General features: G+C 64.2%; 60 protein-coding genes and 1 pseudogene (2 of these 61 cut by a window edge). 31 read left to right on the top strand and 30 right to left on the bottom strand.

Annotated features, from left to right (window positions below):
• Together minE and B5V03_RS25595 are read left to right on the top strand one after the other, a co-directional pair.
• Positions 1-54, top strand: partial view of a cell division topological specificity factor MinE gene (gene minE, locus B5V03_RS25600; protein WP_129273148.1) — the final stretch only. Its footprint begins 228 nt before the window's first position; 54 of the gene's 282 nt are visible here — the last part of the coding sequence; its start codon lies off the left edge, out of view; it ends in the stop codon at positions 52-54.
• A 173-nt stretch (positions 55-227) separates the two neighbouring features.
• Positions 228-413 (top strand): hypothetical protein, encoded by a 186-nt coding sequence (locus B5V03_RS25595; protein WP_129273147.1) that lies wholly within the window; start codon positions 228-230, stop codon positions 411-413.
• A gap of 22 nt (positions 414-435) precedes the next feature.
• Here the strand turns inward: B5V03_RS25595 and B5V03_RS25590 are convergent, their stop codons facing one another.
• Complete coding sequence (locus B5V03_RS25590; RefSeq protein ID WP_129273146.1) at positions 436-687, bottom strand: hypothetical protein; 252 nt, start codon at positions 685-687, stop codon at positions 436-438.
• A 113-nt stretch (positions 688-800) separates the two neighbouring features.
• A complete protein-coding gene (locus B5V03_RS25585) occupies positions 801-1,187 on the bottom strand; it encodes a hypothetical protein (RefSeq protein WP_129273145.1) in 387 nt (128 codons plus the stop codon).
• A gap of 146 nt (positions 1,188-1,333) precedes the next feature.
• Between B5V03_RS25585 and B5V03_RS25580 the strand changes: the two genes are divergently transcribed.
• Positions 1,334-2,119, top strand: a complete 786-nt coding sequence (locus tag B5V03_RS25580) for an SDR family NAD(P)-dependent oxidoreductase (protein ID WP_129273144.1) — start codon at positions 1,334-1,336, stop codon at positions 2,117-2,119.
• 1 nt (position 2,120) lies between these two features.
• Here the strand turns inward: B5V03_RS25580 and B5V03_RS25575 are convergent, their stop codons facing one another.
• Positions 2,121-2,351: a DUF6894 family protein gene (locus B5V03_RS25575; protein ID WP_129273143.1), complete on the bottom strand. Its 231-nt coding sequence runs from the start codon at positions 2,349-2,351 to the stop codon at positions 2,121-2,123.
• 413 nt (positions 2,352-2,764) lie between these two features.
• Entirely contained in the window at positions 2,765-3,772 is a 1,008-nt protein-coding gene (locus tag B5V03_RS25570) for a hypothetical protein (protein ID WP_164988279.1), read from the bottom strand.
• 342 nt (positions 3,773-4,114) lie between these two features.
• Here B5V03_RS25570 and B5V03_RS25565 point away from each other — a divergent pair, with 342 nt between their 5' ends.
• Positions 4,115-4,711, top strand: coding sequence for a L,D-transpeptidase (locus B5V03_RS25565; RefSeq protein ID WP_164988333.1), 597 nt, complete (start codon positions 4,115-4,117; stop codon positions 4,709-4,711).
• Between the two features lie 120 nt (positions 4,712-4,831).
• Positions 4,832-5,029 carry a hypothetical protein gene (locus tag B5V03_RS25560; RefSeq protein ID WP_129273140.1) on the top strand — a complete coding sequence of 66 codons (198 nt, stop codon included), beginning with the start codon at positions 4,832-4,834 and terminating at the stop codon, positions 5,027-5,029.
• Between the two features lie 23 nt (positions 5,030-5,052).
• Here the strand turns inward: B5V03_RS25560 and B5V03_RS25555 are convergent, their stop codons facing one another.
• Both B5V03_RS25555 and B5V03_RS25550 read right to left on the bottom strand, forming a co-directional pair.
• Positions 5,053-5,484 (bottom strand): COG4315 family predicted lipoprotein, encoded by a 432-nt coding sequence (locus B5V03_RS25555; protein ID WP_129273139.1) that lies wholly within the window; start codon positions 5,482-5,484, stop codon positions 5,053-5,055.
• 121 nt (positions 5,485-5,605) lie between these two features.
• Positions 5,606-6,064 (bottom strand): MarR family winged helix-turn-helix transcriptional regulator, encoded by a 459-nt coding sequence (locus tag B5V03_RS25550; RefSeq protein ID WP_129273138.1) that lies wholly within the window; start codon positions 6,062-6,064, stop codon positions 5,606-5,608.
• A 102-nt stretch (positions 6,065-6,166) separates the two neighbouring features.
• Between B5V03_RS25550 and B5V03_RS25545 the strand changes: the two genes are divergently transcribed.
• The 5 genes from B5V03_RS25545 (at position 6,167) to B5V03_RS25520 (ending at position 10,577) form a co-directional block, all read left to right on the top strand.
• Positions 6,167-8,089, top strand: a complete 1,923-nt coding sequence (locus B5V03_RS25545) for an FAD-binding monooxygenase (RefSeq protein WP_164988278.1) — start codon at positions 6,167-6,169, stop codon at positions 8,087-8,089.
• 150 nt (positions 8,090-8,239) lie between these two features.
• Entirely contained in the window at positions 8,240-9,226 is a 987-nt protein-coding gene (locus B5V03_RS25540; protein ID WP_129273136.1) for an SH3 domain-containing protein, read from the top strand.
• Between the two features lie 168 nt (positions 9,227-9,394).
• Positions 9,395-9,673: a hypothetical protein gene (locus B5V03_RS25535; protein ID WP_129273135.1), complete on the top strand. Its 279-nt coding sequence runs from the start codon at positions 9,395-9,397 to the stop codon at positions 9,671-9,673.
• Between the two features lie 304 nt (positions 9,674-9,977).
• Positions 9,978-10,184, top strand: a complete 207-nt coding sequence (locus B5V03_RS25525) for a hypothetical protein (RefSeq protein ID WP_164988277.1) — start codon at positions 9,978-9,980, stop codon at positions 10,182-10,184.
• Positions 10,185-10,256: 72 nt separating this feature from the next.
• A complete protein-coding gene (locus B5V03_RS25520) occupies positions 10,257-10,577 on the top strand; it encodes a hypothetical protein (protein WP_129273134.1) in 321 nt (106 codons plus the stop codon).
• Here the strand turns inward: B5V03_RS25520 and B5V03_RS42070 are convergent.
• From B5V03_RS42070 to B5V03_RS25505, 3 genes and pseudogenes are all read right to left on the bottom strand, one after another.
• Positions 10,574-10,708 (bottom strand): annotated as a pseudogene (locus tag B5V03_RS42070) (IS5/IS1182 family transposase); the annotation flags it as partial. The gene B5V03_RS25520 and the pseudogene B5V03_RS42070 sit on opposite strands and share 4 nt — an antisense overlap.
• Positions 10,709-10,725: 17 nt before the next feature.
• Positions 10,726-11,256, bottom strand: a complete 531-nt coding sequence (locus B5V03_RS25510) for a DUF302 domain-containing protein (RefSeq protein WP_129273585.1) — start codon at positions 11,254-11,256, stop codon at positions 10,726-10,728.
• A 135-nt stretch (positions 11,257-11,391) separates the two neighbouring features.
• Positions 11,392-12,162, bottom strand: a complete 771-nt coding sequence (locus tag B5V03_RS25505; RefSeq protein WP_129273133.1) for an alpha/beta hydrolase — start codon at positions 12,160-12,162, stop codon at positions 11,392-11,394.
• A 218-nt stretch (positions 12,163-12,380) separates the two neighbouring features.
• On the opposite strand from B5V03_RS25505, the gene B5V03_RS25500 reads away from it, so the two are divergent.
• Positions 12,381-13,340 (top strand): AraC family transcriptional regulator, encoded by a 960-nt coding sequence (locus B5V03_RS25500; RefSeq protein WP_164988276.1) that lies wholly within the window; start codon positions 12,381-12,383, stop codon positions 13,338-13,340.
• Position 13,341: 1 nt separating this feature from the next.
• On the opposite strand, the gene B5V03_RS25495 is transcribed toward B5V03_RS25500, so the two are convergent.
• The 3 genes from B5V03_RS25495 to B5V03_RS25485 form a co-directional block, all read right to left on the bottom strand.
• Positions 13,342-13,908 (bottom strand): TetR/AcrR family transcriptional regulator, encoded by a 567-nt coding sequence (locus B5V03_RS25495; RefSeq protein ID WP_129273132.1) that lies wholly within the window; start codon positions 13,906-13,908, stop codon positions 13,342-13,344.
• Positions 13,908-14,252 carry a DMT family transporter gene (locus tag B5V03_RS25490; RefSeq protein ID WP_129273131.1) on the bottom strand — a complete coding sequence of 115 codons (345 nt, stop codon included), beginning with the start codon at positions 14,250-14,252 and terminating at the stop codon, positions 13,908-13,910. Before B5V03_RS25490 ends, B5V03_RS25495 begins: the two co-directional genes overlap by 1 nt.
• 189 nt (positions 14,253-14,441) lie before the next feature.
• Positions 14,442-15,107, bottom strand: a complete 666-nt coding sequence (locus tag B5V03_RS25485) for an O-methyltransferase (RefSeq protein WP_129273583.1) — start codon at positions 15,105-15,107, stop codon at positions 14,442-14,444.
• A 113-nt stretch (positions 15,108-15,220) separates the two neighbouring features.
• Between B5V03_RS25485 and B5V03_RS25480 the strand changes: the two genes are divergently transcribed.
• The 3 genes from B5V03_RS25480 to pdxY all read left to right on the top strand — a co-directional run bounded on the left by B5V03_RS25480 (position 15,221) and on the right by pdxY (position 17,460).
• The gene (locus tag B5V03_RS25480; RefSeq protein WP_129273130.1) at positions 15,221-15,865 is read left to right on the top strand and encodes a TetR family transcriptional regulator; all 645 of its coding nucleotides are present in this window, start codon (positions 15,221-15,223) and stop codon (positions 15,863-15,865) included.
• Positions 15,866-15,957: 92 nt separating this feature from the next.
• On the top strand, positions 15,958-16,599 hold the full coding sequence (locus tag B5V03_RS25475) for an FMN-binding negative transcriptional regulator (protein ID WP_129273129.1): 642 nt from the start codon (positions 15,958-15,960) through the stop codon (positions 16,597-16,599).
• Between the two features lie 48 nt (positions 16,600-16,647).
• On the top strand, positions 16,648-17,460 hold the full coding sequence (gene pdxY, locus B5V03_RS25470; protein WP_129273128.1) for a pyridoxal kinase: 813 nt from the start codon (positions 16,648-16,650) through the stop codon (positions 17,458-17,460).
• A gap of 4 nt (positions 17,461-17,464) precedes the next feature.
• Here the strand turns inward: pdxY and B5V03_RS25465 are convergent, their stop codons facing one another.
• A complete protein-coding gene (locus tag B5V03_RS25465) occupies positions 17,465-18,748 on the bottom strand; it encodes a hypothetical protein (protein ID WP_129273127.1) in 1,284 nt (427 codons plus the stop codon).
• 299 nt (positions 18,749-19,047) lie between these two features.
• Here B5V03_RS25465 and B5V03_RS25460 point away from each other — a divergent pair, with 299 nt between their 5' ends.
• The 4 genes from B5V03_RS25460 (at position 19,048) to B5V03_RS25450 (ending at position 21,070) form a co-directional block, all read left to right on the top strand.
• Positions 19,048-19,212: a Flp family type IVb pilin gene (locus B5V03_RS25460; RefSeq protein ID WP_164988332.1), complete on the top strand. Its 165-nt coding sequence runs from the start codon at positions 19,048-19,050 to the stop codon at positions 19,210-19,212.
• A gap of 139 nt (positions 19,213-19,351) precedes the next feature.
• Positions 19,352-19,606, top strand: coding sequence for a hypothetical protein (locus tag B5V03_RS25455; RefSeq protein WP_129273126.1), 255 nt, complete (start codon positions 19,352-19,354; stop codon positions 19,604-19,606).
• Between the two features lie 308 nt (positions 19,607-19,914).
• The gene (locus B5V03_RS41645) at positions 19,915-20,061 is read left to right on the top strand and encodes a hypothetical protein (protein ID WP_164988275.1); all 147 of its coding nucleotides are present in this window, start codon (positions 19,915-19,917) and stop codon (positions 20,059-20,061) included.
• 88 nt (positions 20,062-20,149) lie between these two features.
• Positions 20,150-21,070, top strand: a complete 921-nt coding sequence (locus B5V03_RS25450) for a DMT family transporter (protein WP_129273125.1) — start codon at positions 20,150-20,152, stop codon at positions 21,068-21,070.
• Positions 21,071-21,085: 15 nt separating this feature from the next.
• On the opposite strand, the gene B5V03_RS25445 is transcribed toward B5V03_RS25450, so the two are convergent.
• Positions 21,086-21,427: a zinc ribbon domain-containing protein YjdM gene (locus B5V03_RS25445; RefSeq protein ID WP_129273124.1), complete on the bottom strand. Its 342-nt coding sequence runs from the start codon at positions 21,425-21,427 to the stop codon at positions 21,086-21,088.
• 206 nt (positions 21,428-21,633) lie between these two features.
• Between B5V03_RS25445 and B5V03_RS25440 the strand changes: the two genes are divergently transcribed.
• From B5V03_RS25440 to B5V03_RS25430, 3 genes are all read left to right on the top strand, one after another.
• Positions 21,634-22,182 carry a helix-turn-helix domain-containing protein gene (locus B5V03_RS25440; RefSeq protein WP_129273123.1) on the top strand — a complete coding sequence of 183 codons (549 nt, stop codon included), beginning with the start codon at positions 21,634-21,636 and terminating at the stop codon, positions 22,180-22,182.
• A gap of 224 nt (positions 22,183-22,406) precedes the next feature.
• Positions 22,407-23,222 (top strand): FkbM family methyltransferase, encoded by an 816-nt coding sequence (locus tag B5V03_RS25435; protein ID WP_129273122.1) that lies wholly within the window; start codon positions 22,407-22,409, stop codon positions 23,220-23,222.
• Positions 23,223-23,320: 98 nt separating this feature from the next.
• A complete protein-coding gene (locus tag B5V03_RS25430; RefSeq protein WP_129273121.1) occupies positions 23,321-23,593 on the top strand; it encodes a hypothetical protein in 273 nt (90 codons plus the stop codon).
• Between the two features lie 157 nt (positions 23,594-23,750).
• Here B5V03_RS25430 and B5V03_RS25425 read toward each other — a convergent pair whose 3' ends face one another.
• Complete coding sequence (locus B5V03_RS25425) at positions 23,751-24,545, bottom strand: transglycosylase SLT domain-containing protein (RefSeq protein ID WP_129273120.1); 795 nt, start codon at positions 24,543-24,545, stop codon at positions 23,751-23,753.
• A gap of 135 nt (positions 24,546-24,680) precedes the next feature.
• Between B5V03_RS25425 and B5V03_RS25420 the strand changes: the two genes are divergently transcribed.
• Positions 24,681-25,346, top strand: coding sequence for a cell envelope biogenesis protein TolA (locus B5V03_RS25420; RefSeq protein WP_129273119.1), 666 nt, complete (start codon positions 24,681-24,683; stop codon positions 25,344-25,346).
• A 242-nt stretch (positions 25,347-25,588) separates the two neighbouring features.
• Complete coding sequence (locus B5V03_RS25415; RefSeq protein WP_129273118.1) at positions 25,589-26,095, top strand: hypothetical protein; 507 nt, start codon at positions 25,589-25,591, stop codon at positions 26,093-26,095.
• Positions 26,096-26,137: 42 nt separating this feature from the next.
• Here B5V03_RS25415 and B5V03_RS25410 read toward each other — a convergent pair whose 3' ends face one another.
• The 5 genes from B5V03_RS25410 to B5V03_RS25390 all read right to left on the bottom strand — a co-directional run bounded on the left by B5V03_RS25410 (position 26,138) and on the right by B5V03_RS25390 (position 34,758).
• Positions 26,138-27,148 carry a hypothetical protein gene (locus B5V03_RS25410; RefSeq protein ID WP_129273582.1) on the bottom strand — a complete coding sequence of 337 codons (1,011 nt, stop codon included), beginning with the start codon at positions 27,146-27,148 and terminating at the stop codon, positions 26,138-26,140.
• Between the two features lie 174 nt (positions 27,149-27,322).
• On the bottom strand, positions 27,323-27,553 hold the full coding sequence (locus tag B5V03_RS25405; protein WP_129273117.1) for a hypothetical protein: 231 nt from the start codon (positions 27,551-27,553) through the stop codon (positions 27,323-27,325).
• Between the two features lie 165 nt (positions 27,554-27,718).
• On the bottom strand, positions 27,719-28,234 hold the full coding sequence (locus B5V03_RS25400; protein WP_129273116.1) for a ParB N-terminal domain-containing protein: 516 nt from the start codon (positions 28,232-28,234) through the stop codon (positions 27,719-27,721).
• Between the two features lie 283 nt (positions 28,235-28,517).
• The gene (locus B5V03_RS25395) at positions 28,518-30,704 is read right to left on the bottom strand and encodes a hypothetical protein (protein WP_129273115.1); all 2,187 of its coding nucleotides are present in this window, start codon (positions 30,702-30,704) and stop codon (positions 28,518-28,520) included.
• Between the two features lie 286 nt (positions 30,705-30,990).
• A complete protein-coding gene (locus B5V03_RS25390) occupies positions 30,991-34,758 on the bottom strand; it encodes a vitamin B12-dependent ribonucleotide reductase (protein ID WP_129273114.1) in 3,768 nt (1,255 codons plus the stop codon).
• Between the two features lie 758 nt (positions 34,759-35,516).
• On the opposite strand from B5V03_RS25390, the gene B5V03_RS25385 reads away from it, so the two are divergent.
• Positions 35,517-36,413: a DMT family transporter gene (locus B5V03_RS25385; RefSeq protein WP_129273113.1), complete on the top strand. Its 897-nt coding sequence runs from the start codon at positions 35,517-35,519 to the stop codon at positions 36,411-36,413.
• On the opposite strand, the gene B5V03_RS25380 is transcribed toward B5V03_RS25385, so the two are convergent.
• From B5V03_RS25380 to B5V03_RS25365, 4 genes are all read right to left on the bottom strand, one after another.
• Entirely contained in the window at positions 36,410-38,659 is a 2,250-nt protein-coding gene (locus B5V03_RS25380) for a CHASE3 domain-containing protein (protein WP_129273112.1), read from the bottom strand. The two genes, B5V03_RS25385 and B5V03_RS25380, sit on opposite strands and share 4 nt — an antisense overlap.
• A complete protein-coding gene (locus B5V03_RS25375; protein WP_129273111.1) occupies positions 38,656-39,078 on the bottom strand; it encodes a response regulator in 423 nt (140 codons plus the stop codon). The genes B5V03_RS25380 and B5V03_RS25375 overlap by 4 nt, the downstream gene beginning before the upstream one ends.
• Before the next feature lie 279 nt (positions 39,079-39,357).
• Positions 39,358-40,503, bottom strand: coding sequence for a helix-turn-helix transcriptional regulator (locus B5V03_RS25370; protein WP_164988274.1), 1,146 nt, complete (start codon positions 40,501-40,503; stop codon positions 39,358-39,360).
• 162 nt (positions 40,504-40,665) lie between these two features.
• Positions 40,666-43,491 carry an autotransporter outer membrane beta-barrel domain-containing protein gene (locus B5V03_RS25365; protein ID WP_245502341.1) on the bottom strand — a complete coding sequence of 942 codons (2,826 nt, stop codon included), beginning with the start codon at positions 43,489-43,491 and terminating at the stop codon, positions 40,666-40,668.
• A 397-nt stretch (positions 43,492-43,888) separates the two neighbouring features.
• Between B5V03_RS25365 and B5V03_RS25360 the strand changes: the two genes are divergently transcribed.
• The 4 genes from B5V03_RS25360 to B5V03_RS25345 all read left to right on the top strand — a co-directional run bounded on the left by B5V03_RS25360 (position 43,889) and on the right by B5V03_RS25345 (position 46,144).
• Positions 43,889-44,155 carry a hypothetical protein gene (locus B5V03_RS25360; RefSeq protein WP_129273108.1) on the top strand — a complete coding sequence of 89 codons (267 nt, stop codon included), beginning with the start codon at positions 43,889-43,891 and terminating at the stop codon, positions 44,153-44,155.
• 200 nt (positions 44,156-44,355) lie between these two features.
• Positions 44,356-45,495: a helix-turn-helix transcriptional regulator gene (locus B5V03_RS25355; protein WP_129273107.1), complete on the top strand. Its 1,140-nt coding sequence runs from the start codon at positions 44,356-44,358 to the stop codon at positions 45,493-45,495.
• Between the two features lie 101 nt (positions 45,496-45,596).
• Positions 45,597-45,896, top strand: a complete 300-nt coding sequence (locus B5V03_RS25350) for a hypothetical protein (protein WP_206736192.1) — start codon at positions 45,597-45,599, stop codon at positions 45,894-45,896.
• Positions 45,896-46,144 carry a hypothetical protein gene (locus tag B5V03_RS25345; protein WP_129273106.1) on the top strand — a complete coding sequence of 83 codons (249 nt, stop codon included), beginning with the start codon at positions 45,896-45,898 and terminating at the stop codon, positions 46,142-46,144. Before B5V03_RS25350 ends, B5V03_RS25345 begins: the two co-directional genes overlap by 1 nt.
• A gap of 46 nt (positions 46,145-46,190) precedes the next feature.
• Here the strand turns inward: B5V03_RS25345 and B5V03_RS25340 are convergent, their stop codons facing one another.
• Positions 46,191-46,826, bottom strand: coding sequence for a BA14K family protein (locus tag B5V03_RS25340; RefSeq protein WP_129273105.1), 636 nt, complete (start codon positions 46,824-46,826; stop codon positions 46,191-46,193).
• Between the two features lie 245 nt (positions 46,827-47,071).
• On the opposite strand from B5V03_RS25340, the gene B5V03_RS25335 reads away from it, so the two are divergent.
• Positions 47,072-47,479 (top strand): NADH:ubiquinone oxidoreductase subunit NDUFA12, encoded by a 408-nt coding sequence (locus B5V03_RS25335; RefSeq protein WP_028148726.1) that lies wholly within the window; start codon positions 47,072-47,074, stop codon positions 47,477-47,479.
• A 346-nt stretch (positions 47,480-47,825) separates the two neighbouring features.
• On the opposite strand, the gene B5V03_RS25330 is transcribed toward B5V03_RS25335, so the two are convergent.
• Both B5V03_RS25330 and B5V03_RS25320 read right to left on the bottom strand, forming a co-directional pair.
• Entirely contained in the window at positions 47,826-48,479 is a 654-nt protein-coding gene (locus B5V03_RS25330) for a glutathione S-transferase family protein (RefSeq protein WP_129273104.1), read from the bottom strand.
• Between the two features lie 420 nt (positions 48,480-48,899).
• Positions 48,900-49,586, bottom strand: coding sequence for a DJ-1/PfpI family protein (locus B5V03_RS25320; RefSeq protein WP_129273102.1), 687 nt, complete (start codon positions 49,584-49,586; stop codon positions 48,900-48,902).
• Positions 49,587-49,691: 105 nt separating this feature from the next.
• Here B5V03_RS25320 and B5V03_RS25315 point away from each other — a divergent pair, with 105 nt between their 5' ends.
• Positions 49,692-50,630 (top strand): GlxA family transcriptional regulator, encoded by a 939-nt coding sequence (locus tag B5V03_RS25315; RefSeq protein ID WP_129273101.1) that lies wholly within the window; start codon positions 49,692-49,694, stop codon positions 50,628-50,630.
• Here the strand turns inward: B5V03_RS25315 and B5V03_RS25310 are convergent.
• Together B5V03_RS25310 and B5V03_RS25305 are read right to left on the bottom strand one after the other, a co-directional pair.
• Positions 50,627-51,625: a Na+-dependent transporter gene (locus tag B5V03_RS25310; RefSeq protein WP_129273100.1), complete on the bottom strand. Its 999-nt coding sequence runs from the start codon at positions 51,623-51,625 to the stop codon at positions 50,627-50,629. The genes B5V03_RS25315 and B5V03_RS25310 overlap by 4 nt on opposite strands.
• Positions 51,626-51,652: 27 nt before the next feature.
• Positions 51,653-52,600: an alpha/beta hydrolase gene (locus tag B5V03_RS25305; protein ID WP_129273099.1), complete on the bottom strand. Its 948-nt coding sequence runs from the start codon at positions 52,598-52,600 to the stop codon at positions 51,653-51,655.
• A gap of 205 nt (positions 52,601-52,805) precedes the next feature.
• Between B5V03_RS25305 and B5V03_RS25300 the strand changes: the two genes are divergently transcribed.
• The gene (locus B5V03_RS25300) at positions 52,806-53,846 is read left to right on the top strand and encodes a DUF2155 domain-containing protein (protein WP_164988273.1); all 1,041 of its coding nucleotides are present in this window, start codon (positions 52,806-52,808) and stop codon (positions 53,844-53,846) included.
• 3 nt (positions 53,847-53,849) lie between these two features.
• Here B5V03_RS25300 and aat read toward each other — a convergent pair whose 3' ends face one another.
• Positions 53,850-54,035, bottom strand: partial view of a leucyl/phenylalanyl-tRNA--protein transferase gene (aat, locus tag B5V03_RS25295; RefSeq protein ID WP_129273097.1) — the end only. Its footprint extends 495 nt past the window's final position; 186 of the gene's 681 nt are visible here — the last part of the coding sequence; its start codon lies beyond the right edge, outside the window — the gene reads right to left on this strand; its stop codon occupies positions 53,850-53,852.

Genomic DNA, 54,035 nt, shown 5'->3' with positions numbered 1-54,035 from the left:
GTCGATATCGAGGTGCCCAACGATTTCGAGCGCAAGAAGGCGGCGGTCGCGTAGGGGACGCGACTGACGACGGCCCATATTGGGGTGGGTGATAGGGCGGTCCGCTGGGCATAGCGGGCCGCCCTTGTCGTTTGACCAGCGGAACGGCACAAGCGGTCAGGCCGTTATCCTGGACCCGCGGAGCGCCGAGCCGGGCGCCGCGGTTTCCTTCAATCGGGAGAGCGCCCATGATGTCCGAGGTCCAGGTCCATACCGTTGCGCGGCAGATGCTCGAAAAGCACGGCTTCGCTGCAATTGCGAAGGCCGCCGAGCAGGCCCAGGCCTGCGAGGGCCGCGGCGAGGCCGATGAGGCCAGGGAATGGCGTCACATCGAGGACGCCATGAAGATCATGCGCGGGCCGCATCATAGCTGACACCTGCGGAGCCCGAGGGCGCTTAGCGCTGCCTGCGATCGACGGCTTGCTGGGAACTGCTATTCCGCGCCTGCGGCTGGCCACGCTCGCCCGTCTCCTTGCAGGGAAGTGGTTCCCATGAGCCGTCCGGTGCCTGCTGATAGGCACTACACGATGACAACGAGGTCGATTTGTCCTCGCTCCTCTGGGCGTCGGAATTCTTTGCCAATGCCGGGGCGGTCAGCGCCATAGCGGCTGCGAATGCGCCGGCGAAAACGACATGGATGATCCGCATGAGGTCCTCCTTTTCGATTTCGAAGAGGCCCGCATGCTGGCAAAAATTGTGACAATTGTTAGCCACGACGGCGCTTCCGCCGTCGCGTGCTTAACGTTGCGAAAATCGGCTCGCTAGCCGCCCTTGCTGCGGATCAGGCCGGCGGTCTTCTGTTTCTCGCACCAATTGCTCATGCCGAGCCGGCGTTGGTCGAGATCGGTCATCTGGGTCGCGACGGCGACCTCCGCCATGATGTCGTCGGCCTGCTTCTCGCCCATCTTGCCGCCGGTATGCATCCAGGCAATCGCCTTGCGCACCTGCTCGGTGGTGCCGTCGGGCAGCTGCATCTGCTGCGCCCTCTGCACCAGATCCTGGTAGACGACATCGGTGCCCGGGCATTCGACTTTGGCGGCGAAGGCCTGCAAGACCATGGTCACATAGGTCGAACGCGGATGGTCGTCAGCCGCCTGGGCTGGGGCCGCGATCAGCAACAGGCTGGCCATCAGAAAACCGGTGCGCATTCCTGGGTATCCTCCTCGATTTTTTTGCAAGGCTAGTTTTTTGCAAGGCTAGCGTTCGGCGCGCCGCTCCGCAATGGTGCCGTGCCGCAATTGTCGCACCCTGCTGCGGTGCGCTAAATTGGCGGCTCCCGGACCCGGAGCGCGACATGAGCCTGTTCAGCACGCCGTTCGATCCCGTCAGAGACACAGCGCTCGTCACCGGCGCCGGCAACGGCATCGGCCGTGCGATCGCGCAGGCTCTGGTCGGCGAGGGCGTCCGGACGGTGTTCGCCGATATCAGCGCGGAACGGGTGACTGCCGCGATTGCCGCGAGCAGCAGGCCCGAATTGGCGGTGCCCTGGGTCGGCGATCTCGCCACGCTGGACGCCTGCGACGCGCTGCTGGCCGCCGCACATGCCGCGCTCGGCGAGGTCTCGCATTTCGTCCACAGCGCCTCGCCGCCGCGGCGCGAGGCCGATCACGCGCTCGCGGTCGATCGCAGGACCTGGCAGGAGATGCACGCCGTCAACCTCGATGCCGGCTTTCATCTGGCGCGCGAGCTCGCAAAACGGCTGATCGCGGCGAAGCGGCCCGGCTCGTTCCTGTTCCTCACCTCGCTGCATGCGGGCACGCCGCGCAACCTGCCGCATTATTCGACGGCGAAGGCGGGGATGGCGATGCTGGTGAAGGAGCTCGCGAAGAGCTTTGGGCGTTACGACATCCGCGTCAACGCGCTGGTGCCGGGTGCGATCGCGGCCGGCGGATTCGTCGCGGATGCTTCGCTCGCAAAACACATTCCGCTCGGGCGTCTCGGCGCGGCTGATGACCTCGCCCCGATGGCGCTCACGGTGCTCTCGAACAAGCTCTCGGCTTACGTCACCGGCGCGGCCTTCGTCGTCGACGGCGGGCTGTCGCTGACAAACTGGTTCGAAGCGCCTGTCTTGGACGAATAGCTTAGCGCTGCCAGGCCGGCACGGGATCGAGCGGCGTGCGATAGACCTCGTTGTGATCGCGGTCGGTGACGCGCACCGCGCAGCCTTTCTGCTGTAACTCCGGCTTCACCTGCGACAGCTCGGTGGCCAGTTGAACGGCGCGATCGGAGGCGACCTCGATGTCTTCGAGGATGATTCCGCCCTGGTTCTTGAACTCTTCACCAACCACGAGATCGAAGGAATAGTAAGGCATCCGAATTCCCCGGTGTGACGACCCAAATCTTGAAGAGGAGTCTTCAAGAGAAGCCTTCAACGGAAGTCTTCAACACATGCCGGATGATATCACTGAGTCTCTGATTTTCGAATGAACGGGCCGCACAATCTCTGTGCCTATAGCGCAGAAATGATGTGCAACACGCGGGCGCATTAAGATTTTATTAAATATGTCGGCGCGATCATAAGGCATGGAATTGCAGCAGAACCGGACTCCGGGAACCGGCAGCTGCAAGAGAAGGCCGTCGGCATAGATCCCGACGGCCTTTTCTCTTGATGGACGACGATCGACGCATCGATCTCCGTAGTCGCCCGGACTCAACGCATCACATCGAGTCGGACAGCTTACGCAACGCGCGCGTTGTCGCGCGATGCCGGTCTTTTGACGCAGCTCTAGTGCACCGGCATCGGCGGGCGCACGACGGGTCCGTCGTCATCGGCAACGGCCTGTGTCGTCGTAACAGGTGCGACCGGCGGCGGGACCGTGGCGGCCTGCGAAGACGGCGGCGGAGGCGCGAGCGGCGTCGGCGGATACGCCGGCATATAGGTCTGCGACACGGCGGGTCTGGGCTTGCGAACCGGCGGCGGTGCAGGACGCGACGGCAGCGCGGACACGCGAGCGCGCGGATCGACCGGCCTCGTCTCGGCCACGGGCTTCGGCGCGGAGGGCTTCGCCATCTCGCGCGCCATCTGCTCCTGTCCAGCCTTCAACTCGGCGATGCTCGCCTTGAGCGTTTCGATCTGTTGCGCCATCGCGGCGAGATCGCGTGTCATCGACTGCACCGACTGCGCTGGATCGGACGGCGTTGCTCCGGGCACGGCCGCAGCCTGAGCCGCGGGCGGCGTCGCAGATTGGTCGGCCGTCTGATCGGTGGCCGCTTCGACTGCGGGCGGGGCGGCCTGCGCGGCGGCGACAGGAGTTGTCTGCGACGTCGAAGGCAGCAGCGAGGCCAATGCCGGCGTCCATTCGGCAAGCATTTGCCTTGCCCTGTCGCCGTGTTGCTCCCAGGCGATGGCGGCGGCCGCGCTGCCGCCCGCAAACAGGAACGTGACGAACGCGCCGCGCAGCCATTTGCCGGCGGCGGATCGTTTTGGCCGGCCGTGACCATCGCTCGCCGTCAGGCGCACGGCCGTGTCGACCGGTGGCGCTGCCGCAGCGGGCTTCTCGTAGACCACATTGATTGTGGGCTCCGCGCGCGCCGGCTCAGGCGTGAACTTCGGATTGATCCTGGGTTCGGGACGGGGCGTGATCTCAGGCGCCAGCGCGGGCGCAACGCCGATCGGGCGCGAGGCCAGCACCATCTCCGGCGAGATCTGAACCGCGTCGTGCGGATCGTTGTCCTTGACCGTGTCCTTCACGATCTCATCGACGATTTGCCTGGGGTTCAGCGTCGCGAGCATCGCAGCTCCTTTGAAGCTTTGTTCGTCCGCATTGGCGCGAGCCGATCTGTTGAGGTGGCCCATCCAAATCTGAATGAGGTTTGCCCGATGGCGCACGAGTCCAGCCGGGTTTGACGAAAGCAAGGCGAGGGGATGGAGATGATGCGACGCTCCTCCGCCGTTTGTGGTGATGGAACCCGTTCTGCCCAACACGGGGACGTGTTCCAGCCTGCCTTGTTTTCAGCACGATTTGGGCAGCATCTGGCGATGCTGGGGGCGCTGTTGTCCGCTATTGGGGGGCCGGCGGTGCCAAAATCTCTACTTGCTTTGTTCGTCGTAGCCTTGCTGCCGCTCGGCGGTTGCATGCAGGCGACGCTTTCGCCATCGACCGACGCGAGCATGACGCCGCGCGATCGCCAGTTGCTCTCGCACACGCCTTACGCCCAGGCGAATGTGCCCGAGCAATATCTCCGTCACATCGTCGATTATCCGCGCAAGGAGCAGCCGGGCACGATCCTGGTCGATACCGACGCGCGCTACCTCTATTTCGTGCTGCCGGATGGCAAGGCGATCCGCTACGGCGTCGCGGTCGGCGAGGAGGCCATGGCCTTCTCCGGCGTGGCGCGGGTCGGTCGCCTCGCGGAATGGCCGGACTGGGTTCCGACGGCGGAGATCCAGGCGCGGCTCGGACCCTATCCGGCGCGTGTTGCCGGTGGTCCCGCCAATCCGCTGGGCGCGCGCGGCATCTATCTCTATACCGGCAACAAGGACACGCTCTACCGCATCCACGGCACCAACCAGCCCGAATATATCGGGCAGGCGATCTCGTCGGGCTGCATCCGGATGCGCAACGAGGACGTGATCGATCTCTACGACCGCGTGAAGCTCAATTCGACCGTCGTCGTGCTGCCGCCCGGACAGAACGCACAGGTCGAGGCGGGTAGGAACTGGCGCGGGTGAGAGGAGCTCACCCTGGCGTGAATGCGCGCAGGACTGACGATTCCTGAAGAGTGAATTGCTTCACAGGAGATGCGCTGGTTTTGCGCTATGCCTCAATGGCCGGTTGCCATTGGAGGCATCATGCAAAAATTTCTGGCTCAATTGAATGAAAGCGACCGCGGGGTCGTCCGCAAGTGGCGGCTGGCGTCCCTCGGCTTTTATGGATCGATCCTGGCCGGAATGGTCGTGTATATGGCGCTGCATTGGACACCGGAGGTCAATTATGCCTCGGTCGATGCCATAGCACATCCAAAGGTCATGAGCGCGCCACGGCACTGAGCGCAACGTGTCCCGGTCGGGTCTCACTCCTCGGGCCGGGCAATCCGCCATTGCAGCGTCGTCGCATTGCCGTTGGCATCGCCCGGCGCCCTGTCGGCGGGCGAGGTGTAGAGCGGGCGGTAGCGGTAGGCCCACATCTTGCTGCCGTCGTTGCGGCTGATCACGGTGAAGTCGCCGACGGCCTTGGCGTCGGTCGTTGCGGTCAGCGGGACCCAGCTTTCGGCGCACTTGCCATTGCAGTTCGAACTCTTGCCGTTGGTGTCGCGCTCATAATAGTAGAGCGTCATGCCCTTGAGATCGACCAGCTTGGGGCCCTGCTTGGTCAGGACCACCTTCGCCGGTGCGGTCGTGGCCTCGGGCTTCGGCGCAGGAGCAGCTTCGCCGCCATGTCCGTTCGCGAGCGCAGGAACTGCCGAGAGCACGATGACCGCGGCCGCGATGTGGAACCTGAGCATCCGAAACTCCCGAATCGGCAAAGTTAATCGCGCGTTAAGCGCAGAATGTTGCCGAGGCTAACAGCCGAAGGTTAGTTCCAGGTTTCGCGGCACTGCGAAACATACTGATAGAAATACGGGGTTAGGCCTCGCGCAAAGGCGCGCGGCTGAGCTCGTTGCCGGCGGCAATGGCCTTGCGCAACAGCCGCATCAGCTCATCGCCTTCCCCAGTGCTGAGGCCTTGCAGCATGATGCGCTGCGCCGATTCCACCGCAGGCGTGATCTTGCGCAGCGTGCGCCGGCCCTCGTCGGTGATCTCGAGCTCGCGTGCGCGCCGATCGCGGCTACTGGCGCGCCGCTCCGCCAGCCCCTTCTGCACCAGGCGGTCGATCACGCCGGTGATGGTGGTACGATCGTAGGCGATCAGGCCTGCGAGCGTCACCTGGTCGAGCCCCGGATTGGCCTTGATGGTCGCAAGGGCTGCGTATTGCACCGGCGTGAGATCGAATCCGGCTTCGCCAACCTCGGCCAGGAACACCGCGACCGCGATCTGCTGGAACCGGCGCGCCAGATGTCCGGGCATGTCGCTGTTGTCTTTCACGAAGTTCTCCTCGGCAGCAGGGAGGGGCGCGATTATTGACAAGTATACTGATAGTCAGCATACTGAGCAATATCGAAGAAGACGTTGACGGGAGAGGTGCTCATGCAATTCCATCTCAATGGATTTCAGCCGGGCGACCCTGAAATCGCCGATCCTGCCGAACGCATTCAGGCCTCCGGCGCTTCGGGCGCCGTGCCCACGGAGGTCGACGTCCTCATCGTCGGCTGCGGCCCTGCGGGCCTGACGCTCGCGGCCCAGCTCGCGCAATTCCCTGATATCAAGACCTGCATCGTCGAGCAGAAGCCAAGCCGCTTGCTGGTCGGGCAGGCCGACGGTATCGCCTGTCGCACCATGGAGATGTTCCACGCCTACGGCTTCAGCGAGCGCGTGTTGAAGGAAGCCTGTTGGGTCAACGAGACGACGTTCTGGAAGCCGGACGAGCGGACGCCCGAGAAGATCATCCGCAGCGGCCGGGTGCAGGACGTCGAGGACGGGCTGTCGGAATTCCCGCACGTCATCCTCAACCAGGCGCGCATCCATGACGGCTTTCTCGACGTCATGCGCAAGGCGCCGGCGAAGCTCGAGCCCCATTACAGCCGCCGCCTGCTGGACCTCCATGTCGATCCGGCCGCGGGCGCTACCGATCACGCCGTGACCGTGCGTATCGAGCGCGTCGATGCCGGCAATGAGGGCAAGGTCGAGACCATCAAGGCGCGCTATGTCGTCGGCTGCGACGGCGCGCGCAGCACCGTGCGCAAATCGATCGGCCGCGAGCTGCATGGCGATTCCGCCAACCACGCCTGGGGCGTGATGGACGTGCTGGCGGTGACCGATTTTCCGGACATTCGCTTCAAGAGCCTGATCCAGTCGGCGAAGGACGGCAGCCTGCTGATCATTCCGCGCGAAGGCGGCTACATGGTCCGGCTCTATGTCGAGCTCGCAAAACTCGACGTCGGCGAGCGCGTCGCCAGCCGCAACATCACCGCGGAGAACGTGATTGCGAAAGCACAGCGGATCCTCAAACCGCATACGCTGGAGGTGAAGGAGATCGGCTGGTGGTCGGTCTACGAGATCGGCCAGCGTCTGACCGACAAGTTCGACGACGTGCCGGAGGCCGAGATCGATACGCGCCTGCCGCGCATCTTCATCGCCGGCGATGCCTGTCATACCCACAGCCCGAAGGCGGGGCAGGGCATGAACGTCTCGATGCAGGACGCCTTCAATCTCGGCTGGAAGCTCGCCGCTGTGCTGCAGAAGAAAAGTGCGCCAACTCTGCTGCATTCCTACTCCGCCGAGCGGCAGGCCGTTGCAAAGGAGCTGATCGACTTCGATCGCGAGTGGGCGGGGATTTTGGCTTCCGCAGCGAAAGTTGGTGGTGCGGATGCCGCCAAGACGCAGGACTATTTCGTCAAGCATGGGCGCTACACGGCGGGCACGGCGACGCACTATCGTCCGTCGGTTCTCACGGGAGCGACGTCACATCAGCATCTCGCCGAAGGCTTCGTCATCGGGACGCGCTTCCATTCCGCGCCGGTCATCCGGCTTGGGGACGCCAAGCCGGTTCATCTCGGCCATGCCGGGCAGGCGGATGGACGCTTCCGGATCTACGCGTTTTCGCCTGCTGAGAATCCCGCAGCGTCGGGCTCGGCCATTCGTGCTCTGTGCAATTTCCTCGCCGAGTCCCGGCAATCTCCGATCCGGCGATATACGCCCAGAAGCGGCGACATCGATGGCGTGATCGACCTGCGCGCGGTGTTTCAACAGGAACATCGCGATCTCGCCATCGAGGCGACGCCGCCGATGCTGCTCCCAAGCAAAGGCCGCTACGGTTTGTACGACTACGAGAAAATGTTCTGCCCGGACTTCAAGAGCGGCCATGATGTCTTCACGATGCGCGGCATCGACCGGAAGGCCGGCTGCATGGTTGTCGTGCGGCCTGACCAGTACGTTGCAACCGTGTTGCCGCTCGATGATTTTGCTGCGCTTGCGTCGTACTTCGATGCGTTCATGTTACCGGTGAGCTGACGGATTGCCGTTCTCAGCGCTGTGCCGATGAACGGCAAATGAATATTGAACCGCGGGTGGCGTGCATCTCGATCTTTCGGCGGATGCGACCTCTGTGCGCGGAACGCTCGTTCCGCCCGCGCGTTCCGACTCGAAGAGGAGGAATACGCCATGAGGCTCAGAACCGCTTTAGTTGCCGCATTGCTGCTTGCCCCGACGGCCGCGCTGGCCGCGCCGGGCATCGTCACCGTCTCGACCGGCCTGCGTGCCGGGCCGGGTTCGGGCTTTCCCCTGGTCGATCGCATCCCCGAGGGCGCCCGCGTCAACATCCATGGTTGCCTGCGCGGCAATGCCTGGTGCGACGTGAGCTTCTCGGATGATCGCGGCTGGGTGTCGTCGCAATATCTCGAATATCTCTACCGCAATCACTACGTCTATCTGCCCGACTATATCGACGAGATCGACGTGCCCGTCGCGCCCTTCGTGCTGAGCTCGTACTGGTCGAGCTATTATGAGGCGCGGCCCTGGTATCGGCGGCACGCCTACTGGAATAGTTACTGGACCTCGCATCAGAACGTCGCGGCGCGGATGACGATCGATCCGCATGCGGCCCGTATCGGCCGCGCGGCGACGCGTGATGCTGCAATCGCGCTGGGACGCAACGGCGCGAATGCCAGGGACAACATCGGGGGCCGCGCCGCGATTTCCGGACGTGACGCCGCAACGGCACGGCACGACGCCGCAATCGCCAAGCGGGAAGCAGCGGTCGCGGCTGACCGGACGCGCGCCGGGCGGCACGATCGCGTCGTGAACGAACGGATCGCTGTGCAGAACCATAATCCGCGCGATGCGCAGGCGCGCATGATGCACGACCATGCGGCGGCGAGCCGCGCGGCTACGGCGCGCGCGCAACCGATGGCACGAGCGCATGAAGCGCCGCGTGTCTCGGCGGCACCTGCCGCGCGTCCTGCGATGCCGCATGTGGCGCAGCCGAACGTCAGCCATGGCGCGCCGATGAATGCGCATGCGCAGATGCCGGCGCCGCGCGCGGCTGCACCTGCGATGGCCCATCCCGGCGGCGGTGCTCCGCACATCAATGCTGCTCCGCGTGGTGGTGCGCCGGCCGGTGGTCCCGGCGGCGGGCACGAGAAGCATTAGCGTTGTCAACGAAAGCCCGGCCCTCGCGCCGGGCTTTCTGTATGGATGCCCCGGGTTCCCTGCGCGTACAATTTAAGACGGTTCTTCGCGGGCAGATTTCATCGATCGTAAGATGTGTATCCAAAGATGTAAGCATCCACTCGGGGCAGCGGGGCACGGGAGGATGAGATGAGACAGAGTCAGGCGGAGACGCGCCGCCATAATGTCGCGAAGCGGTCGATGACCACAGAGGCCAAAAAGCTGTCCGGCCTGATTGCCGGACTGCGCAAATCGCTTGATGCCATTCACAAGCAGCGAGCGAGCACCAAGCTCACCGGCGCCGAGATGGGTCTTCTCGATGAGCGCCGCAACAATCTGTTGCTGACGATCGCTGCCCTCGACGACCGCCTCTCGGCGGTGCAGGGACTGATCGATCTCGGCCGCCCGCACGTCATCCGCGTGCACTAAGCGCGGGCGCTAGCGGTTCCGTCGCGGCGGCGATGGGCCCGGGCCCGGCTTGCGGTTTTGCATGGCATAGGGATTGGCGCAGCACTGGGCGGATTGCCCGGACGCTGTCGCCACGCACTGCGCTATCGGGATTGCGCGGATCATAGGTCTGCGCGGCAGCCGACATCGCGCCGGACAGGCCTGCACCAAGCAAGCCCGCGGCAAGCGGAATCGCATTCATGATCCCTGGCGCGATCGTGGATGGCACCAAATTGCCACGCTCCCGGCGAATTGCCGCCAAAGCCCGCTGCCACGAGGGAAACGGGTGCAGGGCAACGCAAGGGGATGGGCATTGGCCTATAAAATGATCGCAGAACGCGATAATGAGAAGTGCAGTTTCGCCCGCGAGAGCCGGCTGCTCATCGTGGCGAAAGCAAGGGTGTGGGCCAGTGAGGGGTGGCGGGTCGTCATCACCGACCAGGACGGCAAGGCCTATACGCCGCCCGAATTCGATCAATTGCTGGCGGCCTGACCGCGCAACGGGGCTAGGGGACGAGATTTGACTTCGCTATTTCGACCGGGGCGCGAGGTGATCGCGCCCCTGATGACTCTCGCGGCCGTCGCCACACTGACGGTGACTGTCGCGTCCGCGCAAAATCTCGATGCCGGCAAGCCGGCCGAGAAGCTGTTCGCCGACGGCTGCACGACCTGCCATCGGAGCCCGCGTGGTCTTGCCAAGGGGCGCATGAGCCTGACGCTGTCCTGGTTCCTGACGGATCATTACGCGACCAGTTCCGACACCGCCAAGGCGCTCGCAGCATATTTGCAGTCCGTCGACGGACCGCCGCCGCGCGCGGCGGTGAAGCCCGGCGCGAAGCCGTCCAAGTCCGCGCCGCGCCCGCCCAAGCCGGTGACAAGCCGCTAGGCCGCGGACTCACAACGCGCGGCAAGCCATAGCCGGATAGATGCGAGTTGGACGAAGGCGAGGTCGTTTCCCGCAAGCCTGTCGTCGTGCGTCGCCACACGACGACATTGCTTGATCCTCGCGCAGAATTTCACTTCCGGCTTTTCGACTATTCTTGTGGACGCGCGGCGTCATCAGAATGTTTGAGCCCGGCGCATTCGCGCATCACAGTTGTTACCCCCGCATCCAGATCTCGGGCGATGGCAAGGGCTTCGGCGCTGGCATAAGGCAATAAATAACTTTCCATTTGGTCGTACGAGAGATGCACGCCATCGGGACGTTCATCAATGAGGATTGTGACAGGAGCGTAAGATCCAGCATCGGGCACGTGCTTGACCATCTCCTTCATGATGAGCGGATTTCCGACGACAAATCGCATGATCTTAGGTGTCTCGCTTCCTGTTTCGCGCCGCAGAATGTCGCCCAAGTCGAATTCCGCGAAAAGCATAAGACCCGTACGCCCGAGACCGCTTTGCACAACGCGCTCCAAATCCCGGAAGTTGTTTGTTGCCCGCGTCGCCCTGAAAAATTCGATCATGTCGGGCTGCCCGATGGCCGACCTGAGCGTGGCCACTACCGCGTCGAATGGTTTCGAGCTTGTGAGGCTGAAGCGAGCCACTTCCACTTTCGCGATCGTCATTTTATCCTCTTCAATACTCTCATGGATGAGTGCCAAGCCTGGCTCAAGAGCCGCGATGCGGGACCGGCCGGCCCGGGCTGAGTAACGCCATTTGCAGTGAGCGCTCCCGGCACGAGGGCGCCGGGAGCGGCGTCGTCACTTTGCGAGCGAGGCCTTTTCGATCACCGCGGCGACTTCTTTTGCATGAACGACGAGCGAAGCATGGCTGCCGGCGACTTCCGTCGTCTGGGCCTTCATACCGGCGGCAAAAAGCTTCTGAACCTCCGGTGCGATCACCTTGTCCTTGGTGCTAATCACGTAGAACGTCGGCTTGTCGCGCCAGGCGGCAACGTCGACGGGGGCTTCGAACGCAACGTGGTTCAACGGAAGCTGCGAGTTGGCCAGGTGCTCAGCGATTTCGGGGGGAAGGTCAGCTGCGACCGCTGACGGAAACACTTTGGGATCGATGTACAAATTACCCTTCGCGTCAGGGTGAATCGCCGCGGCGCCTTCGGTTGCCGGGCCACTCTTGGCGAGGGTCGCCAGGGATTGTCCCACGTCGGGTGCGAAAGCGGAGACGTAGACGAGCGCCGACACCTTGGGATCGTTACCGGCCTGCGTGATCACCACGCCACCCCAGGAGTGGCCGACGAGGACGGTCTTGCCGTTCTGCTTCGCCAGCGCCTGCTTCGTGGCATCGACGTCAGCGGCAAGCGAGGTGAGCGGATTTTCGACCAGCGTGACATTGTAGCCCTTCTTCGTGAGAATATCGGCAACGGGCTGCCAGCTCGTCTGGTCCACGAAAGCGCCATGCACGAGCACGATGTTGTGCGCTGCTCCCTTGGGCAGTTCGGCGGAACGGACGGAGCCGGCCAATGTCGTTCCGGCCAGAAGTACGGTAGCGGCTGAGAGGAGAATATTTCGCATGAATTGGTCCTGTTGGCATGATGTCGGACGAACACAGTCCGGTGGAATGGACGGGCGTTTCCAGCTTGGTCGCGGTTCTTCCATCTGCCGTTGGCGAAATGGCTGCCGTACGTAACGTCGGCCCGCCGCGACAGGAGTTGGTTTGCCGACCTCTCGGACCAAAGAGATCAATCGTCCGGATGTTGTGTCCTATCGTCCACCGGTCTAGTCTCGCCGGCATGGACATCCTCGCCCAGGTGCTGGATCGCGTTCGCCTCGGTGGGACGCTGCTCTTTCACTTCGAGCTCGGCCATCCCTGGCATCTCGAGTTGCCGGCGCGCCCCTACGCCCTGTTTCATTATCTCAGCGAAGGCACTGCGACCCTCGCGCTCGAGCAAGGGCAGGAAATCCAGATGACCGCGGGCGATTTTGTCGTCATCACACGCGGACAGCCGCATGTGTTCTATTCGGATCGCGGGGCCGAGCCCTTGCGGATCAGGGATATCGAGCGAGCGTCGTCGCGGTTCGGTGTCGTTCGTCACGGCAGTCGGGTAAAGCCGCTCTCGACCATGATCTGCGGCAATTTCACGGTGTCCCGACCGATGTTCTGCAGTGTGCTGGAGCTGCTTCCGCCTGTGCTTGTGCTGAAGCCGACGGCAGACGGCGGTTGGCTCGAGGCAATCCTGCGTCGCATGGTCAGCGAGTTCGCGATCGAGCGTCCCGGCCAAAGCGTTGCGCTTTCACGCCTGACGGAAGTGCTCTTTGTCGAGGTACTCCGAAGCTGGATCTCGTCTCTCAGTCCCGGACAAGGCGGCTGGCTCGGGGCCATATCCGACCCGCATATCGGACCGGCACTTAGGCTCATTCACGAAAAACCCGACCGGCCCTGGACCTTGAGCGACCTTGGCCAGCGCGTGGGGCTCGGCCGCTCGGTATTTTCGGCGCGCTTTACCAAGCTCGTCGGCCAGTCCGTGCACCGTTATGTGATCGAGCGGCGGATGGCGGAAGCGGCGTTCCTGTTGGAAACCAGCGATGAGCCCATTGCACGGATTGCCAGCCGGGTCGGCTACGAGACGGCGGCGGCATTTTCCAAGCTGTTCCATCGATATCACGGCCTATCGCCCGGTCGGTACCGAGCGGCCAGACAGTCAGATAGCGGTGAGAGGCAAGCAGATATTCCGCAAGAAGCTGCTGATTGACCTATCGCCTGTAAGTCTGCGCGATCAGTCGGTCGTGCACCGCACGTAAATCCGCGCTCATCCGCGTCTGCCCCGTCGTTACAAATGACAGCCACGCGCCGTCGGCTGCTAGCCGCACGACGTGAAGCTCGGGCGCGGCGTCGGTGCCACGATGACGTTTCAGCCGCGCCTTGATCCAGTCGTTCCAGAGCCGGCGCAGTGATGGATCAGTGACCACGACCATGCTGAGCGCCGCCCAGGGCGTGGCGAAGCCGAAGGCCTTGCCGGTGAAGACGGCATTGACGTAGGCGCGTGTAAAGCTGCCGCGCGGCCTGGGATCGGCTTCAACGGCGGCGTCGATCTCGGCATCGACGCGGGCGAGGAGATCGGCGAACAGCCCCTCGATCAACGCCTGCTTGCTGCCGAAGTGATGAAACAGCCCGCCCTTGGTGACGCCGGCCGCCGCCGCCACCGCCTGCACCGTGACGCCTGATACGCCGTGGTCCATGGCGATCGCCGCGGCGTGGTCGAGCAGGGCGCGCCGGACCTGCTCGGGCTGCTTGGCGCGGGTATAGGCGCTCGCCGGCATCAGTGCGCCGTTGTCTGCGAGAACAGATTGATGACCACGACCCCTGACACGATCAGTCCGATGCCGACGAAGGCCGCCGCATCCAGCATCTGGCGGAACAGCACGAAGGAAACGGTCGCGGTCAGAATGATGCCGACGCCGCCCCAGATCGCGTAGGCGATGCTCAGGGGGATGACCCGGATCGCGACCGACAGGGCATAGAACGAGGCGACATAGAACAGCACCATGGCGAGCGTCGGCCACGGCCGCGTGAACTGTGCGGATTGCTGCAGGAAGGCGGACGCCGTCACCTCGAAGACGATGGCGAGGGCAAGAGCTGCGTAGGGATTGAAGGCGGAAGTCATGACAAGCTCGAGTGTAGTACGTGGAAAGATACCGCGCGGTAGGTATGTTTAGCACGCAGAACATGACTTTTGGCGGGAGGAGATATCACGTGTGAGTGACGAACCTGCGACAGGCGCGGAACGCCGCGCGGAGCCGCCGCGCGACGAATCGCGCGGTGGCCCTGGGATGTCGTTGCGGTTCGTGCGGCGTCAGTTGATCCGCACGGAGAGTTCGACGTCCTCGGCAAAGGGCGTGGACAGATAGCCGCTTTCCGGTGCGCGCACTCGCGCCAGATAGTCGAGGCTGTCGTCGGCATTGTCGGCGACGATGATCGCGCCCGGCCTGAGATGGCCTTCGACCAGATCCAGGATCTCAGGGTAGAGCGCCTTGGCGCCGTCGAGCAGTACGAGGTCGATCGTCTCAGGCAGATCGGCGCTGAGCGTCGTCAGCGCATCGCCCTCGCGGATTTCGACGAGATCGAGCAGGCCGGCGGCGGAGAGATTCTCCCGCGCCCGTGCCACCTTGGACGGCTCGAACTCGCTGGTGATGAGACGGCCGCCGCCATTGTCGCGCAAGCCTGCGGCAAGGTGCAGGGTGGAGATGCCGAACGAGGCGCCGAACTCGACGATCGTTCTGGCCCGTGAGCTGCGCGCGAGCATGTAGAGCAGATGACCGGTCTCGCGGGAGACCGCGAGCGGAACGTCCTTCAGCCGTCCGTAGAGGTCGCGGTAATCGGTCTTGCTCCGCATCATCCGTTCGCGGTCGGCGTCGGACAGGTCGGCTACGGCGGCACGCAGTGCGCTCCTTGCTGCTTCGTCCTGGTCGAACAGGCGATCCAGCAGCGGGGCAAGTGATGTGATGGCAAGCGAAGTCATAGTCGGGGTGTTCATTGGAAGTCTCCACATTCGCGAAAAAGCCGCGCGCTTGCGCTGAGGTCGAAATACGACTAATTCGTCGCGTTTCCTATTCGCATTGCCTGGACCACATCATGGCCGATCGCCGAAGCCGTTCAGTTTCCTCACGAAAACAGCCGCAGCAGGCCCGCTCCAGCGAGCTGGTGGCGGCCGTTCTCGATGCTGCTGTTCAGGTTCTGGCGAAGGAAGGCGCGCAGCGTTTCACCACGGCGCGGGTGGCGGAGCGGGCCGGCGTGAGCGTCGGATCGCTCTATCAATATTTTCCGAACAAGGCGGCGATCCTGTTCCGCCTCCAGAGCGACGAATGGCGACGCACGAGCGAGCTGTTGCGCGGCATTCTCGCGGACCGGGCGAAACCGCCACTGGTGCGGCTGCGCGCATTGGTCCATGCCTTCATTCGTTCGGAATGCGAGGAGGCCGCGATCCGCGGCGCGCTCAGCGACGCCGCACCGCTCTATCGCGACGCGCCCGAGGCGCAGAGCGCGCGGGCATCAGGCGAGGGCATCGTCGCGGTCTTCATGCGGGAGGCATTGCCTAAAGTCCCGGATGCGACGCGCATGCTCGCCGGCGAGCTGATCAAGACGACGCTGAGCGAGGTCGGCAAAAAATTCTCGGAGACGTCTCGGAGCGAGGCGGAGATCGCGCGTCATGCCGACGGGCTGGCCGACATGTTCTGTGCCTATCTCGGCGAGCTTGCACGGCGTCGAGATCATTCCTGACATCCGCGTTTGCGCACCAATATCGTTTCTGATTTGGCAGGATCATGAGTTAGCCTCGGCTCGTCGTCCATCCAGCCATCGAGCGCCGCGCCATGCATGTCCTCCGTCCCCAGTTCCGCATCGAGGAGCAGCACGCGCTGGAATTCGCAAGTCGGCGCGGTTTCGGCATGATCGTGGCGGCGGATGAGCGCGGCCCGCGTGCCTCGCATGTGCCGTTCGTGCTGGACCAGCGTGAGGGGCGCACGATCGTGCAGATCCATTTCACCGCCAAAAATCCGCTCGTGCCGCTCGCGGACGGCGCGCGGCGCTTCCTGCTGATCGTGGCCGGCGACGATGCCTACATCTCCAACGATTGGTACGCCTCGCGCGACAATGTCTCGACCTGGCTCTACGAGGCCGTGCACCTGTCGGGCGTCGCCCATCTGCGCGAGCTGGATGAGAATCGCGGCCATGGCGATGCGCTACTCGCAGTCTCCGAGGCGCGGTTGCCGAAGGCGCCCTGGGACCTCGCGCAGATGGAGCCCGACGAGCGCGAGAGCATGTTGGCCGCGATCCGTGTCATCGATCTCGTGGTGGACAGCGTCGAGGGGCAGGCCAAGCTCAACCAGCACAAGAGCGATGCGGATCATGCCGCGGTCGTGGGCCGGCTGGCGCGGTCGGAAGAAAGCGGGCATCGGCGCTTGGCGCAGAAGATGCAGGCGCTGCGGCCGGGCCTTGGGTATGAGACCTTGTGATCCCGGCTACGCTTGCCACATCCAACGTTTGACCTTACGGACCTCTGCATGCTCGTCATCTCCATTCAAAGCCAGGTGGTCCACGGCCATGTCGGCAACAGCGCGGCTGCCTATGCCATGCAGGCGGAGGGCGTGAACGCCGCGGCAGTGCCGACGACGCTGCTGTCGAACCATCCGCGCTATCCGACCTTGCGCGGACGCGTGCTGGAGACCGAGCTTGTCGCCGACCTCCTCAAGGGCGTCGAGGAACGCGATCTCGTCGACGAGGCCGCGGTGCTGGTAACAGGCTATCTCGGCTCGCCCGGCAATGCCGCAGTCGTCGCCGACTTCGTCGAACGGGCCCTGATCCGCAATTCGAAGCTGATCTATCTCTGTGACCCCGTGATCGGGGACGACGGCCGCGTCTATGTCGCCGACGGCATTTTGGACGTGGTGCGGCACCGGCTGCTGCCGGCCGCCAACCTGACGACGCCGAACCAGTTCGAGCTCGAGCTGCTCTCCGGCATCACGATCGCGGACGCTGCGGGCCTGCGCGCGGCATGCACGGCGCTCGCGGGGGCTGGGCGCACCGATGTCGTTGCGACCGGCTGCACGCTCACGGACACGCCAGAGGGGCAGGTGGAGACGATCCTGTGCGCGGATGGCCAGCTGTCGCGCTTTGCGACGCCGCGTCTGCCGATCCGCCCCTCAGGGACCGGGGATCTCCTCACCGGCCTGATCGCGGCGCATCTGGCCAAGGGCAAGGCGATGGAGGCGGCGGTGCGGCTCGCAGTCGAAACCATTTTTGCGGTGCTGGTGCGCACGCAGGACGCCGGGACAGCCGAGATGCGCCTCGTGCCGTTGCCGGGCCAGAAGCAGTAATCGCTCAGGTCGCGCGCTTGCCGGCCGATTGCGCCGACTTCTGCGGCTTGGCCGGGCTCTTCTGCTCACGCGCCGCCTGTGCCTTCGGCGGCTTCGCGCTGGCCGCGGCCCGTGTCTTCTTCGGCCTGACGTTGGCGGCCTCCTTGGTCGCAACGCCGCGCTTGGAGATGTACTCCGCGCCATCGATCGGGCCGACATGCGGCGGATCGCGGCCGAGATAGGGCCGGCCGATGCCGAGCGCCTTGCCGTTGGCATCGACCCATTTCCACAGCACCTCGGTCGAGACCCAACGCTGCGCGCGGTTGTTGCCCGCGGTCGAGACGATGTCGGCCGCCATGCCGTGGCCATAGCCGCCGCGCGTGCTGCCGCCGTGGTACGAGCGGTCGGACGCCGCCTTCAGGCCACTCGCAATCGACTGGCGATAATCGTCACGGAACGCGCTGGTGATGCCCGGCGAGAGGCCGGCGGCCTCAGCTGCGAGCAGCGTGCGAAACAGTTTTTGCTTGAAGCTGCGATCCATGCCGCCGATCACGTAGTCCATCATCGGCTTGCCGGCGTGCTCGGCCGCCTTCGGATCCTTCCAGCCAAAATCCTCGTCGACGAGTTTGGTGAAGCTGCGCATCACCGTGACCATCTTGCCCCTGCGCTTGACGGTGACGGCGCGGCGCTCCTCGACCTTGATCGAGTCTTCCTTGGGCGTGCGCTGGTAGAGCGCCCAGAGATAGCGGTCGATGCAGGCGTCCATCACGTAACATTCGTCGAGCACCGCGACGGTGTCGGCTGACGGCGACGCCTTGCTCGCGACAGCGGCCGGCCCGGTCGCGATGGAAGCGGGCGATAGCGCATCCGTCGTCACGATCTCGGTGGGATCGGCGGATGCGAGTTTTATCACGGGCTCCGGCGGCGCCTCGCTGATGACTGGCTCTGGTTCAGGCGAAATCTGCGGTGCTGGCGGCGGCTCCGCCGGCAAGATCAGCGCCGGATCGGCGGATGCGAGCTTGATCGCAGGGGCGGGGGTTTCGGGCACCGATTCAACGGGCGGTGGCGTTGCAGCGACTGCAGCCGCGATCTCGGCGGTCAACGCGATGCCATCCTCGATCGTCGCGGCGCGCGGGACGTCGGCGATCTCGAGAGCGCTGACATCTTTCGCGCGCGAGACGGCAGCCGCATTGGCGCCGCTGCTTTCGATGAGGGCAGGTGCATAGGCGGACAGAGAAAGCGCCAGCCAGCCGGCCATGACGGCCGAGGGGCACGACACTGCCACCAGAAGAGACCGCCGATCATTCATGATCCCTGCCTCCAAAAGGTTCTGACCGAACCAGTTTGCACAGCTTGCTCACGCGGTGCGTCCATTGTTCGGAGGATGATGTGGCGGTGCAATGGCGCAAATCGGCGAAAACGGGCTTTTTCGGGCAGGTGTTGCCCGCGGGCAACGCGGATTCGCTGCGGTTCTGGAAAGGCCGGCCAATTCGGCGTTCATTGTCGTCAAATTGAGGTGAGCGAATTTACTCAATCTTGGATTGCGGTCTGGCATTGCTCTCGCGCCGGCAATTTCCGGTAGAACTGGGAAGGACGCGAGTCGTGAAATTGAAATGCCTGTTGGCCGAATTTGCTGCCGATGAATCCGGCGCCACCGCCATCGAATACGGCCTGATCGCAGCGGGCATCGCGCTTGCCATCATCGAGATCATCTACGCGCTCGGCACCAATCTCGTGGCAAAGCTGCAAGCGCTGGCGACGGCGCTGAAATAGGGCGGGGCCGTGCGCATCGTCGTGACAGTTAACCATTGCGTCCATGCGCGGGGCGCGATGTTGCGATGCAGCAATGCATATCGCAACGCAGCAAATCAGGCTTAGATGTGCTCCGAGACTTATCTCTGGAGCATCACCAATGAACAAGAAGACTTTGTCGATCGCAGCCGCCGCCCTCGTCATCGCGGGCTCGACTGCCACCTTCGCCGCCGAGCTGCCGGCCTATGAGGCCAACGGCATTCCGGCTTCGCCCGTGCAGGTCCGCGTGCTCGGCGCCAGCCATGTCGAGCAGCAGGTGACGGCGCCCGCCACCAGCGTGACGGCGCTCCAGGCCAGCGTCCTGACGCCGCGCAAGCTGAAGACCGCGACGGTGACCACGGGTTCGGCCCGCTAGACCAGACTGCACCGTTCGGGCGGATCGTGCCTACCGCAAGATTCGGGTTTTAAGAAGGCCTCACATTGAAGCCGCGTTCCCTCCAGGGGAGCGCGGTTTTTTCTTTGCGGCAGGGAACAGCGCGTTTTTCTGTGTGCGTGCGCTGATCGAGAAGCGAGAGCTGAAAAAGAATCGTGCGCTCTCTGTGTTGTGTACGGCGGTTCAAGACGAGTGTGATCTTCTTAATAGTTGTTTTGGAAATCGCGGCGCCTGATGCCTGCGCCGCATGCATATTGAGCGGCCCATTCTGGAATCATACTGGAGTCGTCATGCCCGTTGCGCAAAAAGCCGTTGTTGCCAGCACCTCGCCGCGAGAGTTCATCGTCAGGCATCTCGCGATGTTCGCCGCCGCCGCGTTGTTCGTGTTCGTGCTGAGCCTCACTTATGGCCTCGATCTCAGCCCGGGGTTTTTCTGAGCGTTGCGCTCACGCGGGCTGAGCCCGCGTGCCAGCCCTGCAAGCAAATGGGTTGAGCCACGGCGGCTACCGACGTATCGCTTGATCCATGGATCAGCGGACGAGCGGCGCTGACGCTCTCATTCACGGGAAGGATGCGGCACCGGCGCTTCTTGGCGTCGTCTGTGGCCTGTCGGCGGCGCTGTTCTGGGCGCTTGGCTTTGCCGGCACGCGGCATGGCCTCAAAATCGGCTTCACGCCGGTCGATCTGCTGGTGCATCGCTATGTCTGGTCGGGGATCGCGTTCCTGCCGCTGGTGCTGCGCGCAGGAATCTCCGATCTCTGCGGCATCGGCTGGGGCAGGGGCCTCGTGCTGATGGTGCTCGGCGGCCCCGTGATGTCGCTGATCTCCTACACCGGCTTTCTGTACGTGCCGCTCGGCCATGGCAGCGTGATCCAGCCGTCCTGCGCTACGCTCGGCGGGCTGCTGCTCGCAGCCCTGTTCCTGAAAGAGAGGATCTCCGCCTCGCGCTTCGTGGGCGCGCTGGTGATCGTCGGCGGGCTCGGCGTGATCGGCGCGGAATCGATCGGCCATATCGGCGCCGACGGCGTGCAGGGCGATCTGATCTTCGTGCTGACGGGATTGATGTTCGCGGGCTTCGGCGCGCTGCTGCGCGGCTGGCGCGTCTCCGCCGTATCGGCCGCGCTCGTCATCAACGTGCTGTCGCTGCTGCTCTTACCGGTCTATCTCTTGAGCGACGGGCTCGCCCGCATCATGGCGATCGGCATCAGTGAAAACGCGATACAGGCGCTGGCGCAGGGCGTGCTCGCCGGCCCCGCCGCGCTGTATCTCTACGCCGTCTCGGTGCAGCGCCTCGGCGTCGCGCGTGCCGCGGTGTTTCCGGCTTGCGTGCCGGCGCTGACGTTGCTCACCGGCTGGCTGCTGCTCGGCGAGCCGCCGACGATGTTGCAGGCCGCGGGGCTGGTGACGGTGCTGTGCGGGTTCTATCTGGCGCAACGGCAGCGCTGAGTTCGCTTCCGCCGCTTACGCCTTTTTCACGAACTCCGATTTCAAATTCATCGCGCCGATGCCGTCGATCTTGCAGGCGATGTTGTGGCCGTCGGTGGCGTCCTGGAGGCGGATGTTGCGGACCTTGGTACCGCCCTTGACGACCGACGAGGATCCCTTGACCTTGAGGTCCTTCATCACGATGACGCTGTCGCCGTCGCTGAGCACATTGCCATGCGCATCGCGCACGCCGGCCTCCTGCGCGACCGGTGCGGCGGCGTCGCTCCATTCATGGGCGCATTCCGGGCAGACCCAGAGATCGCGGTCCTGGTAGGCGTGCTCGGATTGGCAGTTCGGGCATGTCATCGGTTCGGTCATCGCTTGCCTCGTCACCCGTCACGGGCGCGCCGCACGCATTCCGCCGGAAAAGATGGTTTTGGAGCAATTCCTTTACCATGGCGTCCGGTCGGGGTTGAAGCGCCGGAACCTTAGGAGTTCAGGAAAAATTCCACGGTATCCATGTCCTGACAAGACGGATGGGCCGGACACGCCGTTCGACCCATCCGCAAATGATTGGAGCTGTCATGAGCGAGCATCGCGCTGCCGTCAGACATCATACGCTGCGGACCGGACTGGTCGAATTCGACAACGGCACCGGCAGCACCGTCAGCGTGCCCTGCACGATCCGCGATGTCTCCGGCAGCGGCGTGCGGCTGCAGCTCAACAGCTCGGCCTGGGTGCCGGATAGATTTGCGGTGATCTTCTCCGGTGGACTGCGCAAGGCCTGCCGGCTCGCCTGGCGCAAGGAGCGGCTGATCGGTGGCGCGTTCGCCGACGGCTACGCGAGCCCGGACGAGCAGGCCGCGATGATGACTGCGGACGAGCAGTCCCGGCACCGGCTCGGGATCGGCGCGCGCGTCAAGGCTGCGCGCGAGAACCGTGGCTACACCGAGGCGCAGCTCGCCGAGCGTATCGGCGTCACATCAGGCTTTCTGGCGCTGGCCGAAAAGGGCGAGGCGGACATTCCGCTGTATCAGCTGATGCACATCGCTGATCTGCTGATGGTCGGTCTCGACGGGCTCGTGGCCGGTCCGGCGCCCGAGGACGTCGACGCGGCGTCGGGGGCCGCCTGAAACATAATCTGCGAAAACCCCATGCACAGTAGCCAAATCGTTGAATTCGCCTTTGAATTCGCGGCGATTGCTGATTTTACGAAATTCGCTTGCGCCGTCGGGCAAAACAGGCGCATGATGGCATCGTGGCCAGAGGCGGGGCTGGAGGCCTGCGCCGGGACAAGCCTCGCGCAAGCGGGCGTTGGGATAGTGGCATCTACTTCTTTCTGAGAGGAGATTCCACCATGCCTATCGCGGGGCAAAAGCTGGCCTTCGTGTTGACCTCGTCCAACCATGGCACGATGATCGTCAATCGCTTCGACTATCGCATGGTCGGTCCTGACCGCGGCTACGGCGTGGGCTTCCAGATCCTGGAGACGGCCGCGTTCGATCCGGGCGAAGTCAAGATCGCGCTCGAATTGCTGGCCTTGCGGCGCAAGCACTTCGGTGACGGCGTGATCGCGGTCGATTGCGGCGCCAATATCGGCGTGCACACGGTCGAATGGGCCTCGGCGATGACTGGCTGGGGCTCGGTGTTCGCGATCGAAGCCCAGGAGCGGATCTACTACGCACTGGCCGGAAACATCGCCATCAACAACTGCTTCAATGCGCTCGCGGTGAATGCGGCCGTGTCGTCCGTGTCAGGCACGATGCAGATCCCGAACCCGAACTATTTCCTGCCGTCGAGCTTTGGCAGCCTGGAGCTGCGGCAGCGCCCGGGCAACGAGTTCATCGGCCAGCCGATCGACTATGCCGACAACACCGTCCTGGTCCGGACCATGACGCTGGACGAGCTCAATCTGCCGCGCCTCGATTTCATCAAGATCGACATCGAGGGCATGGAGCTGGAGGCCCTTGCGGGCGCGCGGGAGACGATCCGGAAATATCGCCCGATCCTACTGATCGAGAAGATCAAGACCGACAACCAGCAGCTCGAGCAGTGGCTGCGAGAGAACGGCTACCAGACCATGGCGCTCGGCATCAACATTCTCGCCGTGCATCTGAGCGATGCGAGCCTGCGGGATATCAACCCGGTGCAAGGCGAGCGGCCGGCGGCGTGAGGCGCGCGAGCCTCGCGACAGCCCGTAGCCTGTCATCGCGAATTGACTTGCCTTGCCTGGTGTCCTTGAGCACTCTTCCGGAGCAAGGAGGCCAACGCATGAAGATCATGACTGTCGCGAGCGCACTCGGAACAGCGCTGGTGCTGTGCAACCTGGGAATGACGGGGGCCGAAGCCCGGACGCGGAAAGCCCAAGTCGCTCACGAACGGCTGCGCGTGGATGTCCCGGTGCTCAGGCCGACACCGTGGGATTACAATGTTGTTCCACGCTACCGTTATCGCCCTGAAGACGATCGTGTCGATCCCTACGGCCCGCCGCTGGTGCCGTCGTATGTCCGCTATGAGGCGTGGCGGTGGCCGTATTGGTGGTGAAGGCCACCGAATGCGATCAAGCGCAGGGTGGATTGGCTCGCGGCTGCGCGAAGCGCAGTCCGCCAGCGTAATCCACCGCTTTTTGCATCCGCAGAGACAGAAGAGGTGGGTTACGCCGTGCGAACTGCGCTTCGCGCAGTCGCAGGGCTAACCCACCCTACGGATCATCCGCCGCAAGCCGCAGAAACTGCCGCTTCATCGCGTTGACCCTGGCGAGATAGCCCGCGACGAGATGATCGCCGCACCGCTCGCCTGCGATTATCTGAAACTTGTGGCGCGCATAGGCGGTGGCGGGACCTACGCCGCAGAGATGGATGATGGTTGCCAGATCCTGCTTCTGCTGCGCGTTTGGCTTCACATCGCCCGCCAGCGTGAGAACCAGCGCGACATTGCGGTCCAGATACACCGAGGCCAGCTCGATGGCGTGGCTCGGGATCGCGCGAACATAGAAGAAGGTCGACCCGCAGCCTGACACCGTGACCGCATTGTCGCGGACACAGAACCGCGCAGCCTCGCTGAGGGCCGGATCGGTCATCTGGAACAGACCGACGGCGCTGGAGGCGGGCTTGTAAATCGCCAGTGGATTAAAACTCCATCGCCAGCGCCAATAAGTGCGCGCCACCGGATTGCCGGTACTTTCGACCTGCGCCAGCGCGGCGAGCAATTCGGGCGTGATCGTCGTGGTCGAATAGGTGCGGAAGAGAGGGCCGTATTGCCGCCAGGTCTCGGCGGGCTCCTTGTCCAGGGAATGGTCGACGAAGACGAACAGCTCGGTCGGCTTGCGGATCAATTGATAGACGATGTTCAGGAGCGCGATGGCGGCAAGCAGCATCGCCACGGTGCCAGCGATCCGGACCATGCGCGGGGCGCGCGCGAACGTTTGTCGTGTCCATCGCATGCCTCGCCGAACGCTGCGAAGGCGAGGAAGCAGGCGCTTGCTTTTCCTTGGCATGGGACTTGTGCGAGCGGGTAGGATGGGGGGAGCGCTTGCGAGATCCATCAGCCGACTGAGTTGATGGGCATCGTTTCGGCGCCGGGCAGGACTCCGCGGCCCGCTCCGCATCGCAATATCAGGCCGTGAGGCGACATGCCAAGAAAGCCATCAAGAAAGCTGAAGACCTATCAGACCTCGCTCGGCTTCTTCGACCAGGCGGTCGCCGCGCCATCGATGAAGGCGGCGCTGGACGCCTGGGGCGCAAAATCCAATCTGTTCCATCAGGGGATCGCGAAGGAGACCGACGACCCCGATATCGTCGCCGCGACCATGGCAGCACCGGGCGTCGTGCTCAGGCGGCCGGTCGGATCGGACGGCCCGTTCACCGAGCATTCCGAACTGCCGACCGATCTCGCCGAGGACGAGGGCAAGCCGAAATCCAGGGCCAGGCCCAAGAAGGGTTTGGCCAAGCGTCCGCCCAAAGGTTCAGCCAAGAGTGCGACCAAGCGTGCGGCAAAATCCGCGATCGATGATCGACAAGCGCGCGCGGCCGCCGCGGCCTTCGCGAAGGAAGAACAGCGACGCGAAACCGCGCGCCGCAAGGAAGAGGCCGCCCGCGCCAAGGACCGCGCGCGCCGGGAGAAAGCGGTCGCGGCCGCCGAGGCGGTACTGGAGCAGGCAAGGCGGGACCACGACGCGCGGGCAGAGGAGATCGAAGCCGAGCGCGCCGCGCTCGATGAACGTGCCGGGGCGGAGGAGGCACGCTGGGACAAGCAGCGGATCAAGCTGCAAGAGGCGGTTCGTCGGGCGCGGGAGTAGGGTGCGCCGTTGGACAGGGCAGTGGGCGGCGGCAAATCCGGCAGGCATGAATTAGTGCACTGTCATCGTAACTCAGGAGAGGTTGCGCGACGATGAATCCCTCATCGCTGCGTGCGGCGTCAGCGGTCGGGAAAAAGTGGCAAAGCTGCGACTGTCAAGGATACATAGAGGTAGAACGCGACTTACCCCCGTAATAAACCCAATACTGTTTGGGGTTCTGGGTGCGTATTGGGAGGACCATCATGGCAAGTGTCGAACAATTGCACAGACGGCAAGGCGTAAACCTGGTCCAGCTCGAAGCGGACATTGCGTCGATACGCTCGGGAAGTTCTCTTGCGTCCATTGCTTTACCTGATTACGTCGAGCACACCGAAGGCGTCACGCGCGTCGGCGCACTCAGTGCAGAGGCGGTCATTCGCGACTATGAGTCCGCTGCAAAAGAGATCGAGGCCATGGGCACCGAGTTGATCGACGCCGCGCAAAAGTGCGAGGAGCTGACAGCTCAGGTCCATGACGCCATCGCCTTCATGCGGGAAACGGCGGCGGGCTATCGTGAAGAGGGACGGAAGATCTTCAAGCGCATCGAAGAATGCGCGCTGTTCACCGAGGACGTCCGCAAGACATGCGAACAGGTCAAGCGCAGAATGGCGGAAGTCTCGGTCGGCCCGTCTTCCGATGAGGAGCTTGCACCGCAAGACCTCGAGTTGACCGGGATCGCCGCCAAGGTGACGTTGAGCGAAATACGGTGAGACGGGCATAGGTCCGTCAGGTGGCCCGCGCGCTTTGCGGGCTCACCAATCCGGATCGCCGTAGGGGTCGACCATGTAGGGCGGGGGCATCCAGGGCCCCCGCGGCGGTCTGGGGCGCCGGGGTGGTGGGGGCTCCGGCAGATGCGGCCGTGCACGCGCAGCCGCATCATTGTTCACGCTTCGCACGACGGGCTTTGGGGCTGCAGGCGTGGATGAAGCGGCCGGTTGCGTTTGCAGCGCCTGGACCTGCGCGGCGAGACGTGCATTGTCCGCCGCTTCCTTCTCCTGCGCCGCCTTGAGCTGTTGAATGGTGTCGGCCTGTTCACGCAGGGTCTGCTCGTTGCGGCTTTTCAGTTGCTCGAGCTTGCCGTTGATGTTCGCAAGCTCGCTGGTGATGGCCTTGAGCGATTGCGCGAGCTCGGACGATGACGGGTCGGGCGCCGTGGTGGCAGGCTTGGGAGCGCTGTTCGTTTCCTTCGCCGGCGCCGCAGGCACCGGGCTCGGCTCATCCGCAGCGGCCAGCAGCACGGGCTGCGGCTGCGCCGGACTTTCCGCCGCGGTCGCTTGCGGGGGCGTGCTCGTGGCCGGCGGAGCCCATCGTGCCAGGATCGATTTGGCCTCATCGCGATATTGCGAAGCGAAGGCGGCACCGAGAAGGCCGATCGCCAGCACGAGACCAATCAAAGCGCGCACCATGGTCCGATCTCCCTTCAGGCCTTGATCGCGAGGCCCGGCATTCGGGACGTTGGCATCCGGCGTCGGCGGCTTGTGTCCGGAAATTCCTGCTGCTGTCGCAGCAGGACTTGCGTGCGAGGCGTGCGGGCCTTCGCCGTCGCGTTCCATTCCGGAAACCAGCCGGTCCAGCCGCTCAAGGTCTTGCTCCGCGCTCTTGATCCGGTCGTAGGCCCGCGCCAGCCCGCCATCGGCGCGCGCCTCGTCCGGCTTGGTATCGGGCTTGGCGGTATCGGGCTTGGCGCTATCAGGCTTGGCGCTATCAGGCTTGCCGATATCAGGTTTGGGGTCGTTCGTGTCAGGCACCGATGCGCTCTCCATCCGGTCGGGCGTCAATGGGAGGCAGTCCGATCTTGGGAAGGATAGGTCTCGCCGCTGTCCAACACAACGCGCGCGCAAAGGAGAAATTATGGCGGGCTCGGGGCAGGGCGGAGGGCGCACCGCGGCTCAATCGCCGCCCTCAGTTACGGTGACAGCACTGGCGTAATTCAAGCCCTAAAAGCTCGCGCCTGACGCCATCAGCACGACACCGGCGGCCATCAGAACGATTCCCGGCCAGTTCGATCCGATCCCAAGGAATCCCAGGCCGCGGCGCGGCGGCTCCAGCGTGCCCCGAACCGGTCGAGAGGAATCCCGACCGCTCAATGGGCCCCGCCAAATCGTGGCGCGCAGCATGTACAGGAGTCCGCCGATGATGAGCAGCGCGCCAAGTCCCGTCAGGAACATTTTCGCCTCTCAACTTGTCACTGCCCACCGGTCACGGAGGCAGTACATTCCAAAGCCATGGAGGTCGAATAAGTTCCGATCCATCAAGCGCCGCAGCAACGGGCGTTGGCTGTCACCGTCATTCGATCACGGCGAACGAATTTAGTGCACCGTCGGAGCCGGCAATCAATAGCGGCCGCCGCTGCCCTTTTGCTGCGTGATCCAGTCCGACAATGTTTTCGGCGCCGATTTCGCAGTCCGGCCCGGTGATGCCTTCGGATTGTCGCGGACGCCTTTCGCCTGATAGCTGCGCGTCGCTTGCGTTGCGTTGACGCTCCTCGAGGCGGCCGTCGACGCCTCCGCGGCTTCCTTCTCCAGGCGCAACTGTTTCAATCGCGCCATCTTGATGCGCTCTGCCTCGACTTCGGGCCGTTCGGCGAGCAGCGGCTTGGGTTGAGCAAGCTCGGCCGGTACCACGACACCGAGTATGGTTGTCTCGCCGAGCGCCTTGCAGGCCTCTAACCGATGCAGTCCCTCGACCAGAACGAGGCGGTCTCCGTCGAGCCGAACGGAAATGGGCTCCTGTTGTCCGATGTCCAGCATACTTTCCGCGATCTCGGCGACGGTCTCGGGTTTGAGGGTCTTCTTCAACTTCGTGGGAACGAAGATCGTCTCGATCGGGAAGCTTTCCGGTTTGGGCATAACTCGACTCCGCTTCTACCGGGCCCGTCGGAACTCGTGCCGGCGGTGTCTGGAGTTTAAGAGGGAAGGGCTCGGCCGCAAAGGCAATTCGGTGGCGGGGTGTTGATGGCATCGAAGCCGGAACCGATCGGCGATTACGGTGATAGTGCGTTTGATTGAGGCCGTTCAACAAACGCGACTCGGAAAGTTGGATAGGCAAGAAACGAGCGAATGTAGTGTGCTGACAGCGCAAGCCTAATTCATTCCTAGGATGTCGCCTCGCTGGTCTAGCGCGATGCCGCGGTTACTTATCAATGTCATCAAATATGGAATTCGGTTGGTTGATAGAGAAAAGTGACCCGTTGGCTGGCGTAGATCGATAGCTCGCACCCGAGTAACTTTCCCTATGGTAATGCCATGAATCATCGTCGTCCGATCGAGTAGGGCGCTCTCTAACTTCACTCACAACTTCCTCGATTGCGGAATGCGCGGCGAGTACATGAGATACCAGCTCATTGTCGTTTGGAAAAAGCGTTTCCAGCGCCTCCAACGCTTGTGTATCTTCGTTGAAAAAGCCTTCTGGATCATCCTGGTCGCAATCGCTCGCATAACTTGCGATGATGTCGGCATATCGAGGGGCCAGATCAAGGCGCGCAGTATCCAAGAGCTCTGCGTAAGCGACGGGTCCTAAAAATGCGACATAGTCGTCATTAAGTAGAAAGGTGACATCTCCGACGCTAGTCATTTGTTGTTTGAAGCGGTCAACAATATAGCGGTGACAAGCTTCTGATAAATTTCCTTCCCTGCCAGCGGATACGAAGAATTGGCTCTGTGGGTCGCGGATTAGAGGGTTTGAGAAATCGATATCTTGGAGCAGCGCTCGTGGGTGCTCTGCAAGATATCTCTTTCGGAATTCCGCGTCCGCTCTAGTCGATAGGAAAAAGCGCTGCGCTTTCGGCGAAGCTTCGTCTAGGCGGGAGGCGAGCGTACTATAGAGTTTGCGGGATACTCTGAGCTTGGCTCCCGTCAACGTCTTCGTGCCATAAACAACTTCATTGAGAATTGAGGTGAGTTTGGCGCCGCGGAGGTAAATGTCGACCAGTTCGGGTTGGGCTGAAATTAGCTCTGCGTAAGCGTCAGCAATTGTTGGGTGTTTGTAGGTCCAGTATGTCTGTCCGCTTTCGACTATATGGAGAAACAGGGTGTTGTTGAGATGCTCCATTGCGGGTTTTATGTCGGGGCATGATACCCCCAATGTTGCCTCGATGATTCGCGTGGACTGATCATCTTCGATCGGAGAAGCGACTCGTCCGCCGTTGAGAAATATCAGGGCGACGGCCGCTCGCGCCGCGGGGTCCAGTTGCTGAATTATGTCCGCTAGAAATTGGCGAGGGGCGTCCACGAATTTTTGGAGTCCGTCCCGTGTCCATGCTAAGTCCTTCGTGAAAAACGAACTTCCCAGCCGTCTAGCAATCTCCGGCTTGAAATTAGGTAAAGCGGCAATCGCTTCAAGGTGAGGCTTCATCTGTTGTCGGCGAAAGAGCGGTTGGTCACCGAATTTGATATGGTTGTAAAGAATTCGCTCCTTCTCAGATTTGGTGAGGTCTTCCGTGTAGATTACTACTCGTCCTTCGAGGAGCGGCTTAAAAGACTCAGTCTTTAGATTCTGAAGAGCACGACGCCAGATGTAGTCACGTGAGGTGAGAACAAAGCGGTTACCACATCTGAGCGCGGCGGCCATTGTCGGAAGGACCTTGTTCCACTGATCTGCCGACTCCTGATTGTATTGGGTCGAACCGAACGCATCATCCACCCAAAAGAAGCGATCCTTTTGGTGAGGGTTCCAGTGCTTTACGATGTCCGAAGGGCCCGTGACGCGGACAACGTCACAGCCGCTAATATCAATGGCTGCCATAGCCAAGTTCGCGGCAATTGTTGATTTTCCTGCGGCGGGCTCGCCTATGAGCAAGACAAAGTCATGGTTTAGCAGCGCATCGACTGCCTTTAGATGTGCCTTGGTACGAACGTAGCAACGCATGTCGTTACCAAGAGATCCAAGCACTTCCATCGCTTGGGCTATGGCACGTTCGTCGACGATCCAGCTAAGATCACCTAAACCGTAGAGGCGGGGTACCGTTGCGCGGATCTTTGGATGTTCATGTATTTTTTTGTTGATCCAGTCACGGCCCAAGATTTCGACTTCTAAAGCGCCGTCCGAGAGAAAAGCATCTTGGATAGTCCGCGCTTCGGTCGCTGTAACGGTAGCATTAGTCATCACGACGTAACTATGTGCTCGTCCCTGCTCGACGAGTTTACGTACCTTCGCGCGCTCTTCGGTTAGTTGAGCGAGAGTTAGGGATACGTCTGGGCGGCTTACATGCTTGGTCTGAAGCGTCGAATCTCGCGCTTCCCCGACTTCTAAAGGATGATTGATAAGGCCCTTGAATGATCCGTCGCGTCCTCCGTCGTGCGTCTTGGCATAGACAGCCACGGGCCGGTTGAAAACGACTTCGAATACGGACGCGCAGAGGTCTTGAAAGGAGGCCCATCCGAGAGTGTGTAATGCATAGTCAATTTGCTGCGCTTGCGCGACGGGTCGAGGTCGCGGTCCGATTTGCGACCGGACTATGGGAGCCTTGTCTGGGGAGGCTGTAAGGTCGGACATACGCAACTCGACAGCTAAAAAAAAGATTGTGCCCTATTTGTTCTGTAAGATCTAGGAGCGACGCAGGCTGCGTCGCTCCCGTTGGTTTGGTCGTGCTTAGCTCGCTACCCCCTCACGAACACCCCGTCGTGCTGCCGCAAGTATCGCACTTCATGCACGTCCCATTCCGCACCAGCGTGAAGTTGCCGCACTCTGAGCACATCTCGCCTTCGTAGCCCTTGGCCTTGGCTTCGGCGCGGCGCTCGGCCTTGCTGGGCACCGCCTGCGCGGCGGAGCCCGACTTGCTCCACTGGAGAGCTTCGAGCTTCTCCGTGGGGGAGAGGTCGTGGGCCACTTCCTGCTTCAGCGCGACCGCGCCTTCCAGGACATCGCCGACCCGTGCGCTCGCGCCGTGCCCGGCCAGCGCCGTGACCTTGCTGCCGCCGGTCGGAGCACTGTCGTTGCCCGAGACCACCGCGGCGGAGCCGCTGCGCATCACGAACAGATTGTCGGTGCGGGAACGGGTGAGGCCGCGCGAGACCAGCCTGGTCGCCTGGTGGTTCGGCTCCTCCGGCTCCTTGCCTTCTTCCACACCCTTTCCGAGCGCGTCAAAATTCGACTCGGTCGGGTCGACATGGGCGAGGTCGAAGCGCGACATGTAGCTCACCGCGAGCTCGCGGAAGACGTAGTCGAGGATCGAGGTCGCGTACTTGATGCTGTCGTTGCCCTGCACGGGGCCCGCCGGCTCGAAGCGGGTGAAGGTGAAGGCATCGACATATTCCTCGAGCGGCACGCCGTATTGCAGACCGAGGGAGACCGCGATCGCAAAATTGTTGATGAAGGAGCGCAGCGCTGCGCCTTCCTTGTGCATGTCGATGAAGATCTCGCCGAGACGGCCGTCGTCATACTCGCCGGTGCGCAAGTACACCTTGTGGCCGCCGACGACCGCCTTCTGGGTGTAGCCCTTGCGGCGGTCAGGCATCTTCTCGCGCTCGCGCATCACGATGATGCGCTCGACCAGCTTCTCGACGATCTTCTCCGAGACCTGGGCGGCACGCGCCGCCATCGGCTTCTCGTAGAGAGCCTCGACCGCATCGTCCTCGTCCTCATCATCGCTGATGAGCTGCGAGTTGAGCGGCTGGGACAGCTTCGAGCCGTCGCGATAGAGCGCGTTGGCCTTCAGCGCCAGCTTCCACGACAGCATGTAGGCGGACTTGCAGTCCTCCACCGTGGCGTCGTTCGGCATGTTGATGGTCTTGGAGATCGCACCCGAGATGAAGGGCTGGGCTGCCGCCATCATGCGGATGTGGCTCTCGACCGACAGGTAACGCTTGCCGATCTTGCCGCAGGGGTTGGCGCAATCGAACACGGCGTAATGTTCGGCCTTGAGGTGCGGGGCACCTTCCACCGTCATCGCGCCGCAGATGTGGACGTTGGCCGCCTCGATCTCGCGCTTGGTGAAGCCCACGGCCTGGAGCAGGTCGAAGCCCGGAGCCGCAATGGCTTCGGCACCGATGCCCAACTGGTCGCGAATAAAATCTTCGCCAAAGGTCCACTTGTTGAAGGCGAACTTGATGTCGAAGGCGGTCGGCAGGGCCTTTTCGACCTTGGCGATGGCTTCGTCCGTAAAGCCCTTCGACTTCAGCGTCGAGGCGTTGATGCCGGGGGCGTTGGAGAGCGAGCCGTGGCCGACGGCGTAGGCTTCGATCTCCGCAATCTCGCTCTCGCGATAGCCGAGCGCGCGGAGCGCTGCGGGAACCGCGCGGTTGATGATCTTGAAGTAGCCGCCGCCGGCGAGCTTCTTGAACTTCACCAGCGCGAAGTCGGGCTCGATGCCCGTGGTGTCACAATCCATGACCAGGCCGATCGTGCCGGTCGGCGCGATCACCGTGGTCTGGGCGTTGCGATAGCCGTGCTTCTCGCCGAGCTCGAGCGCCGCATCCCAGGCGGCCTGCGCGTGGGTGACGAGGTCGGCCTGCGGGCAGGAGACGAGGTCCATCGGCACCGGGTTCACCGAGAGCGACTCGTAGCCGTTGGACTGGCCATGGGCGGCGCGGCGGTGGTTGCGGATGACGCGCAGCATGTGCGCGGCGTTCTTCTTGTAGCCGGGGAAGGTGCCGAGCTCGGAGGCCATCTCCGCCGAGGTCTTGTAGGTGATGCCGGTCATGATCGCGGTCAGCGCGCCGGCGATCGCACGGCCTTCCTTGCTGTCATAGGACAGACCCATGGTCATCAAGAGGCCGCCGATGTTGGCGTAGCCGAGGCCGAGCGTGCGGAACTCGTAGGAGAGCTCGGCGATCGCGCGCGACGGGAACTGCGCCATCATCACGGAAATTTCGAGCACGATGGTCCAGAGCTGGCAGAGATGCTCGTAGCCGGCGACGTCGAACTGCCTGGTCTCGGTGTTGTAGAACGTCAGCAGGTTCGCGGAGGCCAGGTTGCACGCGGTGTCGTCCAGGAACATGTATTCCGAGCACGGATTGGACGCGCGGATGTCGCCGGACGCCTTGCAGGTGTGCCAGTCGTTCATGGTGGTGTTGAAGTGCAGGCCCGGGTCGGCCGACGCCCAGGCGGCGTAGCCGATTTTTTCCCAGAGGTCGCGCGCCTTCAGCGTCTTGGTGATCTTCTTCGTCGTGCGTCCCACGAGATTCCAGTCGCCATCGGTCTCGACCGCGCGCAGGAAGTCGTCTTTCAGCGAGACCGAGTTGTTGGAGTTCTGCCCCGAAACGGTGAGGTAGGCTTCCGAATCCCAGTCGGTGTCATAGACGTCGAACTGGATGTCCTTGTAGCCCTGCTTGGCGAACTGGATGACCCGCTTGATGTAGTTGTCGGGCACCAGCGAGCGGCGCGCGAGCTTGATCTCGCGGCGGAGGGCAGGGTTCTTCTCGGGGTCGAAGCAATCGTCGCCCGAGCCTTCGCAGTTGACGCAGGCCTTCAGCACCGCCTTGAGGTGCTTCTGGTTGATCTTGGATCCCGTGACGAGGGCAGCGACCTTCTGCTCCTCCTTCACCTTCCAGTCGATATAGGTCTCGATATCGGGGTGATCGACGTCGACGACGACCATCTTGGCCGCGCGGCGCGTGGTGCCGCCCGACTTGATCGCGCCGGCTGCGCGGTCGCCGATCTTGAGGAAGCTCATCAGGCCGCTTGAGCGGCCGCCGCCGGAGAGGCGTTCGCCTTCGCCGCGCAGACGCGAGAAGTTGGAGCCGGTGCCGGAGCCGTATTTGAACAAGCGGGCTTCGCGGACCCAGAGGTCCATGATGCCGCCCTCGTTGACGAGGTCGTCACCGACGCCCTGGATGAAGCAGGCGTGCGGCTGCGGATGCTCGTAGGAGGATTTTGACCGGGTCAGCTTGCCGGTGAAGGGGTCGACGTAATAATGGCCCTGGCCGGGGCCGTCGATGCCATAGGCCCAGTGAAGCCCGGTGTTGAACCATTGCGGCGAGTTCGGCGCGACCATCTGCATCGCGAGCATGTAGCGAAGCTCGTCGTAAAAGGTCTGCGCGTCCTCGTCGGACGAGAAGTACTTGCCCTTCCAGCCCCAATAGGTCCAGCAGCCGGCGAGACGGTCGAACACCTGCTTTGCCGAGAGCTCGCTGACATAGCGCTCTTTCTCGGGCAGCAGGGCGAGAGCTTCGGTGTCGGGCACGGAGCGCCACAGGAAGGAGGGGACAGATTCTTCCTCGACCTTCTTCAGGCGCGCGGCGACGCCGGCTTTCCGGAAATACTTCTGGGCGAGCACGTCGGAGGCGACCTGCGACCATTCGGTCGGGACCTCGACGCCGTCCAATTTAAACACGACCGAGCCGTCGGGATTCCTGATCTCCGACGTGGTCTGCCGGAATTCGATCCCAGCGTAAGGTGACTGTCCCGTGGTGGTGTGGCGCCGCTCGATCCGCATTGTCTTGCCCCGTCCTATTTTGTGCCGGATCGCCTCCGCAAGGCGACCGGATCGTTATTTCGGTTCGCGAGTCCCGTCGGGCCTGGTGGCTCTAAGGCTTCGCAGTTCAGCCGGTGAGCCCGGCCCTTTTTCTCCCGGCGGTCGATCGGTGCGAGCACCTCTTGACCGGCCGGCATGTCCAGATCCATCCGCCCCCAAGGGGATGAGCCCGACATGCGTTCAACGCCCCACAACGCCACTTCAACCAATTGCCATCCGAACCTGTTGCCGGCCCGTTCTGGCGCCCCGGGAGTCCGCTATCGCGGGCAGACAAGCCCTCGTCCCGCTACCTTTGGCTGGCCGGCGGAGTGGCAATTTGCGAGACCCTTTGGGGGAGTGCCGGCGGGACGCAAACTCACTCGCGCCGAACGGACCGAAAGCTAGGACTCTCCGTTGCGCCCGTCAAGAACTAGTGCGAGTTCCTGAATCAAATACTAAATATGGTGGATTGCGGGGGATAACAGGGGGCATGCCCGCGCCTGTTGTGGAGCCAAGTATCAGTGAGTCCTCAGGGATTCCCAACCGAAAAAATTTGTACCCCGTGGTGTTTCGGGCCCTTCACCCCGCTGTTCACAGGGCAGGTATATTTTTAGGCAACGGGCTTGTGTGGGCGGGACTCACGTAGGGGTACGGAAGGTGAGGGCAGGCATGCCCGCCGAGATGGTGGTGGGGGAGCCGAATCCGCGCCAAGCTGCCCCCGATTTTGCCGGACTGCCCACATGCTTGATTCGACCCGCCCGGTGCTGCGGCCACGCATCGCCCCGGCCGGCCTGATGTTCCTCGCGATCACCTCGATCGGCTGGGGCTTTAATTGGCCGGTCACGAAATTCCTGCTCGCCGAGCTGCCGCCGCTGACCCTTCGCGGGGTGACCGGCGTGCTGGGCGCGATCCTGCTGGCGGCGCTGGCGGTGGTGCGACGGCAGAGCCTCAAGGTGGACCCCGCGATCTGGCCGCGCCTGATCACGGCCGCGATGCTCAATGTCACCGGCTGGATGGTGCTGATGGGCCTGGCGCTGCTCTGGCTGCCGGCGAGCGAGGCGGCGCTGATCGCCTACACCATGCCGGTCTGGGCCTCGATCATCGCCTGGCCGGTGCTGGGCGAGCGGCCGACGCTCTTGCGCACGCTGGGGCTGGTGATGGCCTTTGCGGGGCTTGCCTCGATCATGGGCGGCAACGGCATTGCCGCGAGCGCGGAGAAAGCGCCTGGCATCATCATGGCGCTGTTCGGCGCGCTCGGCTTTGCCGTCGGCACCGTGGTCTCGAAGAAATATCCGATCCACCTGCCGCCGATCACGGCCGCGGCCTGGCAGATCGGGATCGGTTGCCTGCCGATCTCAATCATCGGACTGTGCATCGAGACCACGCATCTAGACTTGGTGACGCCGGTCGGCTGGTGGCTGCTGGTCTATTCGACCGTGGTGCAGTTCTGCATCGCCTATGTCAGCTGGTTCGCAGCGCTGGCGCGGCTGCCGGCCTCGGTCGCCGCGATCGGGACGATGGCGGTGCCGGTGATCGGCGTCGTCGCCTCGGCGCTGGCGCTGCACGAGCCGCTCGGACCGGGGCAGATCGCCGGGCTGGTCTTTACGCTCGCGGCCGTGGTGCTGGCGACGCGCTAGGACGTCCCGCCACCCAGCGCCTTCCTGATCATCTCGGCGAGCTGGTTGCGGCGATACGGCTTGGTCAACAGCAGCACGCCGTCGTCGAGCTTGCCGTGGTGCACGATGGCGTTGTCGGTGTAGCCGGAGGTGTAGAGCACCTTGAGGCCGGGCCGCAGCTTGGCCACTTCGTCGGCGAGCTCGCGTCCGCTCATGCCGCCGGGGATGACGACGTCGGTGAAGAGGAGGTCGAAGGCCTGGCCGGCCTCGATCAATTCCAGCGCGGCGCGGCTGTCGGCGGCGGCGACGGTCTTGTAGCCGAGGCTCTGGAGTTGCGCGGTGACGAAGTTGCGCACCAGCGGATCGTCCTCGACCACGAAAATGGTCTCGGCGCCGCCTTCGGCCTGCGGCGCGAGGTTTGCTGCCACTTCCGTCGCGCCTTCGCCCGGCGGCAGATAGAGCTTGATCGTGGTGCCGTGGCCTTCCTCGCTGTAGATCTTGATGTGGCCGCCGGACTGCTTGACGAAGCCGTAGACCATGGAGAGACCGAGGCCACTGCCTTTGCCGACCTCCTTGGTGGTGAAGAACGGCTCGAACGCCTTCTCCTGGACGTCCAGCGGCATGCCGGTGCCGGTGTCGCTGACCGCGAGCATCACGTAAGGGCCCGGCCGTACCTCCGCATTGGCCCGCGCATAGGCCTCATCCAGCACGACGCGGTGGGTCTCCAGCAGCAGCTTGCCGCCGTTCGGCATGGCGTCGCGGGCGTTGATCGCCATGTTGAGCACGGCATTCGTCAGCGTGGACGGATCGATGTGCGCCGTCATCGGTCCCTGTTCCAGCACGGTTTCGATCTGGATCTGCTCGCCGAGGGTGGGGCGCAGCAGTTTTGCGACATCCGATATCGCCGCGTTGATCTCGACATTGCGCGGCCGGAGCGGCTGCTTGCGCGCAAAGGCGAGCAGGTGCTGGATCAGCTCGGCGCAGCGCTCGGCGGCATCGTCGATCAGCCGCGCCACGCGCTGCAGCTCGGGCTGCTGCTTCAGGCTTGCCACCAGCGTCTCGGTGTTGCCGGAGATGACGGTCAGCATGTTGTTGAAGTCGTGCGCGACGCCGCCGGTCAGCTTGCCGATCGCGTCCAGCTTCTGCGACTGGTGCAGTTGCCGCTCGGTCTCGCGCGAAATGGTCGCATCGTGATAGACCAGCACGGCGCCCGAGACGTCGCCTTGTCCGTCCCGCATCGGCCGCCCGCTGATCATGAGATGGCGCGCCGGGCCGCCGCGATGCGGGCGGACGATCATCTCCATCGCCTCGAACTGCTCGCCGCGCAGCACGCGCGCCGACGGCAGCTCGTCGGGCTTGAGCGGTGTGACGCCGTCGCCGTGATAGACGTCGGACAGCGCGCGCAGATTGCCGAGGTTCATGCCGGTGCGATGCAGTAGCATGCGCTCGGCGGCCGGATTGGACAACAGCACGGTGCCTTCGGCGTCGATGACCAGCACCGCCTCCGCCATGCTGTGGAACGTGCTCTGGAGCACGTTGACCGACAGGCGCAGCTCGTCATGGGCGGTGACGAGATGCTCGGTACGCTCGGCGACCGCGGCCTCGAGTTGATGCTTCTCCGCCGTCGTCTCCAGCAGCGTGCTCTTCAGCGCGACCTGGGTGCGCTGGCTCTCGCGCATCACCATCACCACCAGCAGCAGGATCACCAGCGCGCCGGCGACGTCGATGCCGAGCAGCACGATGCCGGTGCGGCGCGAATCCTGCGAGCGCGCGTTGAGCACCCGTTCTTCCTCAGCGCTCAAATGGTCGAGATTGGCCATCACCGTGTCCATCAGGCCGCGGCCCTCGCTCTTGCCCTGGAGTGCGGCGATGCCGGCCTGGTCGTTTGCAGCGCGCAGGCGCATTGCCTCGGCGGCGACCTCGACCCGGCGCAGCGCCAGCGGCTCGGTGCCCTCCAGCAGCGCGACCTGATCGGGATTGTCGCGCACGCCGCGCTTGAGGTCGGCGAGGGCAGGCGAGATCTGGGCGCGGACCGCCTGGAACTCGTCGTTGAAGCCCTGGCTGCGATAGATCTCGTAGCCGCGCGCAGCGCTCTCGGCGCGGCGCAACAAGACGCGCAGATCGGAGATCTTCTTCTGCACCTGGACGGTGTGATTGACCCAGGCCGTATCCGACCGCGACTTGACGTCGAGGCCGATCGAGGCTGCGGTGATGATCAGGAGGATGGCAAGTCCAGCACCGAGAATGACGCGCTGCGTTGGGATCAAGGGGCTTCTTTCTTGTCCTTCGGCTGTGCGTTCCCGCCCGCATCGGCGAGACATTCCCGGATGGTGGTCAGCAGCGCGTCCGGCGTGAACGGCTTGCGCAGGCAGCGCGCCGCACCGAGCTCCAGTGCCATGCGCAGGAAATCGGGGGTGGGCGAGGCGGACGAGGCGAAGGCATAGCCGGACATCGCGATCAGCGGAATCGCGGGGGCCCGCTCGTGAAAGATGCGGATGGATTCGAAGCCGCGCATATGCGGCATGAAGATATCGACCAGCATCACATCAAACGTCTGCGCTTCCAGCGCAGCCAGCCCTGTTTCACCGCCATCGGCCAGCGTGACGTCGAAGCCCTGACGTTGGAGGAGGACCTCGATGGTCGCGCCGACCATCGGATCGTCGTCTACCACGAGGATGCGCGGCATGACATTTCCCAGCAAATCGAAGTCCCCATACCGGTGATATAGGCGAATCGCGGGATCGGTCAATTTGGGATTGGATCGTGGTAGATATGCACGGCGCGGTGCATAGCGATGCGCGGGTTCCCGCCAAGGAGCAGCCCAACGCCATAGCTGCCTGGCCACTGCATCAATGTCATGAAGCGGGTGAATTTCGTCGGCTTTCGATGAAAGGTTGAACGAACCGGAGCGGCCAGCGAAAGCTGCCGTGGTCCCTCAATCATGGAAGCGGGCGGCCGCCAAAATTCATCCGCCCGCGAGATCGGTCGGCGGAAACATCGCGAACAGACGCGACAATTCGACCTGCGAATGGGTGCCGGTCTTCTCGAAGCAGCGACGCAGATGCGTCTTGATCGTCGCAGGCGTGACGCCGAGCATGGCAGGCATCTGCGCGCCGGCCACGCCGCTCGCCAGCAGAAGCGCGACGCGGGCCTCCGCTGCGGTGAGGCCGTAGGCGGCCCGCATGGCCGCGATCGTCGCGCGCGACTGTGCCGTTGGATCGACGATCACGACCAGCACGCGGGCCTGCATGGCCAGCTCCAGGAACGGAAAGGACGGTCGCGGCAGCGGCACGGCAACCACCAGCAGCGGCGCCACGCCGGAAGGGCGGCTGACGCGCACAGGCTCGGAGAGAAATGTGCCGAGGCCGGAGGCGACGACAAGCGCATCCTTCAGCGCGCGTGACAGCGTATGCCGTTCGCCGGGCAAGGCGGAGACGAGCTGGAGGCTTCCGTCGGCATCGAAGGCGATGCCGTCCGATCCACGCAGCAATTCGTCGGCAGCCCTGTTGGTCTGCGTGATGCGGCCGCGACGATCGAGCAGCACCGCGGCGTTCGGCATCAGATCAAGGACGGCCGACAATTGCCGCTGCCCGTCCGCACGGCTGCCGAGCAGGAGCGAGGCATCGAGGGCCCGGCAGAGATGCGGGCTCAGCCGGTCGAGCAAGCGAACGCGTTGTTCCGCTTGGTCGGTGCCGCGTTCCGAGAGGCAAAATCCAAAACCGCCGACGCTGCCGTGGACGGCGAAGCCCTTGTAGTTGATATCCAGGATGTCCTCATGACCCCAGGGGGCCAGTACGTCGGCATAGAACGCGGTCTTTCGAATCGAACCTGGCTCGACGAGCGAGTTGGCGCTGACCGCCTTGCCGAATGGGACTTTGGTGACCGCGACGGTCCAGGGATTCCACGCGTAATGCTTGCGGAAGATCGCGGACGGCTCCTCCGGCAGGCGGCCGAGAATTTGGGTCGGAGGCAGATTGCTCCCGCGCGGCGGCACATAGGCAAGCATGCCGCCGAGCGCGCCCAGATGATCGGACACGCCGACCAGCACTTCCTCCCAACGCTCGGGAGCGGCGACCGCGCCGTAGATCAGATCGAGCAACTCGGCTTGCAAGGATTGACGCTCCGCAAAAATTGCGCGCTCAATCCAAAGCGTAACCCGGGCAGGTGACAGTTCGTTGCTGAAATTTGCAGCGCGTGTCCGCTTCGCGAGGGAGCGTCCGGTTCCATGACGCGTGTGTGCCGGGTCGTCCATCGCATCGGCGTGGGCGGTCTACTACCAGGAGTAGCGCACGGAGCCCTTGCCCGCGTAGCTGCGTACCGTGTCGGCGAATTCGCCTTCGAACGCGGCGGCGGCGGACCAGCCATTCATCCATCGAATTTCGGCCGATGCGCTGGTCAATGCGGAATCGTGCGGCTGAGCCGCGCCGTTGACGACGAAGCTCGCACCCGGCAGTGCCTGGAACGTCGCGGCAGCCGAGCGGCCGGTGTTGTAATCATGCGCCCAGGCGACCCGTCCGCGCAGTGTCAGCATCGCGTTGGCCAGGGCGTAGGATTTGTCGCCGCGGACGCCAAGCTCGCTGCGCGTGTCGGTGACGCTCTTCGCGCCATAGGCGAGTGCAAAGGCCGGCGTGCCGACCAGGGCGGTTTCGGCATACGCCGGGAGGTCGAACGTCGTGAACTGACCTGCGGCATAGGGGGTGACGCCGAGGCCGCCGAGCCACGGCGTCAGGAAGCGATAGCCGCCTTCGACGCGGCCCGAATAGGCATTCGCGTTCAACGCGGCATGCAAGCGGTCGACGCCGGCGATGGTCACGATGCGATCGGTGGTGATGTCCTGGAAGCCATAGGCCAGCGCCGCGGAAATATAGGCGGGGCCCGATCTGTGGCGTACGAACGCGCCCGCCTGGAACAGGTCGGAGCGGCCATAACCGCTGTTGTCGACGGAAAAACTCGTTCCGCCGCCGGCGAGCGCGAAGCCCGCGACCGTATCGGGCGAGAAGCGATAGTCGGCGCCGACGGCGACGCCGGCCAAGCTGCTCGTCGTGTTGTTGCTCCCGGTTGCGCCGTTGCCATCCGTCGTCTGCGATCCGCCGAAGCCCGCGGTCCACACGCTCCAGCGGGGATCGTAGGCCTGTGCGACCGGCGCCTTCGCGAACATCGCGGCATAGGCGTCCCGTTCTGGCCGCGATGCGCCGCGCCCCGCATCGCCAGCCGCGTAAGAGGACGGACCAGCCGACGTCACCGGTTCGCCGCGTCCGGCAATGAAGGGACCGGTCAGCACGCCCATGAACTGGGTCGTTGCGTTGAACGTCGCCTGCTGGCTGCCGGTGGCGGTCTCGCCCGAGGCCTGGGTCAGGCCGGCTGGGGTCAGCGCACCGTAGACAGCGGGGATGCTGCCATTGGCATTGAAGAAGTTCGTGAGCGCATTGCCCACGTTCTGCTGGTTGGCATTCAGACCGCCGGGGATCGCGTAGCTCAGCGTCAGGTTGAGATAGACGTTGTTGGCATCGTAGCTCAGGCTCGAGCTGAAATTGAGCGGCAGGCCAGTGTTGACGAGCGAGCCGAACGTGCCGCTCACGCCGAGGCTGGCGTTCATGATCGTGTATTGCTTTGCAACGTAGGTTCCCGGCGCGAAGCTGGCCTGCACCGTGGCGCCTCCAAGCGTTGCCGTCCCCAAGACGTTGGTACGATCAGCGCTCGAGGGGGAGACCTCGATCATGTAGGTCGAGGCGGCGGTGAAGGTGAGCCCGTGCCAGACCGTCAACGTGCCGATGCCGTTGCCGGGCGCGAGCGCACCGCCGTTGACGATCACGTGGTTGACCGTGCCGGTGCCGCCCAGCGTGCCACCTGGATTGACCGTGGTGGTGCCGGCGCCGGTGATGTCGCCGTTGACGAGCAGCCTGCCGGCATTAACGTTGATCGCTCCGGTGAAGACGCTCGATCCGGTCACGGTCCAGGTGGAATCGCCGACCTTGTTGAACGTGCCGAAACCGGCATATTGCGCCGGGCCAAGCCGGGACGCGTCGAAGCTTGCGGCGCCGCTGCCGCCAAGCTGGAAGGTGTCGTTGCCGGTGCCGACCGCGTTGCCCGTAATACTCGACCCGGGCGCGAGTGTGAGCGTGTTGCCGCTGCCGCTGAACACGATGGCATCGAAGCTGCTCGTCACGCTGATGGTGCCGGCGTTGAAGACGGACGAGTTGCCGTTGCCGAAGACGATGGCCCTGCTCGCGCCTGTGATTGTACCGGCATTAGAGACCGCGCCGGTGCCGTTGGTATAGATACCATAAAGACCGCCGGTAATGCTGCCGCCGGTATTGTTGGTGACGGTTACGCCGTTGTTGCCTAAGACGCCGACGCCGCCGAACGCCAAGTTGCCTGTAATAGTCCCGGAGTTGTTGACGGACGCGGTATCGAAGCCCGAGATCCCCGAGCCTGGACCGGTGATGCTCGCGCCAGCATAATTGGTGACTGTGACGGTGTTACCGCTAATGCCCCAAGCCGTGAGCCCGGTGATGGTGCCGTAATTTGCAACGCTGGTTGTTCCGGTGCCGCCCCCGATTGCATATTGGCCGCCGGTAATCGTGCCGCTTGCCTGGTTCGTAATGGTCGCGCCAACGTCGACGAGAATCCCTGTCTGGCTGGTGCCGGTGATGGCGCCGAAGTTGGTGAGTGTGGCCGAGTTGAAGTTGATTCCGGTCCGCGAGCCGATCACAGTCGAGCCGACGCCGTTGTTGATGGTTCCCGTCGAAATCAGGATTCCCGTCGGGAATACGCCTCCAGTTCCGCTGACTGTCGCACCGTCGGTGACGTTGACGGTGATGCCGGTTTCGGCACCTACGCCATAGCCGTCGGTGCCGGCGCTTGTTCCCGGCGCGCCCGCGCCCTGGTTGACAGTGGTGCCGGTACAAGTGGCCGTCACATTGTTGGCGGACGCCGGCGAGCAGGCGGCCCATCCCGGTTCGCTCGCCAGCATCGCTGCCGACATCGTCACGGAGCCGGCAATGCTGCCGATGAGGATGCGCCTCAGTTCGGAGCCATGGCCGCCGGAGCTTCGGCGTTTAGGGGGCCTGTGTCCGACGGTACCGACCGATTGCTGCATTGTTATTCCCAGTTCCCTGCACGCAGGCTCAGTTTGTTTCGACTCGTGCCAAGGCGTGTCCGGATGTGAATACCGAACGCGTGGGGTCGTCGCGTCGCCCACCCGGGTGAGGCGACGCGACTTCCGCGGCAACCGTGGCGCGCAGGGCACACTCTCCTTGCGCGCGAGGAGCCGTCGTTCGAAAACCATCAGAAGTTGTCTTCGTGCCGTGGTTGTGGGCACGAGAGCCGCGGCAAAGTGAGAAATCACATCACCTCACGCGCGCCTCACCCAGGCGGATGATGACGCGCGATCTCGCCTTGACGTATTTCCGAACCGTGATCCCGGTCGGGCTGGCCGGAGATCTCGCTCCGGGCCGATGCGTATTGACGTATCGGCTCACGCAGGAGGTCCGAGAATGACCAAACTCGCGCTTCATGGGTTGCGTTCGGCGACGGATGTGCAGGAGCTGAGCGAGGAAGATCGCGCGACATATCGGCGATGGGCGCGCCGTTCATACGTGGCCTATGCGATCGTACTTGCTGTCCTGTTCGTCGGCTTCTGGATTCACGACAGGAGCGTGACGGTGGCGGATCAAAGTCATCCGGTCGGCATCGATGCGGCCAGCGATTTGCCGACGTCGCAAATTCCCGGCGGAAAATCCAAGCGCCGTTATCTTAATTGATCTGCACAGGCGATGGGCATCACGCCCGTGTTGTGGGCGCCCACGCGATCGTGAAGTTGAAAGGAGAGCGAAAGCGGGATCGAAGCGGCTCATCACCCGACTGGGTGAGGCGTCAAGGCGAAAGTCACGATATCATCATGTTACCTCCTGAGATTGCATCAACAACCGGTTGTCGTTGAGCAACTGGGCGAGGACGTGTGATGAATTTCTCCAGCGACAAGATCGAGAAGGTTCTCGACCTGGTTTATGACGCCGCGGCCGACAACGATTTGTGGCCGCAGGTGCTTACGGCGATCGCCGACCTGACGGGCAGCGAGGGCGGCATCATGCATGGCCAATCCTTTTCGGCCGAGCGTGTCTATTTCGATTTCAATGGTCGCCTCAGCGAGGAGTGCAACCGCGCCTATCGGGAACGGCACATGCTGAATCCGTGGTCGCGACACATGATGGGCCAGCCGGTCGGGCGGTTGGTGGTGTCCGACAGCATCATCGAACTGGACGATCTCCGTTCGACGTCATTCTACGACGAGGTGCTGCGGCCGCAGGGCGTGGCGCACAACGGAATGCTGTCGCTGGCCAAACGGGATGACTTCCGCGCCGCCTTCAGCATGTGCCGCACCGCGCAGCGGGGGCCGTTCGGTCCCGATGAGCAGCGGCTTATGGAATGGTTGTCACCGCATCTGTGCCGATCGGTGACGCTTGGATTTCGGATCGACGGCTATTTGGCCATGCAGCAAGCAGCATTCAACGTCCTGGACCGCCTCGCCGACGGCGTCGTCGTCCTCGACCGCAAGGCGCTGGTGCTGTTCGCCAACGCGGCGGCGCGCCGCATGGCAGAGGAGGGATCGCTGCGCCTGCACCAGTCGATGGCGACCTATTCGCCGGTGCATTCGCAGCGCCTCAACGAGCTGATCCGCGCCGCGCTCCAGGGAGGGGCCGGCGGCACCATGAGCCTGCCGCGCAATCCCGACGGCCGGCTCCTGACCATTCTGGTCTCTGCCATCCGCAGCAAGGATCTCGGGCGGCTGTCAGACGCAGGTGTGAAGGACGCGGCGGTGCTGCTGTTCGTGGTCGATCCCGCCAACCGGCGATCGATCCCGCTCGGACAGATCATGGATGCCTATGGGCTCACTCACGCCGAGGCGCGGGTGGCGCTCGCGGCGTCGTCCGGCAACACGGTCCTGGAGACCGCGCAGTCGCTGAAGCTGTCGCCCAACACCATCAAGACGCATCTGCGTCGCGTCTTCGCCAAAACCGCGACCGGCCGCCAGGCCGAGCTCGCCGGGCTGATCACGGCAATCGGAAGCGTGCGGATCGGGGAGACCGATCGCGGATCGTGATGCATCACCCGGCCGGGTGATGACGGCCGATGTGCCGGTCCGTTAAATGTCGCATCAAGGCAAGCCCGATGCTGCCGGATGCAATTGCAATGAGGTCTGCCGTGCGGTGGGTCGAAGTGGCCGGATACATCGCCTCCTCGCTGGTGTTCCTGACCTTCTATATGCGCCGCATGGTCCCGTTGCGGCTGGTCGCGCTGTGCAGCAACGTCGCGTTTCTCACTTACGCCTTCGCGCTTCATCTCGCGCCGATCGCCATCCTTCATGGCGCGCTCATTCCGGTCAACGTCGTCAGGCTGATCGGCGCGTGGCGCGAGGGCACAGACGACCGGCGCAGCGGCGATCCGCGTCCGGACGTGGCCGGTCCGAGCCGCTATCTGCCGCGCCGATCGGAGGTCACCTGATGCGTTTGATATCGCGCGGGGCCGGCCGCCCGACAGGCCTGGATGCATCGTCCGCCATTCGTCCGACGCCGGACGAAGTTGCGGAGTTCGAAAGGCTCGACGCCACCGCACCGCTCGACGAGACGGGGTGTCCGGCCTGGTCGTTCGAGGGCGAGCCGCTGACGGCGTGCGAGCGGCGCTGGCTGGAGCTCTATCGCAAGCTGGAAAATTTCGAGCGGCTCGCCAAAACGTGCGGGCGGGGCCGGTGATTCCCGGCCCCGCCCGTGGATCGCTGCGTCGATCGGTCAGCCCACCTTACGGGCAGGGATGGCGCAGACCGTCATAGCCGAGATAGGTGCCGGAGGCCGGATCGTAGGACCGGTACCTTTGCGCGCAGTAGGCCGACGAGTCGCCGCCACTGTCGGGCACCACGGCAACCGACGGCTCGTCATAGTAGCTGTCGTCGCCATAATAGTAGGGGTCGTTGTAGTACCCGCCACCATAGTAGGCGTAGGAGCCGAGGCCACCGATCGCAGCACCCGCCGCGACGCCGGGCCAGAAGCCGCCACCGTGACGACGCCAGCCGCCACCGTGCCAGTTTCCGCCGCCGCCGTTCCAGTGATTGCCGGCTGCCGCGAAGTTACGGCCACCGCCGCCAAAGTTCGCTCCGCCGCTCGGGCGGACTGCCGCGCCGGCGGCGAAATTGGCGCCACCGCCACCGCCACCGATCCGCGGGCCGCCACCAAAGCTGCCGCCGCCCATGCGCGGGCCGCCGCCACCGCCGAAATGAGCACCGCCACCGCCGAAGTGCGCGCCGCCGCCACCACCACCAAAATGGGCGCCGCCACCACCGCCGCCGTGTCCACCACGGCCCTGCGCGAAGCTCGGCGTCGCCAGCGGAAGAATCAGTGCCAATGCTGCAGCGGCGCTGAAAATTCTCAGATTGTTCATGTTCAAACTCCTTTTCCCGGAAGCAAACCCCTTGAAAGGGCCGCGGTTCCTGGGTTCACGCGGCTGTGCGCGCGTGAGCGGAGATTTCCACGCGGTGGCTGTACCCGGCATGAACGGATCGCGCCCGATTTGCGGCGCTGTCTGCGACGGAGCACACATTTGCGTGGGGTACGGCCGCGCCCGCCGAACTGGACATTTCGCCGCCCGGATGGCATCAGGACCCGACGAAGCAGGGCCCTTGCCGCATGAAACAGTTCTTTCTGAAGTTCTTCACCTGGTGGAGTGGCCAGACGTTTGGCACCCAGCTCTGGACCAAGCGCTACGGCGAGCTGGTCGGCCAAGACGAGCAGGGCAACCGCTACTATCGCACCCGCGGCGGGGCGATCGATCCGACGCTCGGCTTTGAGCGGCGCTGGGTGATCTATAACGGCTATGCCGAGGCGAGCCGCATACCGACGGGTTGGCACGGCTGGATGCATCATGTGGTCGATGTGCCGCCGACGGAAGAGAACTACCAGCCGCGCGAATGGCAGAAGCCGCACCAGCCGAACCCGACCGGCACGCCCAACGCCTACCGCCCCTCGGGCTCGACGCTGGCCAGCGGCAAGCGCCCCAAGGCGACCGGCGACTACCAGCCCTGGACGCCTGGCTAGCCGACCGCGCTTCTTCTTCCTTCGACTGGATGCATCCGCATCCGCCTCACGCCGCTGTGGACAACGGGATCAGCGGGGATGACGCTTGCGCGGGCGTTGCGCCGGCGCGGGCGATGCGGCTCTATGGTCACATCTTACGGAGATGGGAGACCATCGCGTTCGGTTCGGGCAACAGTTCGCGACTGTCCCGAAATGCAGCGGCCGCCGACCAGGACTCGATCGGGAGATAGGCCCCCGGTCTGGAAGCTCCGAAATCGCCCGATGAAATGTGCAGCCGCCGTAAGACAGGAAAGGCCGCTTGGGAAACCGGGCGGCCTTTTTCTTTGATCTGTCGCTCTGCTCCGCCTCAGAGATAGAGGTGGAGCGGCGGTGAGTTGCCGAGCGGCATCATCTCGTAGGGCGGCTTCCATCCCGGTAGTGCGGCGACGCGCCGGCGCCAGGCATCGATGGCCGGGAACGCCGTGGCAAGATTGAAACCCGTCTCTTCGGCTGGATAGTAGAGATAGCCGAGCATCGAGAAATCCACGATCGTCGGCCGGTCCCCCAGCATGAAGCGGCGGTTGGCGAGGTGCCTGTCGACGATCGCGAAGGCGCTTTCGGTCCGCGCGCGCAGATAAGCGAGCACAGCTGGATGGGCGGGCTCCGGCATGAAGCAACGCTGAAACCGGTGCTGCGCAAAATTCCCCGTGAATTTGTGGTTGTCGAACAGCAGCCACCGCCGCGTCTCGAATATCTCCCCGCGGGTCGGGCCGAACATACCGTGGGTTTCGGCGAGCCACAGCAGGATCGCACCGGATTGACTCATCTGCCGGCCATCGGCCTCGAGCACGGGCACTTCGCCCATGACATTGGTCGCGGCCCGCCAGTCAGGGGTGCGGGTCTCACCGCCGGCGAAGTCGACGCCGACCGGCTCCCAGTCGAGCCCGGCGCAGTTGAGGAATAGGGCGACCTTGAACGAATTGCCCGAAGCTCCGACGCAGTGCAGCCGGTATCGCGCCATGGTCAGGTCCTCCCGTGCGCACGCGACTGGCAATCATCCGTCGATGTTAGTCGCGATCCGGATTGTCGCGACAGGCTCCTGACAGCGTCATGTCAGCAGTGCAGCGCCAGGACACGAGTGCCGCGTCCGGGACACGGGCGGGAGCGAATGCCGCTGCTCCACACTCCGTCATTGCAAGCGCAGCGAAGCAATCCAGAGTCTTTCCGCGGTGACAGTCTGGATTGCTTCGCTGCGCTCGCAATGACGGTGTTGATGCAACTGTGCGCCAAACTTCTGTCGCGTGCCGCGGACGCTGCGCAGCACGATGTGGTGCGCTGCAGAGTCGGGGCCCATGCAGCAGCGATGCGTGTGGCTTCCTGGGTCCCGGCTCTGCGCAGCAGCGTTGCACGCCGCATCGCGTCCGGGACACGAGAGGGGAGGCTAGTTCACCCGCTCGGCCGCGCGCTTCACTGCCTCGAGCCGCCGCGCCTGATTTGCTGCGCCACGTTCTCTCAGCAAGGCCAGCACTTCGGCCGGCGCGGTGTCGGGCGAGCCCGCGTTGAACGGGGGGGCGGGGTTGTACTCCATCTGGAGCTGGATCGCTTCCGCCGTGGTGCGGTCGCGCAGGATCGACACCAGGGTCAGCGCGAAGTCGATGCCTGCGGTGACGCCGCCGCCGGTGATGCGGTTGCGGTCGACGCAGACGCGGGTCTTGGTCGGCGTCGCGCCGAACTGGCCGAGCATCTCCATCGCGCTCCAATGGGTGGCGGCGCGATAGCCTTTCAACAGGCCGGCGGCGCCGAGCGCCAGCGACCCCGTGCAGACCGAGGTGACGTATTTGGCGCCTTCGGCCTGCTTGCGCAGGAAATCAAGCACCTCCTCGTCGTTGAGCAGGTCGTTGGTGCCGCCGCCACCGGGCACGCAGATCACGTCGAGCTGCGGGCAGTCGGCAAACGTCGTGGTCGGCGTCAGTGCCATCACGGAATCGCTCGGTACCGGTTCGATCCGCTTCCAGATCAGGTGCAGTTTTGCGTCGGGAAGCATCGAGAACACCTGCAACGGGCCGGTGAAGTCGAGCTGGGTGACGCGGGGAAACACCAAAAGTCCGATCTGGAGCGGCGCCGGCATGAGAACCTCCAATGAAGAGCTTGACGCCGACAAACTGGCATGATGCCCTTCTGTCCAAAATGGCGTAATTCCCTCACTTTCGGACATCTCATGAGGACGTGACCCATGATCGGCATTCTGATCTTCCCGGATTTCCAGCTGCTCGACGCGGCCGGTCCAATCTCGGTGTTCGAGATCGCGGCACGTGCCGGCGACAGGCCGCTTGCGCTCCGGGTGCTGGCGGCGAAGGCGGGGCTGGTGCGGAGCTCGTCGGGCGTCGAGATGATGGCGCGTGATTTCAAATCGGTGAATGCGCTGACGACGCTGGTCATCGCCGGCGGTGCCGGCGTTGCCGACGCCGCGCGCTGCGAGGTCACGCGCGCCTTCGTGCAGCGGCTGGCGAAGCGCGGCGTGCGGGTCGCGAGCGTCTGCTCGGGCGCCTATGTGCTCGCCGAAGCAGGATTGCTCGACGGCCGCCGCGCCACCACGCATTGGGGGCGGACGCGGGAGTTTGTCGCGCGCTATCCCAAGGTGAAGTTCGAGCCGGACCAGATTTTTACCCGGGACGGCAATGTCTGGACCTCCGCGGGCATCACGGCGGGCATCGACCTCGCGCTGGCGATGGTCACCGAGGACCATGGCGAGGAGATCGCGCAACAGACGGCGCGCCAGCTCGTGCTCTACCACCGCCGCAGCGGCGGCCAGTCGCAATTTTCTTCGCTGCTCGAATTGAAGACGCCGAACGGTCGCTTCGGCGCGCTGCTGTCCTGGGCGCGCGAAAATCTCGACGCACCGCTGACGGTGGAGGATCTCGCCGATCGCGCGGGCATGAGCGCGCGGCATTTTGCCCGCGCCTTCGCCGCCGAGACCGGGACGACGCCGTCCAAGGCGATCGAGCGGCTGCGGCTCGAGGTCGCGCGCGAGCGCGTGCAGTCCTCGCGCGAGGCGATCGAGCTCGTCGCGGAAACGACCGGATTCCGCGATCCCGAACGGATGCGGCGCGCCTTCATCCGCGCCTTCGGCCAGCCCCCGCAGGCGCTGCGGCGCGCGGCGCGGGCGGGCTAGGTCGGTTCGGCGACCGTGCTGGCTTGCGCGCGCGCCGTCAATCGCCGTGCGATCGGCGTCAACAGATACGGCGCAAGATGAATCGGAAACTGCGTGACGGCAAAGTAGAGCCATGTCGTCGGCGGCAGCGCGCCGGCGGTCGCGGCCAGCATCAGGCCGAGATTGCGCTGTGATACCATCAGCCCGACCGCGAAGGCGCGCTCGTAACCGGCGCGGCGGAAGATCAGCGTCGTCACAGTGAGCAGGGTGAAATAGACCGCGAAGGCGAGCAGCACGACGCCGATCGTGAAAACGGGATCGGCGACGAAGTCGTGCGCGACGTCGCCCATCACGGCGGAGGCGAACACCAGCAGGATGAGGATGGTGAAGCCGTCGATCGGGCGCTTGTGGCGCTGGATCGCTTCCGCGCCGAAGATCCAGCGGATCGCGGTTGCGCCAATCAGCGAGACCGCGAGGATGGCGAGCAGCTTTGCGCCGAGCGCGAGCGGCGAGATGCCGAGCATGCCGCCGAGAAACAGGCTTGCGAACAGCGAGGCCGTGAAGGGCACCAGCGCAGTTGCGGTCACCAGCGTGACCAGCGGCAGCGTGGCATCGAGGCCGATCAGTGCTGCGAGCGCAGGGGCGGCCATCATCGGCGAGGCCATGCCCTGGAGCATCAATGCGAGGAAGAGGCCGGGCGAGCTTTTGTCGAGCCCGGTTGCATGGGCGAGCAGCCCGACGATCAGCGGCACGGCGATCGTGGTCCAGACCGTTGCGCTGGCGATCAGCGCGGGACGGCGGAGGTGGCCAAGAAGCGCGACGAGATCGACCCGCATGAAGGAGATGCAGAGCAGGCCAAGGATCGCCTCGGTGACGTAGGGGCGCAGCAGCGCGCCGAGCGGCGGCACTGCAACCGCGATGAACGCGATCGCCGCCACCGCGCGCGTGCCCTGGCCGCCGAGCCATGTGAGGGCGCGCAGGGGAAGGGTGAGGAGGATTTTGAGGATGGAAGGCATCTTGATCGGCGTGGTCGGGCTACTGGACTAACCCAATCCCTTCAACCACGCGCCGATCTCGCCCACGGCGACATTGGCCTGTTGCAACAGCTTGCCCATGGTGAAGAAGCCGTGGAACTGGCCGGGATAGTGCTTGGTAGCCACGCTCACGCCGGCCTGCTTCAGGCGCGCGGCATATTCATCGCCTTCGTCGCGCAGGGGATCGGCGCCGGCGGTGAGCACATAGGCCGGCGGCAGGCCGGCCAGGCTTTTCGCGCGCGCCGGCGAGGCGCGCCAGTCGTGGATGTCGGCGGCGCCGTTGAGGTAATGATCGCGGAACCAGGGGATCACCGAATGTGTCAGCAGCACGCTGGTCTCGGGCTCGCTGTGCGAGCCGTGCGTCGTGGCGAAATCGGTCGCGGGGTAGATCAGCACCTGGCCGGAGATCGCGGGGCCGCCAGCGTTGCGCGCGGCGAGCGCGACGACGGCCGCGAGATTGCCGCCGGCGCTGTCGCCGCCGATCGAGAGGCGCGAGGCGTCGATGCCGAGCTCGCGGGCGTTCGCAGCGATCCATTGGGTCGCGGCAATCGCATCATCGACTGCGGCGGGAAACTTGTGCTCGGGGGCGAGGCGATAATCGACCGAGATCACGATCAGCGCGCCCTCGACCGCGAGCTGGCGGCAGACCACATCATGGGAATCGAGATCACCGATGACCCAGCCGCCGCCATGGAAGAACACCAGTGCCGGCGACAGGCCGTCGTGCCGGCGCGGCTCCTTCGGAACGTAGATGCGCGCTGGGATCGCTCCATGCGGCGCCGGGATCGCCAGCGGCGCGACGCGTGCCAGTTCCGGCGGCTCGGGGTTGGTCACAAAGCGCGCCTGCGCGTAATAGGCGCGCGCTTCCGGCGCGGTCAGGGTCTCGTAAGCAGGGCGACCGGCCTCCTGAAAGGCCTTGTAGACGGCGGCAGCGTCGGGATCGAGCACAACGGGCATGGGAAGCGACCTCTGGGTTTCCAGTTATCGTTGGACGTCGTTTGCGGGGGCGGCACCGGCTTGACCCGGGGAAGGGGCTTCCGACTATCCCATCAGGGGGCCAATCTGGCCAGACCGGGCGGGGACGGGCAGGGAATGGCGCCCTTTCCCCGCCGTATTCGTCGTGTTAACCGGATGGCCTGCGAGCGGCGGTATCCACTGTAAAATGTCCAGCAAGCCCGATTCGCTGTTGAAGCCGCGCGAGATGTTTCGAACCTTTACCCTGACAGGTCTTGCGGCCCTTTTGGCCGCCACCGCACTGACGGCTGCGACGCCGGCTCAGGCGCAGATCGGCACGATCTTTTCCGATCCGCCGCCGCTGCGGCCGCCCGGCAGCATTCCGCGTGGCCAGCCGCAGCCGCAGCAGATTCCCGACGACGATGAAGAGGTCCCCGAGCTGCCGCCGCAAGGCCGCGTGCTGCCCTCGCGCCCGATGCCGCCGCCTCAGGGACGGCAGGGTAACGTGATGCCGGGGCCGGTCGAGAGCCAGCCTCTGGCGCCGCCGCCGGGCTCCGCCGCCGCGCCGCCCAACCAGCCGCCGGCCGTTGCAGTCGCGCCGCCCAACGCGCCGGGCGCCGCGCCGCCGGGTGCGCCCGGTCAGCGTCAGCCCCTGCAGAAGGGCGGTCCCGTGCCGCAGGCGCCGGCGAGCCTCCAGCCGGGCGATGAGGTCGTGACCGAACCGCCGGCCCAGAAGATCGTGAACAAGAAGGCGACTTTCTCGGGCCTGGACAAGATCACCGGGCGCATCATCAATTTCGACGAGGAGATCGGCGAGACCGTCCAGTTCGGCGCGCTCAGGGTCAAGACCGACGCCTGCTATACGCGGCCAGCGACGGAAGCCACCAACACCGATGCCTTCGTCGAAGTCGACGAGATCACCTTGCAGGGCGAGGTGAAGCGCATCTTCTCGGGCTGGATGTACGCGGCAAGCCCCGGCCTGCACGGCGTCGAGCACCCGATCTACGATATCTGGCTCACCGACTGCAAAGAGCCGCAGCAGACCATCGCGACCGCGGCACCCGATCCCGCGAGCAAGCCGGCTACGCCACCGCCGCCGCCCGCGCAGAAGAAGGCCGCGCCAAAACAGGCCGTGCAGCAGCGTCCGCCGCAGCCCTTGCCGCCGATCCAGCAGCAGCAACCGGCGCCGCCACCCCCGCAGCCACAGGAGCAACGGGGCCTGTTCGGTTTCCCCGGGTTCGGCCGCTAGGCCCTATTGCCGTGAGGCGATGATCTCGAGCGCGCGTGCGCCAGGGATTGCGTCGCCGGGCGAGAGCCTCAAGAAATCGCCGGGATCACCGGCGAGCGCCTTGTCGAGCAGAGCGGTGTAGCGCCGTCGCGAAATCTCGACCGCACCAAAGCTCTTCAGATGCTCGGTGACATATTGCGTGTCGAGCAG

The sequence above is a fragment of the Bradyrhizobium betae genome (genome assembly GCF_004123905.1).
GTDB classification, from domain to species: Bacteria; Pseudomonadota; Alphaproteobacteria; order Rhizobiales; family Xanthobacteraceae; genus Bradyrhizobium; species Bradyrhizobium betae_A.
The sequence above is the reverse complement of the archived record's forward strand: the minus strand, read 5'-3'. Positions and strand labels throughout refer to the sequence as shown.

Excerpts from the sequence above, each read along its gene's own strand:
- B5V03_RS25480 (WP_129273130.1), top strand. The coding sequence starts at position 15,221 with ATGGCCGATCGCCGAAGCCGTTCAGTTTCCTCACGAAAACAGCCGCAG.
- B5V03_RS25555 (WP_129273139.1), bottom strand. The coding sequence starts at position 5,484 with ATGCTCAGGTTCCACATCGCGGCCGCGGTCATCGTGCTCTCGGCAGTT.
- B5V03_RS25420 (WP_129273119.1), top strand. The coding sequence starts at position 24,681 with ATGCCAAGAAAGCCATCAAGAAAGCTGAAGACCTATCAGACCTCGCTC.
- B5V03_RS25540 (WP_129273136.1), top strand. The coding sequence starts at position 8,240 with ATGAGGCTCAGAACCGCTTTAGTTGCCGCATTGCTGCTTGCCCCGACG.
- B5V03_RS25545 (WP_164988278.1), top strand. The coding sequence starts at position 6,167 with ATGCAATTCCATCTCAATGGATTTCAGCCGGGCGACCCTGAAATCGCC.
- B5V03_RS25440 (WP_129273123.1), top strand. The coding sequence starts at position 21,634 with ATGAGCGAGCATCGCGCTGCCGTCAGACATCATACGCTGCGGACCGGA.
- B5V03_RS25505 (WP_129273133.1), bottom strand. The coding sequence starts at position 12,162 with ATGCGAAATATTCTCCTCTCAGCCGCTACCGTACTTCTGGCCGGAACG.
- B5V03_RS25390 (WP_129273114.1), bottom strand. The coding sequence starts at position 34,758 with ATGCGGATCGAGCGGCGCCACACCACCACGGGACAGTCACCTTACGCT.
- B5V03_RS25360 (WP_129273108.1), top strand. The coding sequence starts at position 43,889 with ATGACCAAACTCGCGCTTCATGGGTTGCGTTCGGCGACGGATGTGCAG.
- B5V03_RS25405 (WP_129273117.1), bottom strand. The coding sequence starts at position 27,553 with ATGTTCCTGACGGGACTTGGCGCGCTGCTCATCATCGGCGGACTCCTG.
- B5V03_RS25425 (WP_129273120.1), bottom strand. The coding sequence starts at position 24,545 with ATGCCAAGGAAAAGCAAGCGCCTGCTTCCTCGCCTTCGCAGCGTTCGG.
- B5V03_RS25340 (WP_129273105.1), bottom strand. The coding sequence starts at position 46,826 with ATGAACAATCTGAGAATTTTCAGCGCCGCTGCAGCATTGGCACTGATT.
- B5V03_RS25345 (WP_129273106.1), top strand. The coding sequence starts at position 45,896 with ATGCGTTTGATATCGCGCGGGGCCGGCCGCCCGACAGGCCTGGATGCA.
- B5V03_RS25495 (WP_129273132.1), bottom strand. The coding sequence starts at position 13,908 with ATGCCGGCGAGCGCCTATACCCGCGCCAAGCAGCCCGAGCAGGTCCGG.
- B5V03_RS25590 (WP_129273146.1), bottom strand. The coding sequence starts at position 687 with ATGCGGATCATCCATGTCGTTTTCGCCGGCGCATTCGCAGCCGCTATG.
- B5V03_RS25300 (WP_164988273.1), top strand. The coding sequence starts at position 52,806 with ATGTCCAGCAAGCCCGATTCGCTGTTGAAGCCGCGCGAGATGTTTCGA.
- B5V03_RS25410 (WP_129273582.1), bottom strand. The coding sequence starts at position 27,148 with ATGGAGAGCGCATCGGTGCCTGACACGAACGACCCCAAACCTGATATC.
- B5V03_RS25385 (WP_129273113.1), top strand. The coding sequence starts at position 35,517 with ATGCTTGATTCGACCCGCCCGGTGCTGCGGCCACGCATCGCCCCGGCC.
- B5V03_RS25565 (WP_164988333.1), top strand. The coding sequence starts at position 4,115 with ATGCAGGCGACGCTTTCGCCATCGACCGACGCGAGCATGACGCCGCGC.
- B5V03_RS25310 (WP_129273100.1), bottom strand. The coding sequence starts at position 51,625 with ATGCCTTCCATCCTCAAAATCCTCCTCACCCTTCCCCTGCGCGCCCTC.
- B5V03_RS25485 (WP_129273583.1), bottom strand. The coding sequence starts at position 15,107 with ATGACTTCGCTTGCCATCACATCACTTGCCCCGCTGCTGGATCGCCTG.
- B5V03_RS25475 (WP_129273129.1), top strand. The coding sequence starts at position 15,958 with ATGCATGTCCTCCGTCCCCAGTTCCGCATCGAGGAGCAGCACGCGCTG.
- B5V03_RS25455 (WP_129273126.1), top strand. The coding sequence starts at position 19,352 with ATGAACAAGAAGACTTTGTCGATCGCAGCCGCCGCCCTCGTCATCGCG.
- B5V03_RS25595 (WP_129273147.1), top strand. The coding sequence starts at position 228 with ATGATGTCCGAGGTCCAGGTCCATACCGTTGCGCGGCAGATGCTCGAA.
- B5V03_RS25400 (WP_129273116.1), bottom strand. The coding sequence starts at position 28,234 with ATGCCCAAACCGGAAAGCTTCCCGATCGAGACGATCTTCGTTCCCACG.
- B5V03_RS25435 (WP_129273122.1), top strand. The coding sequence starts at position 22,407 with ATGCCTATCGCGGGGCAAAAGCTGGCCTTCGTGTTGACCTCGTCCAAC.
- B5V03_RS25500 (WP_164988276.1), top strand. The coding sequence starts at position 12,381 with ATGGACATCCTCGCCCAGGTGCTGGATCGCGTTCGCCTCGGTGGGACG.
- B5V03_RS25330 (WP_129273104.1), bottom strand. The coding sequence starts at position 48,479 with ATGGCGCGATACCGGCTGCACTGCGTCGGAGCTTCGGGCAATTCGTTC.
- B5V03_RS25430 (WP_129273121.1), top strand. The coding sequence starts at position 23,321 with ATGAAGATCATGACTGTCGCGAGCGCACTCGGAACAGCGCTGGTGCTG.
- B5V03_RS25375 (WP_129273111.1), bottom strand. The coding sequence starts at position 39,078 with ATGCCGCGCATCCTCGTGGTAGACGACGATCCGATGGTCGGCGCGACC.
- B5V03_RS25520 (WP_129273134.1), top strand. The coding sequence starts at position 10,257 with ATGACTCTCGCGGCCGTCGCCACACTGACGGTGACTGTCGCGTCCGCG.
- B5V03_RS25585 (WP_129273145.1), bottom strand. The coding sequence starts at position 1,187 with ATGCGCACCGGTTTTCTGATGGCCAGCCTGTTGCTGATCGCGGCCCCA.
- B5V03_RS25415 (WP_129273118.1), top strand. The coding sequence starts at position 25,589 with ATGGCAAGTGTCGAACAATTGCACAGACGGCAAGGCGTAAACCTGGTC.
- B5V03_RS41645 (WP_164988275.1), top strand. The coding sequence starts at position 19,915 with ATGCCCGTTGCGCAAAAAGCCGTTGTTGCCAGCACCTCGCCGCGAGAG.
- B5V03_RS25560 (WP_129273140.1), top strand. The coding sequence starts at position 4,832 with ATGCAAAAATTTCTGGCTCAATTGAATGAAAGCGACCGCGGGGTCGTC.
- B5V03_RS25510 (WP_129273585.1), bottom strand. The coding sequence starts at position 11,256 with ATGACGATCGCGAAAGTGGAAGTGGCTCGCTTCAGCCTCACAAGCTCG.
- B5V03_RS25580 (WP_129273144.1), top strand. The coding sequence starts at position 1,334 with ATGAGCCTGTTCAGCACGCCGTTCGATCCCGTCAGAGACACAGCGCTC.
- B5V03_RS25465 (WP_129273127.1), bottom strand. The coding sequence starts at position 18,748 with ATGAATGATCGGCGGTCTCTTCTGGTGGCAGTGTCGTGCCCCTCGGCC.
- B5V03_RS25365 (WP_245502341.1), bottom strand. The coding sequence starts at position 43,491 with ATGCAGCAATCGGTCGGTACCGTCGGACACAGGCCCCCTAAACGCCGA.
- B5V03_RS25305 (WP_129273099.1), bottom strand. The coding sequence starts at position 52,600 with ATGCCCGTTGTGCTCGATCCCGACGCTGCCGCCGTCTACAAGGCCTTT.
- B5V03_RS25450 (WP_129273125.1), top strand. The coding sequence starts at position 20,150 with ATGGATCAGCGGACGAGCGGCGCTGACGCTCTCATTCACGGGAAGGAT.
- B5V03_RS25355 (WP_129273107.1), top strand. The coding sequence starts at position 44,356 with ATGAATTTCTCCAGCGACAAGATCGAGAAGGTTCTCGACCTGGTTTAT.
- B5V03_RS25335 (WP_028148726.1), top strand. The coding sequence starts at position 47,072 with ATGAAACAGTTCTTTCTGAAGTTCTTCACCTGGTGGAGTGGCCAGACG.
- B5V03_RS25575 (WP_129273143.1), bottom strand. The coding sequence starts at position 2,351 with ATGCCTTACTATTCCTTCGATCTCGTGGTTGGTGAAGAGTTCAAGAAC.
- B5V03_RS25315 (WP_129273101.1), top strand. The coding sequence starts at position 49,692 with ATGATCGGCATTCTGATCTTCCCGGATTTCCAGCTGCTCGACGCGGCC.
- pdxY (WP_129273128.1), top strand. The coding sequence starts at position 16,648 with ATGCTCGTCATCTCCATTCAAAGCCAGGTGGTCCACGGCCATGTCGGC.
- B5V03_RS25320 (WP_129273102.1), bottom strand. The coding sequence starts at position 49,586 with ATGCCGGCGCCGCTCCAGATCGGACTTTTGGTGTTTCCCCGCGTCACC.
- B5V03_RS25490 (WP_129273131.1), bottom strand. The coding sequence starts at position 14,252 with ATGACTTCCGCCTTCAATCCCTACGCAGCTCTTGCCCTCGCCATCGTC.
- B5V03_RS25445 (WP_129273124.1), bottom strand. The coding sequence starts at position 21,427 with ATGACCGAACCGATGACATGCCCGAACTGCCAATCCGAGCACGCCTAC.
- B5V03_RS25535 (WP_129273135.1), top strand. The coding sequence starts at position 9,395 with ATGAGACAGAGTCAGGCGGAGACGCGCCGCCATAATGTCGCGAAGCGG.
- B5V03_RS25570 (WP_164988279.1), bottom strand. The coding sequence starts at position 3,772 with ATGCTCGCGACGCTGAACCCCAGGCAAATCGTCGATGAGATCGTGAAG.